Here is a 55,967-nt window from a genome sequence, read left to right on the forward strand (position 1 = left end):
GCCAGGATCAAACTCTCCAATAAAGTTAGTTTGTCTAGCATCTAAAATAAAAATTGACGTTTCACGTTGTTTGTTTCGTTCAGTTTTCAAAGAACTACTTAGTCGCTCATTTGCGACTTCCTTATGTTAACATCTTCATTTTTCAATGTCAACTAAGTTTTTAAATTTCTTTTTTGTCGTTTTCTGCGTTTTCGCATCAGCGACGGTTATTAATTTACCATATACAAACCGTTAACGTCAACACTTTTTAATAAAAAATTCTTTTTCTTACATAACGAATACATTCTTCTGTGTTAGCTACTCTCCGGAATAAACAGAAAATGATTTTATATCTTTCTTCCATGGCTTTTTTTACAACTTCATGAATACGCTCATCTTCAAAATCAAATAAAAGTTCCTCTAATTCTCTCTTCAATATGTATTCCATTTCTTTTCTTTCTTCTTTTGTCAACATCAGCCCAAGCAAACAATCACCTCAATAATTCCTTACGCAACAATAAACGTTCCGCTCATTTTCAATTATCACAATCCTATCATCCATTATATCCACTACTTACGATATTAATCCTTTGTTCTCTTTTTTATATTTACAGCATATATGTAACTGAAAAGGATTGGACAAAGGGGCGTAATATTATGTTTTTCTTTTTTATTACGAGTAAGAGAAATTTTAAACACATTAGCTTAATAGTGATACTGTCCTTATTTACAGCATGGCTACTCTTTTTAAAAACATATTCACATGAATCTGCTTTTTCAACTGCTACAGGCCCTAAAGTAATTTACAAAGGAGACACCGCTAAAAAGCAAGTTGCATTTACGTTTGATATTAGTTGGGGAGACAAAAAAGCAATTCCAATCCTAGATACTCTTAAAGAAAGAGAAATTAAGAATGCAACATTCTTCCTTTCTGCTGCATGGGCCGAAAGACACCCCGATATTGTAGAGCGAATCATGAAAGACGGACACGAAATTGGTAGTATGGGGTACAATTACACATCCTATACTTCTCTAGAGACAAATGAAATAAGACGAGACCTTTTACGAGCACAAGATGTTTTTACGAAACTTGGTGTAAAACAAGTCAAGCTGTTACGTCCACCTAGTGGCGAATTTAACAAAGCAACCCTTAAAATCGCAGAATCACTTGGATACACCGTCGTGCATTGGAGTAATAATTCAAACGATTGGAAAAACCCAGGTGTAAATAACATCGTTTCCACTGTCTCTAATAATTTGAAAGGTGGAGATATCGTCTTATTACACGCATCCGATTCTGCCCTTCAAACAAATAGAGCTTTACCGCTGCTCCTGCAAAAAATAAAAAGTGATGGATATGAGCAAATATCCGTGTCACAACTTATTTCCAACACAAGTACGAAAAGTGAAGATGTGAAGTAGCTTCTTCCCTACTACTCTTCACGCATAAAAAGCTCTACTACCTTTCAAGAAGGTGGTAGAGCTTTTTTAATCATACCATTTCCAGCATTATAACTGCTGGTGTATAAAACCTCTCTCTATTAAGCTGATTTACTTGTTTTTCCGATTAAACGATGTAATACAAGTAATTGATACGCATTACATAACAATAGCGGTATAACCATTAAATATAGCCAATCTGTATCATTAATCCGAAGCGCCGGTACCCATTCAAGGATTGTTACAACAACCATAAAGAACAGAGCTGGCACAAATGCTTTTTTATTTGTTTCTTTACTTTTTACATAAGCAACAATTGCTCCAAACACAAATAATATTCCAGCAACAAGTATGTTATTCCCTAACGAGACTTCCCCATTTGCAATAAGTACAGATCTTAAATACACAAAATCAAATAATACGAATGCAATAAAGAAGAGCTGGACTGCATTCCATAAAGAAGATGAGCGAAACATCCCTAGTCCAAAACGGTGGATTGTTAAATATGCAAAGAATCCCATTTGACTTATAACACTAAAAATAAATCCTACACCCATCAGCCAGAAAGATACTGCCAAAATCTCCTTACCGTCGAAATTTTGAAAAAATTCATTGTACTTGTCCCACTCCAAAACAAAACCAATAATAACTGTGCTAATCCCACCAAGAAACAACGTCGTTAAAAATAGTCGTACCCACTTGCGGCTATTCACAACACATCCCCCATTATCCTTATATTTCTAATTAAATTGTATCAATGACAATTTCAAAAAGCTAGCCATGTTCATGTATAAATTCCTTAAAGATATTTATATTAAAAAGAGAGAACTGTGCTGAAAGGAGTTCCAACTTATGAAACGGATGCTATTCATTTTCGTTTCTTCTTTTCTACTTATCGCACTTGCAGCATGCGCACAAGGAAAAGAAACGAAATCCGAACTAGATTACGATCAAACAAAGAAAATGATTGTTGATATTTTAAAAACAGATCAAGGTAAGAAAGCTATTCAAGATGTATTAACTGATGAAAAAATGAAACAAGCACTCATACTAGATGAAACAGTAGTAAAGAAAACGATTGAAGATGCCATGGTATCCGATAAAGGGCAACAATTCTGGGAAAAGCTCTTTAAAGATCCTGAGTTCTCATCAAAGTTTGCTAAAAGTATGGGGAAAGAACAAACTCAATTAATGAAAACCTTACTAAAAGACCCTGAATACCAAGCAGGCGTTATAGAAATTATGAAAAATCCTGAAGTAGAAAAAATGATGTTACAAACAATGAAGAGTAAAGAATACCGTCAATATCTACAACAAGTACTAACAGAAACTGCTGAAAGTCCACTCTTCCAAGCCAAGATGATTGATATCATTAGTAAAGGTGTGCAAAAAGCTGAAAAAGGCGGATCTGGTAAGAAAGAAGCAGGCGGTGACGGTGGTTCTCAAGGCGAGAAGAAGGAAGAACAGTAAAAAATAATAACTATAATAACGAGTGAACAATGTATACATTGTTCACTCGTTATTACTTTATCTTACTATTAACAGACAAAATGGACCCCCTCTAGTTAAGCGAAAGGTTTACTAACAACAAAAGCCTTATTGTTGTCAGTAACAGGTGAACCCCACTAATTAAAGTTTCACTTTATTTTTGTGTAACAGCTGTTTTATCAATTACTGTTTCAGCTATTTTACTATAAATAATGCCCGTTGTATGTGTATCTTCATATACTGAAGGAGCAAAGTCTTCTTTATTCCAATCGGGTTGTTGTAGCGGAATTCGACCAAGAACATTCGTTTGTAATTCGGTAGCTAACTTATCTCCCCCGCCTTTTCCAAATACATATTCTTTCTCACCAGTTACCTTACTTTCAAAATATGCCATATTCTCAACAACACCAAGAATACTATGTTCAGTGCGCAATGCCATCGCTCCAGCACGCGCTGCTACAAACGCAGCTGTTGGATGAGGCGTCGTTACAATAATCTCTTTGCAAGATGGCAACATTGAGTGCACATCTAACGCAACATCACCTGTGCCTGGTGGCAAATCTAGTACTAAATAATCTAAATCGCCCCATTCTACTTCTGTGAAGAAGTGGTTTAACATTTTCCCAAGCATAGGTCCTCTCCAAATAACTGGTGCATTATCCTCTACAAAGAAGCCCATTGAGATTACCTTTACACCTAAACGTTCCACCGGAATTATCTTGTCACCTCTTACGATAGGACGTTTTTCTATCCCCATCATGTCTGGCACACTAAAACCGTAAATGTCCGCATCGATAATACCAACTTTTTTTCCTAAACGAGCTAAAGCAACTGCAAGGTTAACCGAAACAGTTGATTTTCCCACGCCACCTTTTCCACTCGCTACCGCTAAGAATGTTGTTTTTGAATTAGGTGACAATAAAGATTCACTTTGCTCTTCTTCTTGTTCCGGTGCAAACTGAGCTAATTCCTCTTCTGTAAATTCTGCAAAACGAAGTCCAACTGTTGCTGCCCCAAGTTCTTTTACTAACTTTACAATTCCAGACTGCAACTGCATTTGTTCCGCTGTACCGGTTTTTACGATTGCAATTTTGACACTCACATGTTCCTTCTCTGGCTTGACTGTTACCTCTTTAATTGCACTTGTTTCTTTTAAAGTTTTATGTAAAAACGGATCTACAATCCCTTCTAACGCTTCAACCACTTGCTCTTTCGTTACCATAATTAGCCCAGCCCCCTGTATGAAAAATAACGTAATGTTAATTGAATTTATCTCTGCTTATTCTTGAAATAAATGCGTTTACATTTCCAGTATAACATATTTTCCGAAAACTTCGTTAACGAGAGAAGCTCAAAAAAATCCTCCTTATTCTGGAGGATTTCCTTTTTCCGTGAAATAACGTAATATACCACGGTATATTGCAGCTGCTACCTTTTGCTGATATTTCTCCGAATTTAACATATACCTTTCGTTCACATTCGATAAAAAGCCAGCTTCAATTAAAGCACCTGGTGTTTTAGAATACTTTAATAAATACACATGCGAAATAGTCTTAGCAGAACGATTCGTGTTCTCTAAACTTGTTCTCAATTCAGCCTGTATAAATTTTGCAGCACGTTCATTTTCAATTGAAGAGCGGTAATAGAACGTTTGTGCGCCTTTCGATCCACTACTAGTTAAAGCATTTAAATGAATACTTGCAAAAAAGTCTACATCAGGTTTATTGATGATTTCTACACGTTTTTTTAAATCCTCTGCTTTACGTCTGCTATATGACTTTGTATCTTTGTTAGCTAAATCATAATCTCCCTCACGCGTTAAAATGACTAGTGCACCTTGTTCTTGTAAATAGTCTTGTACCTTTTTTGTAATTTCAAGCGTAATATCCTTTTCTATAATATCCTTTCCACCAACAGCCCCTCCATCTGGTCCACCATGCCCAGCATCTAATACGATTACTTTCCCTGATAAGGGTAAATTCCAAGCACGCCACGATTTTGTAATTTGAAATTCTTGTTTGACTAAAAAAAACAATACAACCGCAGCGAGTGCAAAAGAGATAATTCGAATTCTCTTCATACCTTTCCTCCTCCAGCTAGTCCCTCTAATTACTTATATGGGACAAGAGGAAAGTTTATGCTTGTCTTAATGAAGCTTTAATCGATATCTTCTTTCACCTTTTTCATACCCTTCTTGCCACCACAATCCTATAAACTGCTGACAAGATTCAAAAAGTAATTCCTCATCTTTCAACTTTATTTCTCGCATAGTCATACTCGTTAAAAATTGAAATAGCGTTTCAGTTAATTGTTGTTCTTCTTCTAAAGCTCTATATTTCACATCAAAAAACGATTCACCATAATAACCAAATTTACTATATCTCGCTCCTAATAAATAAGATTCTATCCCTAATTCAATACAGTAATCTTCATATTGACGATGAAGCTCTTGCATTTGAAAGGCATCACGAATATTTGAACGCAATGTTTTTAATGATAATTCCCGCAACATCTTCCGCTCGTATTTTAACTGCTTTTCTTTTTGTTTTTCTTGTAAGCTGACAATGACATTCATAGTACTTATAAACCTCCCTAATACGTATTAGTCTAAACTTCTAAAGAAGAAGCATACGCGTGGCGGTAGCACTAAAATATTCCAAGCTATAAAAATTGCAAAAGAGGAATGAAACATAAAAAAACCCCAACCAAAATGGTTGGGGTTTGTAGTTCGCAAAAATTAACGTTTTGAGAACTGAGGTGCACGACGTGCGCCTTTAAGACCGTATTTTTTACGCTCTTTCATACGTGCGTCACGAGTTAATAGACCTGCACGTTTTAGTGTTAGACGGTATTCTGGATCAGCTTTTAATAAAGCGCGAGAAATACCGTGACGAATAGCACCAGCTTGACCAGTGTATCCACCACCATTTACGTTTACAAGTACATCGTAGTTACCTAAAGTTTCTGTTGCAACTAGAGGTTGTTTCACTACTTCACGTAATGCAGCAAATGGGATATAGTTTTCAAAATCACGACCGTTAATGATAACGCGTCCTTCGCCTGGAACTAGGCGTACGCGCGCTACTGAACTCTTACGACGTCCAGTGCCATAGTATTGAACCTGTGCCAAAGTAAGCCCTCCTTTAATTAATTATCCGCGAAGTTCGTAAACTTCTGGTTTTTGTGCTTGGTGTGGATGCTCTGCTCCAGCATACACGTTAAGTTTCTTAGAAACTTGACGGCCTAAGCGTCCTTTTGGAAGCATGCCTTTAATTGCAAGCTCTAACATTTGTACAGGGTAGTTTGTACGCATTTCAAGAGCTGTTCTTTGCTTAAGTCCACCTGGGTGGTTAGTGTGACGGTAGTAAATTTTATCGTTTAATTTATTACCTGTTAAATGAATTTTCTCAGCGTTAATAATAATTACATGATCACCCGTGTCAACGTGTGGTGTAAATGTAGGTTTGTTTTTACCACGTAAAATGGATGCTACTTCACTAGCAAGGCGACCTAAAGTTTGACCTTCAGCATCAACCACATACCATTTACGCTCAACTTCGTTAGCTTTTGCCATAAAAGTCGTACGCATGTGTTTCCCTCCTCGTTATCTTTTCCATAGAAAAAATCTATTGTTTATCTTAAACACGATTTCCTTCCGGGGCTAATCGTGGTTTTAGAAACAATACCATATGTTATGATATACTTTTGAGTTTCTAATGTCAAGCAAATGTTACACCAGGATTAGTTGTTATAGTTTACCTCCCATAAGTAAAGCCCATGACCTGGAGCCATCTTTCCAGCAAACTGACGATTTTGTTTCGCTAAAATCTCTGGAATGCTATCAGGATCAAGCTTTCCTTGCCCTACGCTAAGTAACGTACCAACAATAATTCTGACCATATTATATAAAAATCCATTACCTACAAAACGAAAAATTATTTCATCATCTTGTTCAATTAACTCGATTTCATAAATTGTTCGCACTTTATCTTTTTTGTCAGTTTTTGCCGAACAAAAAGAAGTGAAATCATGCGTTCCAATAAAATAAGGAATTGCTTTTCTTATAGAGTTGATTTCGAGCGGGTATGGATATTGATATACGTAATTTCTACGGAATACATCCGCAGTCTTTGATAATAATACACGATAACGATATTCTTTTTTCTCAACACCGTAACGTGCATGAAATTCTTCTGTTTTTTTCTCTACTTGCCTAATAACAATATCATCTGGCAACATTGTGTTTAAAGCATTACTCCATTGCCACTCTTCAAGAGACAAAGGAGTATCAAAGTGTATTACTTGTCCTTTTGCATGAACTGTAGAATCTGTTCTACCAGATGCCTGAACACGAACAAGTTCTCCCTTATGCAATTTCTGCAATGCTTTTTCTATCTCCTGTTGAACAGTACGATGGTTCGGCTGAATTTGATAACCACAAAAATGCATGCCATCATATGCAACCGTACATTTTATTCTATCCATTTCTCTATTCTCCATTACGATCGCACCCATGCCAAAATACAAGCTAAACAAAATAAGCTGACAATCGTTACTGTATCGCTTGTTTTCCAGCGTAGTTGCCTAAATTTAGTACGTCCTTCACCACTTTGATATCCACGAGCTTCCATCGCAATGGCTAAGTCCTCTGCACGCTTAAAAGCACTGATAAACAGAGGAACGAGCAGTGAAATAATAGCTTTCATTCTATCTTTTATCGGTCCCCCGGCAAAATCAATACCACGTGACGCTTGTGCTTTCATTATTTTACTCGTTTCATCCATTAATGTCGGGATAAAACGAAGAGAAATTGACATCATTAATGCGATTTCATGAACAGGAACCTTTATACGCTTCAACGGCTTTAATAACGTCTCCAAACCATCTGTAATTTCAATAGGTGTCGTCGTTAACGTTAATAATGTCGTCATTAAAATAATAACGAAGAATCGTACAGAAATGTATATCCCTTGCTCTAATCCTTTTTCATATATCGAAAACCAACCAAGCTGGAATAGTACATCCCCCTCTTTATTTGTAAAAATATGCAGGAAAAATGTAAAAAGAAAAATCCATAAAATTGGTTTTAAGCCCGAAAGTACATAACGAATCGGCACTTTTGCAAAAAATAAAGCAATGAGTGCATATAAAAATAAAAATCCATATGAAATCGCATTATTTGCTAAGAAAACAACAAATACATATAAAAAGACAATCAGCAGCTTCGTACGTGGATCAAGTTGATGAATAAGTGAATTCCCCGGGATATATCTCCCAATAATCAACTGCTGCATGATTCATGACCACCTTTTCGTAACACCTGCACAACTTCATGAGTAAGATCCTCTAAAGATAAGGTAGCCTTTGGAATTGAAATACCAAACTTCTCTTCAATTGCACGTTTATACTTTAATGACATAGGAAGATCCACACCAATTTTCTCTAGTTCATCAGCATGTGAAAATACTTCCTCTGCACTTCCTTGCAAAAAGACCGTTCCTTTATGCATAACTACAATCTGCTCCGCATACTGAGCAGCATCCTCCATATTATGCGTTACAAGGATAACTGTAAGACCCTTCTCCTTGTGCAGCTTATAAAACATCTCCATAAGTTCGTTCTGCCCTTTTGGATCTAGTCCTGCTGTAGGTTCATCTAATACAAGCACTTCAGGTTCCATCGCCAGTACACCCGCTATAGCAACACGTCTCATTTGTCCACCACTTAATTCGAACGGAGAACGTGTTAACAGTTCCGGTTCTAGCCCTACAAGTTCAATTGCCTTTCTAGCCTTTTGCCTTGCTTCGTCTACAGATACTCCAAAATTAGTAGGGCCGAAACAAATATCTTTCTCCACAGTCTCTTCAAACAACTGATGTTCTGGGAATTGAAAGACAACCCCTACTTTTTTACGTAGTGGCTTTAGCTTTTTTTCTTTCTTTCCTGCCGAAATCAAATGTTCACCAATTTGAACTGTACCATTTGTCGGCTGCAATAAACCATTTAAATGTTGAATCATCGTCGACTTACCTGAACCAGTATGACCGATAATGGCATAATAGCCCCCACTTGGAAACGACACGTCTACATCATAAAGTGCGCGTCTTTCAAATGGAGTTTTATATTGATAACGATGCTCTACTTTTTGGAATGTAATCTCCAAAGTTCGTTCACCAAGCTTTCCATTGTAAGATGCGTATTTTGCAAGAGAATTTCATTTCTTTTTAATAATTCTGCTATTTTTACTGAAAACGGTACATCTAAGCCAATTTCTTGGAGCATATGAGAGGATTTGAAAATTTTTTCTGGAGTCCCTTCCTCTAATATTTCTCCCTTATTTAAAATAATGACACGATCTGACTGTGCCGCTTCTTCTAAATCGTGCGTAATCGATAACACAGTAATACCTTTTTGAGTAACAAGCTGTCTAACCGTTTCTACTACTTCACGTCTCCCTTGAGGGTCTAACATTGACGTTGCTTCATCTAATATTAAAATAGATGGTTGAAGTGCTAAAACGCCTGCTATTGCCACTCGCTGCTTTTGCCCACCGGATAAGGAATGAGGCTCATCATTAAGAAAATCTTCCATACGGACAAGTTGCAAGGCCTGTTCTAATCTTTCAATCATTTGTTCTCTTGGCATTCCGATATTCTCTAAGCCAAATACAACATCATCTTGCACTGTTGTTCCAACAAATTGATTATCTGGATTTTGAAATACCATTCCAATTTGTTTTCGAACATCCCATACCGTTTCCTCTGATAAAACCATTGTATCATTTATTATAATAGTCCCTGCTTCTGGCAAAAACAAACCATTCAATAATTTTGCAAGTGTAGACTTTCCTGAACCGTTTTGTCCAATAATAGATACCCATTCTCCCTCATATAAGGAAAATGAAACATCTTTTAATGCATAAGTGGCTGCCCCAGGATATTGAAATGATATATTTTTTATCCGAAGTTTCTCTTTTTTCAATAGAAGGCACCCTTTCCTTCGCCAAGTTAGCCTATTTTTATATTTAAAAAAAAGGGCCATGACCAGTTTCTTGAAAAGAACTGTCCTGCCCTTTTAATTATCATTATACTAACTCGATAATTACCATTGGTGCTGCGTCTCCGCGACGTGGACCAATTTTTGCAATACGAGTGTATCCGCCTTGGCGCTCAGCATAGCGTGGAGCTACATCAGCGAATAGTTTTTGAAGTGCATCTTGACCAGTCTCAGCGTTAGCTACTTCATTGCGAATGAAAGCTGCTGCTTGACGACGAGCATGAAGATCTCCGCGTTTACCTAAAGTGATCATTTTTTCCACTACAGAACGAAGTTCTTTTGCACGAGTTTCTGTCGTTTGGATGCGCTCGTTGATAATTAAATCAGTAGCTAAATCACGTAACATAGCTTTACGTTGCGCACTTGTACGGCCTAATTTTCTGTATGCCATTCGTAGTTCCCTCCTTTGTTGATGGGTTTAAATCCTCAGTCGTCTTTACGTAAACCTAAACCTAATTCCTCAAGTTTATGTTTAACTTCTTCTAAGGATTTACGTCCTAAGTTACGAACTTTCATCATATCTTCTTCTGTTTTGTTCGCAAGCTCTTGTACAGTATTAATTCCTGCACGTTTTAGGCAATTATAAGAACGAACAGAAAGGTCTAGTTCTTCGATAGTCATCTCAAGAACTTTCTCTTTTTGATCTTCTTCCTTCTCGACCATAATCTCAGCATTTTGTGCTTCATCAGTTAAACCAACAAAGATATTTAAATGCTCAGTTAAGATTTTGGCACCTAAAGAGATAGCTTCTTTTGGCCCGATGCTTCCATCCGTCCATACATCAAGCGTAAGCTTATCATAATTAGCCACTTGTCCGACACGTGTCTTTTCCACTTGGTAAGTCACACGTGATACCGGAGTATAAATAGAATCAATAGGAATTACTCCTATTGGTTGATCTTCGCTTTTATTTGCATCAGCTGGCGTATACCCACGGCCACGCTTTGCAGTTAAACGCACGCGGAAATGCGCATCTTTTGCTAACGTTGCAATGTGTAAATCTGGATTTAAGATTTCTACATCACTATCGTGAGTAATATCAGCAGCTGTGACAATACCTTCGCCCTGTACATCAATTTCCAACGTCTTCTCTTCTTCAGAGTAGATTTTAAGAGCTAACTTTTTCAAGTTTAAGATGATCGTCGTAACGTCTTCTACTACGCCCTCAACTGTTGAAAATTCATGTAATACGCCATCGATTTGGATAGCAGTAACAGCGGCACCAGGGAGTGAGGATAAAAGAATACGACGTAAGGAGTTACCCAAAGTAGTACCATATCCACGCTCAAGCGGTTCAATTACGAATTTACCATATTTAGCATCTTCGTTAAGTTCAACCGTTTCGATTTTCGGCTTTTCGATTTCAATCATTAACTAAACCCTCCTTCAAAACGTCGAAACCCCGGTTAAACAAAGGTATAACCCCTGTCTAACCGAAAGTCCCCCTTAGGCAGTTCCCGATTGTGCACAACAAGCGATGTTTCTGTACGAAATTTCTCGATAATGCATCATATCCATTATAGACAAAAGGGAAAATTCTATACAGAAAAATTACACACGACGACGTTTTGGTGGACGACATCCATTATGAGGAACTGGAGTAACATCTCTAATTGCTGTTACTTCTAGACCTGCAGCTTGAAGAGCACGAATTGCAGCTTCACGACCAGCACCAGGACCTTTAACAGTAACCTCTAAAGTTTTTAAACCGTGTTCCATTGCAGCTTTAGCAGCAGTTTCAGCAGCCATTTGCGCAGCGAATGGAGTAGATTTACGAGATCCACGGAAACCAAGTGCACCAGCACTAGACCAAGAAAGTGCGTTACCGTGAGTATCTGTAAGTGTTACGATTGTGTTGTTGAAAGTAGAACGAATATGAGCTATACCAGCTTCAATATTCTTTTTCACACGTTTTTTACGAGTGTTTGTTTTACGTGCCATTGTTAGTTCAACCTCCTTTACTTATTATTTCTTTTTATTTGCTACTGTACGACGTGGACCTTTACGTGTACGAGCATTGTTTTTAGAGTTTTGACCACGAACTGGTAAACCACGACGGTGACGAAGACCACGGTAAGAACCGATCTCCATTAGACGTTTGATGTTAAGAGATACTTCACGACGAAGGTCTCCCTCAACTTTAATACGATCGATGATATCACGGATACGTCCTAATTCGTCTTCCGTTAAATCACGAACTCGTGTTTCTTCAGAAATACCTGCTTCAGCAAGAATTTTTTCAGCAGTTGTGCGACCAATGCCGAATACGTAAGTTAAAGAAATAACAACGCGTTTGTCTCGAGGAATATCTACACCTGCGATACGTGCCATTACGAATGCACCTCCTTCTGATTAACCTTGTTTTTGTTTATGTTTAGGGTTTTCACAAATAACCATTACTTTTCCACGTCTACGAATAACTTTACATTTTTCGCAGATTGGTTTAACTGACGGTCTTACTTTCATGTCTCGAACCTCCTTAAAGATTACGGAGTGCTATATTATTTAAAACGGTACGTAATACGACCACGATTTAAATCGTACGGAGATAATTCTACCGTAACTTTGTCTCCTGGTAAAATACGAATGAAGTTCATACGGATTTTACCAGAAACGTGAGCCAATACGACATGCCCATTCTCTAATTCTACTTTGAACATAGCATTTGGCAACGTTTCAAGAACGGTACCTTCGACTTCAATTACATCATCTTTAGCCATTCAATAGTTCTCCCTTCTTCAAATCAGTAACATTTTACACTGCTCTGAAATCCCGGAGAGCCAGCTACTTATAAAGTGGTAAGGATTTCGTATCCTGCTTCTGTAAGAGCAATCGTGTGCTCAAAATGGGCACACCATTTACCATCTACCGTTACCACTGTCCAGTCATCAGATAGTGTTTTTACATATCGTCTTCCTTGATTCACCATCGGCTCAACACAGATGACCATTCCCGGCTTTAATCTAGGGCCTCTATTTGGTGGACCATAGTGCGGGATTTGAGGGTCCTCATGTAAGTCTTGCCCGATTCCGTGACCAACATACTCCCTAACGATCGAGAATCCATTCTCTTCAGCATGGGTTTGAACCGCATGTGAGATATTTGATAATCTCTCGCCTGGTTTTACTTGTTCTAGACCAAGATACAACGATTTTTCTGTGACATCAAGTAGCTTTTGAACAGATTCAGAAATGTTTCCAACTGGATACGTCCATGCAGAATCTCCATGGTACCCATTGTATTTCGCACCAATATCGATACTGATGATATCGCCCTCTTTGAGCTTGCGCTTCCCTGGAATTCCGTGTACAAGCTCTTCATTTACAGAAGCACATATGCTCCCCGGAAATCCGTTGTATCCTTTAAAAGATGGCGTAGCACCATATTTTTGAATCGTCTTTTCCGCTATTTGATCGAGCTCTTTCGTTGTAATTCCTGGAGTAATGTGCTGTTTCAACTCTTGATGAGTCAAAGCAACGATCCTGCCAGCTTCTCGCATGATTTCTATCTCGCGAGGAGTTTTGCAGATTATCATTACGCTAAGCCTCCGATGAGAACATCGATATCAGCAAATACTTTATTGATATCTTGCTCACCATTAATGCTTTGTAAGTAACCAAGCTCTTCGTAGAAATCAAGCAAAGGTTTTGTTTGCTTAATATTTACATCTAAACGATTTGCTACAGTTTCTTCATTGTCATCAGAGCGTTGATATAATTCGCCACCACATTTATCGCACACATCAGCTTTTGCTGGTGGATTGAATTCTAAGTGGTAAGTCGCACCGCACTCTTTACAAATGCGACGGCCTGTAAGGCGTTTTAATAACAACCCTGAATCCACATTAATGTTTAAAACATAGTCGATTTTTTTGCCAAGATCTTTCATAATTTCTTCAAGAGCTGATGCTTGTGCAACAGTTCGTGGGAAACCGTCTAGTAAGAAACCTCTTACGCAGTCGTCTTGACTTAAACGTTCACGAACGATTCCGATTGTAACTTCATCTGGAACAAGTGCACCTTTATCAATAAAAGATTTTGCTTGTAGACCCATTTCAGTTTCAGCCTTCATAGCTGCACGGAACATGTCTCCTGTTGAAATGTGAGGGATGTTATACTTGGCAACAATCTGTTCGGCTTGTGTACCTTTACCAGCACCAGGAAGCCCCATTAAAATTAAGTTCATCCTTGTTCCCCCTCAGAGTACATGAGCATGTAGGGAAGACAATTCTTCCCACTTACTCACTGCTTGATAAACCCTTTGTAATGGCGTTTTACCAGTTGGCTTTCTAGCTGCTTCATTGTTTCTAAAGCAACGCCGACAACGATTAACATACTCGTTCCACCGATCTGTGCAGACGGAGGAAGATTTCCCAATTTCGTAAAGATAACTGGTAAGATTGCAATCGCTGCTAGGAAAATTGATCCTACAAAGGTCAAACGATACAAGATTTTTGTTAGATATTGTTCCGTATTCTTACCCGGACGAATACCTGGAACATATCCACCTTGCTTGTTTAGATTCTCTGACATTTGCTCTGGATTAACCTGAACAAATGCATAGAAATATGTGAAGGCTACAATGAGCGCAACATATATGATCATTCCCACTGGGTGAGAATAGTTAAAGTTTGCAATAATCCACTGCGATACATCATGTTTCGGGAAGAACTGTGCAATAGTCGGAGGCGTAATTAAGAATGAAACAGCAAAAATTACTGGAATAACACCAGCACTATTTACCTTAAGCGGTAAATGTGTGTTTTGTGCTCCAGCATAACCACCATTTCCTCCTGTTACACGCTTCGCATATTGAATTGGAATCTTTCTAACAGCCTGTTGAATGAAAATAACACCCACAATAACTGCTAGCACAGCTAGTAAAATCAATGCAACTTTAACGATACTCATGAACAATTGATCTCCGATATTTTGAAACTGTTGCTGATACACTTGAGATATAACACTTGGGATCGCTGCGGCAATACCGCCAAAGATAAGGATGGAAATACCATTACCTACACCTTTAGCTGTAATCTGTTCACCTAACCACATTAAAAATGCAGTACCAGCAGTCAGTACCGTAGCAATGTATAAATAAGTGCTCCAACCTGGATTCAAAATTAATTGTCCACCTACCATACCGTTAAAACCGATTGACATACCAAACCCCTGAATAAACGCAAGAACAATTGTAAAGTAACGCGTGAATTGCGTTAATTTACGACGGCCCATTTCACCTTGCTTCGACCATTCCGAAAATTTAGGAACAACATCCATCTGCAATAATTGCACGATGATGGATGCTGTAATATACGGCATGATTCCCATCGCAAAGATGGAGAAGTTTTTCAAGGCTCCACCGCCAAATGTATTTAGAATACCTAAAGCATTTAATTGATCTTGTGCCTTCAGTACGTCTCCATTTGTAAATGGCACGGGGATAAACGTGCCAATCCTGAATACGATTAACATCGCTAAAGTGAATAATATTTTACGTCTTATCTCAGCAACGCGCATAAAGTTGGAGATTGTACGAAACATTAGATCACCTCAACTGATCCGCCAGCTGCTTCAATTGCTTCTTTAGCACTTGAAGAGAACTTGTGCGCTTTAACAGTTAGTTTTTTCTCTACTGCTCCGCTTGCAAGAACTTTAACACCGTCGTTTAACTTGCTGATAACGCCAGTTTCCAGCAATAATTCAGGTGTTACTTCTGTACCATCTTCAAAACGATTTAACGTTGATAAGTTTACAATAGCAAACTCTTTACGGTTAATGTTTGTGAAGCCGCGTTTTGGTAAACGACGGAATAATGGAGTTTGACCACCTTCGAAGCCAAGACGAACACCGCCGCCAGAACGTGCGTTTTGTCCTTTATGACCTTTACCAGCAGTTTTACCGTTACCAGAACCGATACCACGACCGACACGGTTACGTACTTTACGAGAACCTTCTGCAGGTTTTAATTCATGAAGTTTCATTCCCAGGCACCTCCTTATATTAATGAGTTATCCTTAAGCTTCTTTTACAGTTACAAGGTGAGAAACTTTGTTGATCATACCAAGAATAGCAGGAGTTTCTTCCTTAACTACAGTTGAATTCAACTTTTTAAGACCTAAAGCTTCTACCGTCGCACGTTGATCTTGTGGACGACCAATTACACTACGAGTGAGGGTAATTTCTAACTTTTTCGCCATTTGTTTTCCCTCCTTAACCTAGTAGCTCTTCTACAGATTTACCGCGTAATTTTGCAACATCTTCAGCGCGCTTAAGTTCGCTTAATCCGTTCACAGTAGCGCGAATCATGTTGATTGGTGTGTTAGAACCAAGAGATTTCGAAAGAATATCTTGTACACCAGCTAATTCAAGGACCGCACGAACAGGTCCACCAGCAATAACACCAGTACCCTCAGCAGCAGGTTTTAAGAATACTTCACCAGCGCCAAAATGACCGTTGATTGTGTGTGGAATTGTTGTACCAACTAATGGTACAGCGATTAAGTTTTTCTTAGCGTCTTCGATAGCTTTACGGATTGCGTCTGGTACCTCTTGTGCTTTACCAGTACCGAATCCAACATGACCGTTTTTATCGCCAACTACAACTAGTGCAGCAAAGCGGAAACGACGACCACCCTTAACAACTTTCGCGACACGATTTATCGTAACTACACGTTCTTCAAGTTCTAATTTACTTGGGTCAATGCGATGCATCAATTTTCCCTCCTTTGACCATTAAAATTGTAATCCAGCCTCACGAGCAGCCTCAGCTAGAGCTTTAACACGGCCATGGTATAAGTAACCACCGCGATCAAATACTACTTCTTTAACGCCTTTCTCTACAGCACGCTTAGCAACTGATTCTCCAACTTTCGTAGCAGCTTCAATATTGCTAGTACCGTTAAGAGCAAGGTCTTTATCAAGAGTAGATGCACTTACTAACGTTACACCATTCACATCATCAATAACTTGAGCGTAAATATGTTGGTTAGAACGGAACACGTTTAAACGTGGACGCTCTGCAGTACCAGTAAGTTTAGCACGTACACGTGCATGTCTTTTCTTACGAGTCGCATTTTTATCAGCTTTAGTGATCATTCTTGTCACTCCTTTCTCTCACCTAACGGGTTTACTTAGCAGTTTTACCTTCTTTACGACGAACAACTTCGCCTTCGTAACGAATACCTTTACCTTTGTAAGGCTCAGGAGCACGTACAGCACGGATGTTAGCAGCGAATTCGCCAACACGTTGCTTGTCGATACCTTTAATTACGATCTTAGTTGGTGCAGGTACTTCAACTTCAAGACCTGCTTCCGGAGTCATTTCTACTGGATGAGAATAACCTACGCTTAATACAAGTTTATCACCTTGTTTTTGAGCACGGTAACCAACACCGACTAATTCAAGTCCGCGTGCGAAACCTTCAGTTACACCTTCAACCATGTTTCCGATTAAAGCACGAGTTGTACCGTGTAATGCACGGTGTTCCTTCTGTTCAGATGGACGCTCAACTGTTAATGTATTCTCTTCAATTTTGATAAGCATATCAGCATTGAAAGTACGAGTTAATTCACCTTTAGGGCCTTTTACTGTTACAGTATTGTCTTCTGCAACTGTAATAGTAACACCTGCAGGGATTTCAAGAATCTTTTTACCAATACGAGACATGTGGTCACACCTCCGTTCGTTTTAAATATATATTACCAAACGTATGCTACTACTTCTCCACCAGTTTGTAATTGACGAGCGTCTTTGTCTGTCATTACTCCCTTAGATGTAGAAACAAGAGCGATACCTAATCCGTTAAGTACACGTGGTACTTCGTCAGCTTTAGCGTAAACGCGTAAGCCAGGTTTACTGATACGTTTTAATCCAGTGATTACACGTTCATTGTTTGCACCATATTTCAGGAAAATACGAAGGATACCTTGTTTGTTATCCTCGATGTATTCTACATCACGAATGAAACCTTCACGTTTTAAAAGTTCAGCGATCTCTTTTTTGATTTTAGAAGCAGGAACCTCTAATTTCTCATGACGTACCATGTTCGCATTACGGATGCGAGTAAGCATGTCTGCAATTGGATCTGTCATCACCATGTGTTTTACCTCCTTCCCATTTGTGGGTTTTACCAACTAGCTTTTTTAACACCAGGAATTTGACCTTTATATGCAAGTTCACGGAAACAAATACGGCAAAGTTTAAATTTGCGGTATACAGAATGCGGACGACCGCAGCGTTCGCAACGTGTATACTCTTGTACTTTAAACTTAGGAGTACGCTTTTGTTTCGCTATCATAGATTTTTTAGCCACGTTTTCGCCTCCTCTACTTAGCGTTGGCTTCCATTATTTTTGGAATGGCATACCGAATTGTGTTAAAAGTTCACGAGCTTCTTCATCAGTTTTCGCTGTAGTAACGATTACGATGTCCATACCGCGGACTTTGCTTACTTTATCATAATCAATCTCAGGGAAAATAAGTTGCTCTTTAACACCTAATGTATAGTTTCCACGACCATCGAATGATTTCTTAGAAACACCACGGAAATCACGTACACGTGGTAAAGAAACTGATACTAATTTGTCGAAGAACTCATACATTTGCTCGCCGCGTAAAGTTACTTTCGCACCGATTGGCATACCTTCACGAAGACGGAAACCAGCGATTGATTTTTTAGCACGAGTTACAACAGGTTTTTGACCTGTGATTTGTGTTAATTCTTCTACTGCGTTGTCTAACGCTTTTGAGTTAGATACCGCGTCACCAACACCAGTGTTGATTACGATCTTTTCGATTTTTGGTACCTGCATTACAGATTTATAGTTAAACTTGCTCACTAGAGCAGGAGTAATTTCCTTTTGGAACTTCTCTTTAAGGCGATTCAATGAAGTGACCTCCTTTCTTAAGAAAATTATTTATCTAATAATTCACCAGATTTTTTTGCAATACGAACTTTTTTACCATCTTCTACTTTGAAGCCTACACGAGTAGGTTCACCTGTTTTCGGATCTAAAATCATAACGTTAGAAACGTGAATAGGTGCTTCTTTAGTAATAATTCCACCTTGTGGATTTAATTGAGATGGCTTAGAGTGCTTCTTAACGATATTGACACCCTCAACGATAACACGGTTTTGCTTTGGGAAAGCCACAAGGATAACGCCTTGTTTTCCTTTGTCTTTACCAGTGATTACCTGTACTTTATCACCTTTTTTTACATGCATCTTAATTCTGCACCTCCTTAGCAAGGCAATACCTTAAATTATAGAACTTCTGGAGCTAAAGAAACGATCTTCATGAAGTTGCTATCACGTAATTCACGAGCTACTGGTCCGAAGATACGAGTACCACGTGGGCTCTTATCGTCTTTAATGATAACCGCTGCGTTTTCATCAAATTTGATGTAAGAACCGTCCGGACGACGAGCTCCGCTCTTCGTACGTACCACTACTGCTTTAACAACGTCACCTTTTTTAACAACGCCACCTGGTGTTGCTTGTTTTACCGTAGCAACGATAATGTCACCAATGTTAGCATATTTACGACCAGAGCCGCCTAATACTTTAATTGTTAAAAGTTCACGTGCACCAGAGTTGTCAGCAACTTTCAAACGAGATTCTTGTTGGATCATGTTATGAAACCTCCCTTCGGACTAAAAATTCCGATTCGTCTATTTAGATAATAACCGCTTCTTCAACGATTTCAACTAAACGGAAACGCTTAGTAGCAGAAAGCGGGCGAGTTTCCATGATTTTAACGATATCGCCAAGTTTCGCTTGGTTTTGCTCATCATGGGCTTTGTACTTCTTAGAATACTTAACACGTTTTCCGTACAAGGAATGAGTTTTGTAAGTTTCAACTAAAACTGTAATCGTTTTGTCCATTTTGTCAGACACTACACGACCAGTATAAACTTTGCGTTGGTTACGTTCGCTCACTATGCAAACCTCCCCTCAATTTATCGATTAATTCCGATCTCTCTTTCACGAACTACAGTTTTCATACGAGCAATTGCTTTACGCACTTCACGAATGCGAGTTGGATTCTCTAATTGTCCTGTAGCAAGTTGGAAGCGAAGATTAAACAACTCTTCCTTTAAAGCTTTAACTTTTGTTTCGATTTCGGCAGTGGTTAATTCACGAATATCATTAGTTTTCATTAGATTCACCACCATTTTCTTCACGTTTTACGAATTTACATTTCACAGGTAACTTGTGAGCTGCAAGACGTAATGCTTCGCGTGCTACCTCTTCAGATACACCCGCGATTTCGAACATAATTTTCCCAGGTTTTACTACTGCTACCCAGCCTTCTGGTGCCCCTTTACCGGAACCCATACGTACTTCTAGAGGTTTTGCAGTGTAAGGTTTAGAAGGGAAAATTTTAATCCATACTTTACCGCCACGTTTCATGTAACGAGTCATTGCACGACGAGCAGCTTCGATTTGACGGTTTGTAATCCATGAAGCAGCTTGTGCTTGTAAACCGAATTCACCGAAAGCAATTTCAGTTCCACCTTTAGCACGACCACGCATTTTACCACGATGCTCTCTACGATATTTTACGCGTTTTGGCATTAACATATTATTTTCCTCCTTCCTCAGAAGCTTTCTTTTTTGTAGGAAGGACTTCTCCACGGTAGATCCATACTTTTACGCCTAATTTACCGTATGTTGTATCAGCTTCAACTGCTGCATAGTCAATATCAGCGCGAAGTGTATGAAGTGGAACAGTTCCTTCACTGTAAGATTCTGCACGAGCGATATCAGCTCCGCCAAGACGACCAGAAACCTGTGTTTTAATACCTTTAGCACCTGCACGCATAGCACGTTGAATAACTTGCTTTTGTGCACGACGGAATGATACACGGTTTTCTAATTGACGAGCGATGTTTTCGCCTACTAATTTAGCGTTAAGATCAGCTCTCTTAACTTCTAAAATGTTGATGTGTACACGCTTGCCTGTTAATTGGTTAAGAGCTTTACGAAGTGCTTCAACTTCAGTACCACCTTTACCAATTACCATACCAGGTTTTGCAGTGTGAATTGTAACATTTACACGATTTGCTGCACGTTCGATTTCTACTTTAGCAACAGCAGAATCTTTTAAGCGTACATTAATGTACTCACGGATTTTGATGTCTTCATGTAATAATGTAGCGTAATCTTTCTCAGCGAACCAACGAGATTCCCAGTCACGGATAACGCCGACACGAAGACCAATTGGATTAACCTTTTGACCCATCGATTATCCCTCCTTCTTTTCTGATACCACAACTGTGATGTGGCTTGTGCGTTTGTTAATTTGGCTTGCACGACCCATTGCACGTGGACGGAAACGTTTTAACGTTGGACCTTCGTCAACGAAAACTTTTTCAACAACTAGGTTGTTAATGTCCATCTCATAATTGTGCTCTGCATTTGCGATTGCAGATTTTAAAACTTTTTCTACAACTGGAGAAGCAGTTTTTGGTGTGTGGTTAAGGATAGCAATCGCTTCACCCACTTGCTTACCTCGGATTAAGTCTACTACTAAACGAACTTTACGAGGAGCAATACGAACTGTTCTCGCTACTGCTTTAGCTTGCATTGAAGTGCCTCCTCTCATTATCTTCTAGTTTTCTTATCGTCAGCAAGGTGACCTTTGTACGTACGAGTTGGTGCGAATTCACCTAACTTATGGCCAACCATATCCTCAGTGATGTACACAGGTACGTGTTTACGACCATCATATACAGCGATTGTGTGTCCGATGAACTGAGGGAAGATTGTTGAACGGCGAGACCAAGTTTTAACAACTTGTTTTTGCTCAGATGCAACTAATTTTTCCATTTTGCTCATTAAGTGATCATCGACAAATGGTCCTTTTTTTAAGCTACGAGCCATTTTGGTGCCTCCCTTCGTGATTGGCGTACGGTTCTAGAAATGAACCGTACTACAATCCCATTATTTTTTACGACGACGAACGATGAATTTGTCAGACGCTTTGTTTTTCTTACGAGTCTTGAATCCAAGAGTTGGTTTACCCCATGGAGACATTGGAGACTTACGTCCGATTGGAGAACGTCCTTCACCACCACCGTGTGGGTGATCAACCGGGTTCATTACAGAACCACGAACTGTTGGGCGTTTACCTAACCAGCGAGAGCGACCTGCTTTACCGATTTTGATAAGTTCGTGTTGTTCGTTACCTACTTGACCGATTGAAGCGCGACAAGCAGATAATACAAGGCGTACTTCACCAGAAGTTAAACGTACAAGTACGTATTTACCTTCTTTACCAAGTACTTGAGCAGATGTACCAGCAGAACGAACTAATTGTCCGCCACGACCAGGCTTAAGCTCGATGTTATGAACAACAGTACCTACTGGAATGTTGATTAATGGTAATGCGTTACCGATTTTAATGTCAGCTTCTGGGCCAGACATAACTTCCATACCTACTTCTAAAGATTTAGGAGCAAGAATGTAACGTTTTTCACCGTCAACGTAGTTAATTAATGCGATATTCGCAGAGCGGTTTGGATCGTATTCGATCGTAGCAACGCGTCCTGGAATTCCATCTTTGTTACGCTTAAAGTCGATGATACGGTATTGACGCTTATGTCCGCCACCTTGATGACGTACAGTGATTTTACCTTGGTTATTACGACCAGCCTTCTTGCTTAAAGGAGCAAGTAATGACTTTTCGGGTCTATCAGTCGTGATTTCAGCGAAATCATTCGTAGTCATATTACGACGACCGTTAGTAGTTGGATTATACTTTTTGATTCCCATCTCAATTTCCCTCCTTCTTTAGTAAGAATTAAACGCCTTGGAAGATTTCGATTTCTTTGCTGTCAGCAGTTAGCTTAACGATTGCTTTACGACGACGGCTAGTAAAACCAGCGTGACGACCAACGCGTTTTGCTTTCGGCTTGTAGTTCATGATGTTCACTTTTTCTACTTTAACACCAAAGATCGCTTCAAGAGCATCTTTAACTTCTGTTTTATTAGATTTAACGTCCACATCGAACGTGTATTTTTTTTCAGCCATCATTTCCATAGAACGTTCAGTGATAACTGGGCGCTTAATGATATCACGAGGATCTCTCATTATGCAAGCACCTCCTCTACTTTTTCCACTGCCGCTTTTGTCATGATTAGCTTATCATGATGAAGCACGTCTAAAACGTTTACGCCATCAGCAGTGATTACTGTTACTCCAGGGATATTGCGAGCAGATAACTCTACAGATTCGTTTGCATCAGCAGTTACGATAAGAGCTTTCTTCTCAACAGTTAATCCTTTAAGTACTGCTAGCATATCTTTTGTTTTTGGTGCATTTAACACTAGGTCTTCAAGAACTACAATGTTGTTCTCAACTACTTTAGTAGCTAATGCAGATTTGATTGCTAAACGACGAACTTTCTTAGGAAGTTTGTACGCATAGCTTCTTGGTGTAGGTCCGAATACCGTACCACCACCACGCCATTGAGGAGAGCGGATAGACCCTTGACGAGCACGTCCAGTTCCTTTTTGACGCCATGGTTTACGACCACCACCGCGAACTTCAGAGCGAGTTTTTACTTTGTGTGTACCTTGACGTAAAGATGCACGTTGCATCATTACAGCTTCGAAAAGTACAGCTTCATTTGGTTCGATACCGAAAATAGCTTCAGCTAATTCGATTTCACCAACCTGTGAACCAGTTTGGTTATATACAGTAACTTTTGGCATTGGAATTCCTCCTTCCTATTGTGAATTATTTGCTAACCTTCACAGCGCCTTGAACAACTACAAGAGATTTCTTAGCACCTGGAACGTTACCTTTTACTAGTAATAAGTTGCGCTCAGTGTCAACTTGAACGATTTCTAAGTTTTGGATAGTAACTTGGTCTCCACCCATACGTCCAGCAAGTTTTTTGCCTTTGAATACACGGTTCGGAGCAACTGGGCCCATTGAACCTGGACGACGGTGATAGCGAGAACCATGAGACATAGGTCCGCGAGATTGTCCGTGGCGTTTGATAACACCTTGGAAACCTTTACCTTTAGAAATTCCTGTTACATCAACGATTTCACCTGTAGCGAATACGTCAACTTTTACCTCTTGACCAACCTCTAATCCGTCCACGTCTGCATCGCGGATTTCGCGAATGAAGCGCTTAGGAGTTGTAGATGCTTTAGCAGTGTGGCCTTGTTCAGGCTTGTTAGTTAACTTTTCACGTTTATCTTCAAATCCTAACTGGATTGCATTGTAGCCATCAGTTTCAGTTGTTTTCTTTTGAAGAACAACGTTTGGATTAGCAGCGATAACTGTTACTGGGATTAACTCACCGTTCTCAGCAAATACTTGAGTCATACCGATCTTTCTTCCTAAGATTCCTTTGGTCATGAGTTACACCTCCTACATTTTTAAGTTATATAAATTATAGTTTGATTTCGATATCTACACCAGATGGTAAGTCTAAACGCATTAATGAATCTACTGTTTGTGGAGTAGGACTCACGATGTCGATTAGACGTTTGTGCGTGCGCATTTCGAATTGCTCACGAGAATCTTTGTACTTATGAACAGCACGAAGAATTGTGTAAACAGTTTTTTCAGTTGGTAATGGGATCGGACCAGAAACTGTTGCCCCAGAACGCTTAGCTGTTTCTACAATTTTCTCAGCTGACTGATCAAGAATACGGTGATCGTAAGCTTTTAAACGGATACGAATTTTTTCTTTTGCCATTATTTTCCCTCCTTCGTTCGCCTATTTCTAAAATAGACCTTCTCCATGGAAATTTCCCCACACCATGCCATGGCAAAGCGGCCGGGTGTGTCAGCAACCTTCCACTTCATCGCAGTCAAAGACCAACATTGTTTATTATACAATGTTATTCGTCTAGATGCAAGCATCTTTTTGTTTGCATCTGCTTTTCTCTACTTTTGCTATTATACATGGCACTTTAAAGAATTTCAAGTTTTCATCTAACAGAATTCATTTTACAGTTTCTGGATTATCTTTTATTGTTTTTATATTACTATAGAAGAAACTCGTCAAAACAAAAAAACACTCTCTTCTCCCTTATATAAACGCAAACAAAAAACCTAAGGGAAAATCCCCTAGGTTTTTTTATATCAGTTAAGATTACTCAACGATAGTAGCAACTACACCGTAACCTACTGTACGTCCACCTTCACGAATAGAGAATTTAGTTCCCTCTTCGATAGCGATTGGAGCGATAAGTTCGATAGTCATTTCGATGTTGTCACCAGGCATTACCATTTCAGTACCTTCTGGTAATTGGATGATACCAGTTACGTCAGTTGTACGGAAGTAGAACTGAGGACGGTAGTTAGCGAAGAATGGAGTGTGACGTCCACCTTCTTCTTTAGATAATACGAAAACTTCAGCTTTGAATTTAGCGTGAGCTTTTACAGAACCGCTTTTTGCAAGTACTTGTCCACGTTGGATGTCTTCACGAGCAACCCCACGAAGTAAAGCACCGATGTTGTCTCCAGCTTGAGCTTGGTCAAGAAGTTTACGGAACATCTCTACACCAGTTACAGTTGTAGAAGCATTTTCTTCAGCAAGACCGATGATTTCTACTACGTCACCAACTTTAACGATACCGCGCTCAACACGACCAGTAGCAACTGTACCACGACCTGTGATAGAGAATACGTCCTCTACAGGCATTAAGAATGGTTTGTCAGTTTCACGTTCTGGAGTTGGGATGTAAGCATCAACTTCAGCCATTAATTCAATGATTTTTGCTTCCCAATCAGCTTCTCCTTGAAGAGCTTTAAGAGCAGAACCTTTGATTACAGGAATGTCGTCGCCTGGGAATCCGTATTCAGATAATAGGTCGCGAACTTCCATTTCTACTAATTCTAATAATTCTTCGTCATCTACCATGTCGCATTTGTTTAAGAATACAACGATGTAAGGAACACCTACTTGACGAGAAAGAAGGATGTGCTCACGTGTTTGAGGCATTGGGCCATCAGCAGCAGATACTACTAAGATACCGCCGTCCATTTGAGCAGCACCAGTGATCATGTTTTTAACATAGTCAGCGTGACCTGGGCAGTCAACGTGTGCATAGTGACGAGTTTCAGTTTCGTACTCAACGTGTGCAGTTGAGATTGTGATACCGCGCTCTCTTTCTTCTGGAGCAGCATCGATTTGATCGTATCCGCGTGCTTCAGCACCACCAGCTTTTGCAAGAACTGTAGTGATCGCAGCAGTTAATGTAGTTTTACCATGGTCAACGTGGCCGATTGTACCGATGTTAACATGGGGTTTAGAACGTTCGAATTTAGCTTTAGCCATTCTAAATTCCTCCTTAGTTTATATAGGTTATTTTATATTTAGACTAGAAAGCGAAACTTACGTCCCACTTTCTAAGCTTACATAAGTAGTTATACTTGAACAATCGATAAAAATCAATTATTCACCTTTATTTTTTTTGATAATTTCTTCAGAAACAGACTTTGGTACTTCTTCATAGTGGTCAAACACCATAGAGAATGTTCCGCGTCCTTGAGTGTTAGAACGTAATGACGTTGCATAACCGAACATTTCAGAAAGTGGAACCATAGCGCGAACAACTTGTGCGTTACCGCGAGCTTCCATACCTTCTACACGTCCACGACGAGATGTTACGTCACCCATAATGTCACCCATGTACTCTTCAGGAATTACAACTTCAACTTTCATCATTGGCTCAAGAATTACTGGGCTACATTTAGAAACCGCAGCTTTAAGTGCCATAGATGCAGCGATTTTGAACGCCATCTCAGATGAATCGACATCATGGTAAGATCCGTCAACTAATGCAGCTTTAATGTCAACTAGTGGATAACCAGCTAGTACACCATTTTTAAGTGCATCTTCAAGACCTGCTCCAACAGCTGGGATGTATTCACGAGGAACTACACCACCGACGATCTTGTTTTCGAATTCGAATCCTTTACCTTCTTCGTTAGGTTCAAACTCAATCCAAACGTGACCGAATTGTCCACGACCACCAGATTGACGAGCGAACTTACCTTCAACTTTCGCAGCAGCGCGGAAAGTCTCACGGTATGCTACCTGAGGAGCACCAACGTTTGCTTCCACTTTGAATTCACGGCGCATACGGTCAACGATGATATCAAGGTGAAGTTCACCCATACCAGCGATGATAGTTTGGCCAGTTTCTTGGTCAGTGTGAGCACGGAATGTTGGATCTTCTTCAGAAAGCTTAGATAATGCTGTACCCATCTTATCTTGGTCAGCTTTAGATTTTGGTTCGATAGCTACAGAGATAACTGGCTCTGGGAATTCCATAGACTCAAGGATAACAAGGCTCTTCTCGTCACAAAGAGTATCACCAGTAGTAGTATCTTTTAAACCTACAGCAGCAGCGATATCACCAGCGTAAACTGTTGAAATCTCTTCACGGCTGTTAGCGTGCATTTGTAGGATACGACCTACACGCTCACGCTTACCTTTAGTTGAGTTTTTCACGTATGATCCAGAGTTTAACACACCAGAGTACACACGGAAGAACGTTAACTTACCAACATAAGGGTCAGTCATGATTTTGAATGCTAAAGCTGCGAATGGTTCTTCATCGCTAGACTTACGTTCTACTTCTTCATCTGTATCCGGTAGAGTACCTTTAATAGCAGGTACATCTAGTGGAGATGGAAGGTAGTCGATAACTGCGTCTAACAGAATTTGAACACCTTTGTTTTTGAATGCAGAACCACAGATTACTGGGAAGAATTCTACAGAAGTTGTAGCCTTACGGATACCAGCTTTAAGCTCTTCTACAGTGATTTCTTCACCTTCTAGGTACTTCATCATCATTTCTTCATCAAGCTCAGCTACCGCTTCAATAAGTTTCCCACGGTATTCTTCAGCTAATTCTTTGTGCTCTTCAGGAATTTCAACACGTTGAATGTCTGTTCCTAAATCGTTACCGTACATGTAAGCACACTCTTCAACAAGGTCAATGATACCATTGAACTCATCTTCAGCACCGATTGGTAACTGAATTGGATGTGCGTTTGCTTGTAAACGATCGTGGATTGTTCCTACAGAGTATAAGAAATCTGCACCGATCTTATCCATTTTGTTAACGAATACGATACGAGGTACGCCGTAAGTAGTAGCCTGACGCCAAACAGTTTCTGTTTGTGGTTCTACACCAGATTGCGCATCAAGTACTGCTACAGCGCCATCAAGTACGCGTAAAGAACGTTCTACTTCTACTGTGAAATCTACGTGTCCTGGAGTATCAATGATGTTTACACGATGACCTTTCCATTGTGCTGTAGTTGCAGCAGAAGTAATTGTGATACCACGCTCTTGCTCTTGCTCCATCCAGTCCATCTGAGATGCACCTTCGTGAGTTTCACCGATTTTATGAATACGTCCTGTGTAGTACAGAATACGCTCAGTTGCTGTTGTTTTACCAGCATCGATGTGAGCCATGATACCAATATTACGAGTGTTTTCTAAAGAGAACTCTCTTGCCATTTGGTGTCTTGCTCCTTCCATATATGGATTGGATTTTTTTATTTTAAGTAGCAAAAAAGCCACTTTATATTGTTACACATGTCAGTATGTCCAGTACTCTCATTATGTAAAACGAGCGCCCGATGAAAGGGAGAGGCATTCTCCCTCTCCACACTTCCATAAGCGACAAATAAAGCGGTTTATGCTTACATTTATTTTACGTTGAATCCTACCAACGGTAATGAGCAAATGCTTTGTTAGCTTCTGCCATTTTATGAGTGTCTTCACGTTTCTTAACAGATGCACCAGCGTTGTTAGCTGCATCTAAGATTTCGTTAGCAAGACGCTCTTCCATAGTTTTTTCACCACGAAGACGAGCGTAGTTTACTAACCAACGAAGACCTAAAGTTGTACGGCGTTCTGGACGAACCTCAACTGGAACTTGGTAGTTAGCACCACCAACACGACGAGCGCGTACTTCAAGAACAGGCATGATGTTCTTAAGAGCTTGCTCGAATACTTCCATTGGCTCTTTACCAGTACGTTCGTTTACGATATCGAACGCATTATAAAGAATTGTTTGAGATTTACCTTTTTTACCGTCAACCATCATTTTGTTGATAAGGCGTGTTACTAGCTTAGAATTGTACATTGGATCTGGTAACACGTCACGTTTCGCAACAGGTCCTTTACGAGGCATATTGAGTTCCTCCTTTCATTTTAAAGTTATTATTTTTTAGCAGGTTTTGGTCTCTTAGTACCATATTTAGAACGTCCTTGCATACGTTTGTCAACACCAGCTGTGTCAAGCGCACCACGAACGATGTGGTAACGTACCCCCGGTAAATCCTTTACACGACCACCGCGAATTAATACTACGCTATGCTCTTGTAGGTTATGACCGATACCTGGGATGTAAGCTGTAACCTCGATACCGTTTGTTAAACGTACACGAGCGTATTTACGTAACGCTGAGTTAGGTTTCTTTGGAGTCATTGTACCAACACGAGTACATACACCACGTTTTTGAGGTGCAGAGATATCAGTTGATTTTTTCTTTAAAGAGTTAAAACCTTTGTTTAACGCAGGTGATTTAGATTTCCATACTTTATCAGTACGACCATTTCTCACTAATTGGTTAATAGTAGGCATTTGATTATCCTCCCTTCGCATGTTTGTATGACCACATATCCAGGTGGTTCATTATTAGTTGAAAACAAAGTTTTTGCAAGGAAGAGCAAATGCTCTCTCCTCACAAAAACAGTTTTAACTTATTATTCCTATTGCTGAAGCTCCCACTTGAATCCCCGAAGCTTTACCAAGCTTACGAACTGATTCAACTTTTGTTATGGGCACGTTATATTGCATTGCAACACGAATGATAGCATGGGTTAACCGCATGTCAGCATCCTCTGCGATGACAACTTCTTTAACTGTACCATTTTTGATTGCTTCCAATGTGCGTTTATGACCAACGACTACATTTTCAGCAGTTGATACTTTTTGATAAGACATATAAATATCCTCCAAAGCATCGTTCAGGAGCAACCTTGATTATAGTAACATTTTGACTCATACAATGTCAACTAAGATTAATTGTTTTTATACAAAATTTATACCGGAAAATTTTACTGTTCCACATAAACCTCATCGTTTTCTACATTCATGTCATCTTGTGTTGTTTTTACAAGATCCACTTTGCGATAACGATTCATACCTGTTCCAGCAGGAACAAGTTTACCGATAATAACATTTTCTTTTAATCCTAGAAGTTCATCGCGTTTACCCTTAATTGCTGCATCAGTTAAGACACGAGTTGTTTCTTGGAACGATGCTGCAGATAAGAATGAATCTGTTTCAAGTGAAGCTTTTGTAATACCAAGTAGAACAGGTCTAGCCGTTGCTGGTTGCTTACCTTGCAGTAAGACCTTAGCATTCGCATCAGTAAACTGATGGATATCTAGTAATGTTCCTGGTAATACATCTGTTTCACCTGCATCACTTACACGAACTTTACGTAACATTTGACGTACCATTACTTCTACGTGTTTGTCACCAATTTCTACCCCTTGCATACGGTATACTTTTTGAACTTCACGTAATAAGTATTCTTGAACCGCCGTAATGTCCGTTACTTTTAGTAATTCTTTCGGATCAATAGAACCTTCTGTTAACTCTTTACCGTGGCTAATTGGCTGTCCTGGAGTTACTTTCAGACGAGCACCGTAAGGAATAGCATACGTACGAGCTTCAACTTCACCCTGCACAACTACTTCTTGGCGATCTTTAACGTCGTTGATCGCTGCGATAACACCGTCGATTTCACTGATAACTGCCTGACCTTTCGGATTACGAGCTTCGAAAATCTCTTGGATACGAGGTAAACCTTGAGTGATATCATCTCCGGCAACCCCACCTGTATGGAATGTACGCATCGTTAACTGTGTACCTGGCTCACCGATAGATTGAGCTGCGATAATACCTACCGCTTCTCCTACTTCTACGTCTGTTCCAGTTGCTAAGTTACGACCGTAACACTTCTTACATACACCGTGGCGAGTGTTACACGTAAACGCTGAACGAATGTTTACAGTTTCAACACCCGAATTTTCAACGATATGAGCAATATCTTCAGTAATTAATTGATTTTCAGCAACTAATACTTCACCTGTTTCAGGATGTTTTACAGTTTTTCTTGCAAAACGTCCAACAAGACGATCATATAACGACTCGATAACTTCATTACCCTCTTTAATCGCACCAATTAATAAACCGCGATCTGTTCCACAATCATCTTCACGAACGATTACATCTTGTGCAACGTCAACAAGACGACGTGTTAAGTAACCAGAATCGGCAGTTTTAAGTGCTGTATCGGCAAGACCTTTACGCGCACCATGCGTAGAGATGAAGTACTCAAGTACTGTTAAACCTTCACGGAAACTCGATTTGATTGGAAGTTCGATGATACGACCAGATGGATTGGCCATAAGACCACGCATACCAGCAAGCTGAGTAAAGTTAGATGCGTTACCACGGGCACCTGAGTCACTCATCATGAAGATTGGGTTGCGTTTATTCAAGGATTTCATCAGTTTTCCTTGGATAACATCTTTTGCATTACTCCAAATAGAGATAACGCGATCGTAACGTTCTTCTTCCGTGATTAAACCGCGACGGAATTGTTTAATTACATTATCTACTTTTGCTTGTGCTTCGTGGAGAATTTCATCTTTTTCGCCTAATACAAGAATGTCAGATACCCCAACTGTAATACCAGCTTTTGTAGAGTACTTGAATCCTAAGTTTTTCATACGGTCAAGCATGCGAGACGTTTCTGTAATTTGGAAACGTTTGAACACTTCCGCAATGATGTTACCAAGGATCTTCTTGCTAAATGGCGCCACTTCTTCGCGACTAGCAATAATTTCTTTAATGTTCGCACCTTTTTCAACGAAATATTTCGCTGGTGTTTCTTTTTCAAGGTTTGAATTTGTTGGTTCATTAATATAAGGGAACGACTCTGGTAAGATTTCGTTAAATATTAATTTACCAACTGTTGTTAATAGAAGCATACTCTTTTGCTCTTCAGTAAATGTTGCGTTGTTTACTGCACTTGCAGCTACTGCAACACGTGTATGAAGATGAACATATCCATTTTGATATGCAAGCAATGCTTCGTTTGCATCTTTGAAGACCATACCTTCACCGATTGCACCTTCACGCTCAAGTGTTAAGTAATAGTTACCTAATACCATATCCTGAGATGGAGTAACAACTGGTTTACCGTCTTTCGGGTTCAAGATGTTTTGTGCCGCTAACATAAGAAGACGAGCTTCAGCTTGAGCTTCTGATGATAAAGGTACGTGAACGGCCATTTGGTCACCGTCAAAGTCCGCGTTGTATGCAGTACATACAAGTGGGTGAAGACGGATTGCGCGACCTTCTACTAATGTAGGTTCAAACGCCTGGATACCAAGACGGTGAAGTGTTGGTGCGCGGTTTAGAAGTACTGGATGTTCTTTAATCACAGACTCTAAAACGTCCCAAACTTCAGGTTGTACACGCTCGATTTTACGTTTCGCACTCTTAATGTTATGTGCTAATCCTTTTTCAACTAACTCTTTCATTACGAAAGGTTTGAACAGTTCAAGCGCCATTTCTTTTGGTAATCCACATTGATACATCTTTAAGTTCGGTCCTACAACGATTACAGAACGACCAGAGTAGTCAACACGTTTACCTAATAAGTTTTGACGGAAACGTCCTTGTTTACCTTTAAGCATGTGAGATAGTGATTTTAATGGACGGTTACCTGGTCCAGTAACTGGACGGCCACGACGACCATTATCGATTAATGCGTCTACAGCTTCTTGTAACATACGTTTTTCGTTTTGAACGATGATGCTTGGTGCACCTAAGTCCAATAGACGTTTTAAACGATTGTTACGGTTAATTACACGACGGTATAAGTCGTTTAAGTCAGAAGTAGCAAAACGTCCACCGTCTAACTGTACCATTGGGCGTAGTTCTGGTGGGATTACTGGTAGAACATCTAAGATCATCCAAGACGGTTCATTTCCAGAGTTACGGAATGCTTCTAATACTTCTAGACGTTTAATAGCACGAGTACGGCGTTGTCCTTGTGCTGTTTTTAATTCTTCTTTTAAGAAGTCTACTTCTTTATCTAAATCGATGTCTTGTAGTAGCTTTTTAATTGCTTCTGCACCCATAGCAGCTTGGAATGTGCTACCATATCGATCACGATATGCACGGTATTCTTTTTCAGAAAGTAATTGCTTCTTATCAAGTGGTGTATCTCCACTTTCTGTTACAACATAAGAAGCGAAATAAATTACTTCTTCAAGCGCGCGAGGGGACATGTCTAAGACAAGTCCCATGCGGCTCGGGATACCTTTGAAATACCAAATATGAGATACAGGAGCAGCTAATTCGATATGACCCATACGTTCACGACGTACTTTTGCACGCGTTACTTCAACGCCACATCGATCACAAACTACACCTTTATAACGTACACGTTTGTATTTTCCGCAATGACATTCCCAGTCCTTTTGTGGTCCGAAAATACGCTCGCAGAACAAGCCATCTTTTTCAGGCTTTAACGTACGATAGTTAATAGTTTCTGGTTTCTTAACTTCACCGTATGACCAAGAACGAATCTTGTCAGGTGAAGCAAGTCCAATCTTCATATATTCAAAGTTATTTACATCTATCAAGGGGCCTACCTCCCTTTTAGTCTACAGGTTATCCCAATTATTCCTTAGTTGTCTCAACTTCGACATTCAATTTATCTGCTGATTGATGATCATCGTCATCTTCTGTATCACGCATTTCAATTTCTGTATCGTCGCTAGACATCATTTTAACGTCCATACCTAAACTTTGCAGCTCTTTAATCAATACTTTGAATGATTCAGGAACGCCTGGTTCTGGAACATTTTCGCCTTTAACAATTGCTTCATAAGTCTTAACACGTCCAACAACATCATCAGACTTCACTGTTAAGATTTCTTGAAGAGTATAAGCAGCACCGTAAGCTTCAAGTGCCCAAACCTCCATCTCACCGAAACGCTGTCCACCGAACTGAGCTTTACCTCCAAGAGGTTGCTGCGTTACAAGTGAGTATGGTCCAGTAGAACGAGCATGAAGTTTATCGTCAACCATGTGCGCAAGTTTGATCATATACATGACACCAACAGATACGCGGTTATCGAATGGTTCACCAGTACGTCCGTCATACAGGATTGTTTTCGCGTCATTTGCCATACCAGCTTCTTCAATTGTGCCCCAAACATCTTCCTCACGAGCACCATCGAATACTGGTGTTGCAATGTGAATACCAAGGTATCTTGCTGCCATACCAAGATGAAGCTCTAATACCTGACCGATATTCATACGAGATGGTACCCCTAATGGGTTTAACATGATATCGATTGGCGTACCGTCTGGTAAGTAAGGCATATCTTCTTCTGGTAAAATACGAGAAATAACACCTTTGTTACCGTGACGTCCGGCCATCTTATCACCTTCAGAAATTTTACGTTTTTGAACGATATATGCACGTACAAGTTGATTCACGCCTGGTGGCAATTCATCGCCATCTTCACGGTTGAATACTTTTACGTCTAAGATAATACCGCCACCACCGTGTGGTACACGTAGTGATGTATCACGTACTTCACGCGCTTTTTCTCCAAAGATAGCATGTAATAGACGTTCTTCAGCTGTTAATTCTGTTACACCTTTAGGTGTTACTTTACCAACAAGTAAATCTCCATCTTTTACTTCAGCACCAACGCGAATGATACCGCGCTCGTCAAGGTTACGTAATGCGTCTTCCCCAACGTTTGGAATGTCACGTGTAATTTCTTCTGGTCCAAGCTTCGTATCACGAGCTTCTGATTCATATTCTTCAATATGAATAGAAGTGTACACATCATCTTTTACAAGGCGCTCACTCATGATGATCGCATCCTCGTAGTTATAACCGTCCCAAGTCATGAAGCCAACAAGCACGTTACGTCCAAGTGCTAGTTCACCTAATTCCATAGAAGGACCATCCGCAAGGATTTCACCTTTTACAACTTCATTTCCAACACTTACGATTGGACGTTGGTTGTAACAAGTTCCTTGGTTAGAACGAATGAATTTTTGCATTTTGTAGCGATCTAAGTCGCCTTTTACTGTTTGACCGTCAACTTCTACATAGCGACGTACCCAAACTTCACGTGCTTCTACGCGCTCAACAACACCAGGATGTTTACAGATTACTGCAGCACCTGAGTCTTTTGCTGATACGTACTCCATACCTGTACCTACAATCGGAGATTCCGGATTCATTAACGGAACCGCCTGACGTTGCATGTTCGCTCCCATAAGTGCGCGGTTAGAGTCATCGTTTTCTAAGAACGGAATACAAGCTGTCGCTGCCGACACTACTTGTTTTGGAGATACATCCATGTAGTCGATGCGTTCTCTATTTGTGACAATGTTTTCACCACGGAAACGAGCTACGATATCTTCACTTAGGAATTCACCTTCGTCAGATAATTTCATATTCGCTTGGGCTACAACATAGTTATCTTCTTCATCTGCTGTTAAGTAATCAACATGCCCTGTTACAAGACCAGTTTCTGGGTCAACACGACGGTATGGTGTTTCAATGAAACCAAACTCATTTACTTTCGCGAACGAAGATAATGAGTTAATCAAACCGATGTTTGGTCCCTCTGGTGTTTCAATCGGACACATACGACCGTAGTGGGAGTAATGAACGTCACGCACTTCAAAGCCTGCGCGCTCACGCGTTAAACCACCAGGTCCTAATGCAGATAGTCTTCGTTTGTGAGTTAACTCTGCTAATGGGTTTGTTTGGTCCATAAACTGAGATAACTGAGAACTTCCGAAGAACTCTTTAATAGATGCAATAACAGGACGAATATTAATTAGTGCCTGTGGTGTAATTGCATTTGTATCTTGGATCGACATTCTCTCACGAACAACACGTTCCATACGAGAAAGACCGATACGGAATTGATTTTGTAATAGTTCTCCAACAGAACGCAGACGACGGTTTCCTAAATGGTCAATATCATCTGTATCCCCTACTTTGTATAGTAGGTTGAAGAAGTAACTGATAGAAGCAAGGATATCACCTGGTGTGATGTGTTTCACATCACGAGTAATGTTTGCATTACCAATTACATTAATTACGCGTTCGCCTTCCGACTCAGGAGCATAAATCTTAATAGATTGCAGCTCAACATCGCCTTCTACCACTCCACCCATTGGTTTCGCTGTTTTGAATCCAATGTTTTTCTCTAAGTAAGGTAAAATGCGATCAAGTGTACGACGATCTAAGATTGTTCCTTCTGCCGCTAAAATTTCACCAGTTTCTGGATCCACTAATGTTTCAGCTAAACGTTGATTAAACAACCTGTTTTTAATGTGTAACTTCTTGTTGATCTTATAGCGACCTACATTTGCTAAATCGTAGCGCTTTGGATCGAAGAAACGAGACACAAGTAAGCTCTTAGCATTTTCTACTGTTGGTGGTTCACCAGGACGTAGACGCTCATAAATTTCAAGCAATGCTTTTTCTGTGCTATCTGTGTTGTCTTTTTCTAATGTGTTGCTTAAGTATTCGTTATCACCTAAAAGCTCGGTGATTTCTTGATCAGAGCCAAACCCTAATGCGCGTAACAAAACAGTTACAGGAAGTTTACGCGTACGGTCAATACGCACATATACAACATCCTTAGCATCTGTCTCATACTCTAACCAAGCTCCGCGGTTTGGAATTACAGTAGCAGTAAAACCACGTTTTCCGTTTTTATCCACTTTGCCACTATAGTATACGCTTGGAGAGCGAACTAACTGGGAAACGATAACACGTTCTGCACCGTTAATTACGAATGTTCCAGTCTCTGTCATGAGTGGGAAATCTCCCATGAACACATCTTGTTCTTTTACTTCACCAGTTTCCTTGTTGATTAGACGCACTTTTACACGAAGTGGTGCTGCATACGTCACATCACGCTCTTTGCATTCGTCTACAGAGTATTTAGGTTCACCTAAGCTGTAGTCGATAAATTCAAGCGATAGATTTCCCGTAAAGTCTTCAATCGGAGAAATGTCTTGGAACATTTCTCGCAAACCCTCATCAAGAAACCACTGATAAGAAGAGGTTTGAATTTCGATAAGATTTGGTAACTCTAATACTTCACTAATACGGGCATAACTTCTTCGTTGGCGGTGGCGTCCGTATTGAACTAGTTGACCTGTCAACTGCTTCACCCCTCAAATCATGAGTATTATAAATGCACAAAAAAATTTGTGCAAAATCACAAATAAATACAACTACTGCTATTAGCGTAGTCTCTTTCTCTTAAAGATAAATACGTTGAGTCTTTCTACCTGCTCAAAAAAGAAAAATGGCTTCTATAAGAAAACCATCATTCTGTTTCATAATCTGCTGATTTTACTATCTTTTCCAAGAGAAACAAAAATATACATCTTTCTCAACGCAGAAAATCATATATTGGCATTGTATAATGTTAACATAGCCAAAAATAACCGTCAACGTTTTTTTGATTTTATGATATAATATCCTTTTTTCTTTTCTACAACCTCAACTTCAGAAAATACTTCTTCTAGTTTTTTTAGCGCAGACGGTGCACCTTGTTTCTTTTGAATAACAATCCAAAGTTCTCCACCCGGAACTAAATACTCCACAGCTTTTTCTAAAATCTCATGTACGATATCTTTACCCGCACGAATTGGAGGGTTAGATAGAATAGCAGCATACTTACCATCTACATTTTCATAGACGCTACTTTGAAAAATACGTATATTCTCGATTTTGTTATTAGCGGCGTTTTCTTTCGCAAGCCCAAGTGCCCTCTCGTTCACATCCACCATGTGAACTTCACGACCTTGAAACTCTTTCGCTAACGACAAACCAATAGGACCGTATCCGCAACCTACGTCTAATATATCACCTTTAATATCTGGCATTTGAAACGCTTCAATTAAAAGACGGGAACCAAAGTCCACTTCGTTTTTCGAGAACACCCCATGGTCAGATAAGAAAGTAAATCGAGATCCACGAAGGGAAAACTCCCATCGCTTACGATCACTTTTACTAGAAGGGTCGTTAGAAAAATAATGGTCTGCCATATGGCCACCTCTTTTCTTTACAGTTAAAAAAAAAGCTCGCATGAGAGCGAGCTTTTTTTAAAGCATCAAAAGTTAATTACTTAACTTCTACAGCAGCGCCAACTTCTTCAAGTTTAGCTTTGATTTCTTCAGCTTCTTCTTTAGCAGCAGCTTCTTTGATTACTTTTGGAGTGTTGTCAACTAATTCTTTAGCTTCTTTTAAGCCAAGACCAGTGATTTCACGAACAACTTTGATAACTTTGATTTTTTGTGCACCAGCGCTAGTTAGTTCCACATCAAATTCAGTTTTCTCAGCAGCAGCTTCTCCAGCGCCACCAGCAACAGCTACAGGAGCAGCAGCAGTTACGCCGAATTCTTCCTCGATAGCTTTTACTAAGTCGTTAAGTTCTAATACAGTCATAGATTTAACTGCTTCAATGATTTGTTCTTTAGTCATTGTAAATATCCTCCCTTAAATAGGTTTGTATTGTTTTATCGATAATACGTAATTATCTTTTAAAAAATTAAGCGCCTTGCTCTTCCTTTTGGTCTGCAACTGCTTTAGTAGCAAGTGCAAGGTTACGGATTGGAGCTTGAAGAACGCTAAGAAGCATAGAAAGTAAGCCTTCACGTGATGGAAGAGTAGCGATTGCTTTAACCTCATCAAGTGTTACAAGTTTACCTTCGATTACGCCCGCTTTAATTTCTAAAGCTTCATGATCTTTAGCGAAGTCGTTTAATACTTTCGCAGGAGCAACTACATCCTCGTTACTGAACGCGATTGCGTTTGGTCCTGTTAAGAATTCATTTAACTCAGCCATTTCAGCAGATTCTGCAGCACGACGAGTTAGAGAGTTTTTGTAAACTTTGAACTCAACGCCAGCTTCACGTAATTGCTTACGTAATTCTGTTGCTTCAGAAACTGTTAAACCACGGTAGTCAACAACGATTGTAGATTTACTAGCGCGAAGTTTGTCCGCGATTTCAGTTACAACTTGTTGTTTAGTTTCGATTACTTTGCTCATGTTATTACACCTCCTGTAGATTATATAGAAGATGTACCGAAAGTGCACTAAAAACCTCCATGCCCAACTTGTAGACATGGAGGCATATAGTCACAGAAAAAAGATTCCGCTTCGTATATTAACACCTAGGTAGGAAATTAAGTCTATTGACACCTACTGTCTACGGTACACTAATTAAATTCACAACATAAATGATTATATTAAAACTTCTTTATGAAGTCAACTTCCAAAATTTACGCTAATGTAGAAACGTCTACACGTACGCCAGGTCCCATTGTAGAAGCAACTGTTACGTTCTTCATGTAAGTACCTTTTGCAGCAGCTGGCTTAACTTTTTGTAAAGTGTCAGCAATTGTTTTGAAGTTTTCTACTAATTTAGCATCTTCGAAAGATACTTTACCGATTGGAACGTGGATGTTACCAGCTTTATCAACGCGGTATTCAACTTTACCAGCTTTGATTTCGTTAACAGCTTTAGTTACATCGAAAGTAACTGTTCCAGTTTTAGGGTTTGGCATTAAACCTTTAGGTCCTAATACGCGACCAAGTTTACCAACTTCACCCATCATGTCAGGAGTTGCTACTACTACATCGAAATCGAACCAACCTTGTTGGATTTTACCGATGTAATCAGTATCGCCTACGAAGTCAGCTCCAGCAGCTTCAGCTTCTTTAGCTTTTTCACCTTTAGCAAATACTAATACACGTTGTACTTTACCAGTACCGTGTGGAAGAACAACTGCGCCACGGATTTGTTGGTCAGCTTTCTTAGGGTCAACACCTAAACGGAATGCAGCTTCTACAGTTGCATCAAATTTAGCTGTGTTTGTTTTCTTTACTAATTCTACTGCTTCTGTTGCAGAGTAAGCAGCTGCACGATCAACAAGCTTTGCAGCTTCTACGTACTTTTTACCTCTTTTAGCCATTTTTATTTCCTCCTCGAATGTGGTTTTAGCGGAATAACCTCCCACGTTTACGCCTGTTTTCAGGTATAACCTGAGGATGAGCGCCATCCATTTATTTAAAAACGATAATCATTTACGATAATAAAGGTTGCGAATTGGAATTCCAGACCCGCAACCTTTTTTAAAAACAAATCGAATTAGTCTTCGATAACGATGCCCATACTGCGTGCAGTACCTTCAACCATACGCATTGCAGCTTCTACGCTAGCAGCGTTTAGGTCAGGCATTTTAGTTTCAGCGATTTCGCGTACTTTATCACGCTTAACAGTTGCCACTTTATTACGGTTTGGTTCACCAGAACCAGACTCAATACCAGCTACTTTCTTAAGAAGAACAGCAGCAGGAGGAGTTTTAGTAATGAAAGTGAATGAACGGTCCTCAAATACCGTAATTTCAACAGGGATGATAAGACCAGCTTGATCTGCTGTACGAGCGTTAAACTCTTTACAGAAGCCCATGATGTTAACACCTGCTTGTCCTAATGCTGGACCAACTGGTGGAGCTGGGTTAGCTTTACCTGCAGGAATTTGAAGCTTTACCATTTTAATTACCTTTTTAGCCACGAGACACACCTCCTTAAGTCCGTGATGTGGTCAATTGGACAGTGATTTGCCCTCCCACGTCATATTTTATCTGTAAGGATAAAATCTTTCAAAAAACGTCTCCGATAACGAAGACGTACTGACTTAAAAGATATTATCACTTTTTACAATTCATTTCAAGTTTCATTTTATAATTTTTCAATTTGATGGAAGTCAAGTTCAACTGGAGTCTCGCGACCAAACATGTCCACAAGCACGCTAACCTTTTTCTTCTCCACATCAATTTCTTCAATAGCACCTGTATAATCTGCGAATGGCCCCTCATTTACACGTACTGTCTCATGAAGTTCAAAGTCGAAATCAACCACTTCGTTGTCCATTCCCATATGTTTCATAATGGTAACAACTTCCTCTTCTAATAGAGGTGATGGTTTAGATCCAGAACCAGAAGAACCAACGAACCCAGTTACACCTGGCGTGTTACGTACAACATACCAAGAGTCATCAGTCATGATTAATTCTACTAATACATAACCTGGGAACACTTTTCTTTTCATTAATTTTTCTTTTCCGTTTTTCATTTCTACTTCTACTTCTTCCGGGACAACAACACGGAAAATTTTATCTTGCATACCCATTGATTCTACACGTTTCTCTAGGTTTGCTTTTACTTTATTTTCATATCCAGAATAAGTATGGACAACATACCAACTTTTTTCCATTCATTTAGGACGAGCGTCCTTCCCTCCCTGACGTACATTTTTTTGCGCAAATGAAAAAACCCGTTCACCGGGCTTTTACACAGTTCTTATAAATAACATTATATCATGGATAAGTGCTTCTTATTCAAGAATTAACCAAGAATTAACCGAATTAAAGAAGAAATGCCCATATCAACTACTGCGAAGAAAATCGCAAAGAACACAACTGTAGCAACAACAGTCGCTGTTGAGCGGAGTAATTCATCTTTTTTAGGCCAACTTACTTTTTTCATTTCGCGACCTACATCGCCGAAAAAGTTCGTTAAACGCATCTGCGGGACCTCCAGTGTATTATTTCAATTATTTATTTTGTTTCCTTGTGAACTGTATGCTGATTGCATGTTTTACAAAACTTTTTTATTTCAAGTCGCTCTATTGAGCTCGTATCTTTCATAGTAGAGTAGTTTCGATTTTTACACTCTTCACATGAGAGTACAACTTTTTTCCTCATTAGTTACACCAACCTTGTAACATTATGTCCCTAAAAATGTATCATACAATAAAAGACAATGTCAATGACATGCATTTTGTACTCTCTACAAAAGAAAACAGGTGATTTATTTTACACCTGCAGCACTTGTTACTTCTTATGAATTTAAAGTTGTACTTTCTCTCATTTCCATATATCGTTCCAATTTCCTCTTTACTCGTTGTAAAGCGTTATCAATAGATTTCACATGCCTGTTTAACTGTTCTGAAATCTCTTGATAAGAACGACCATCTAAATATAAAGAAAGCACTTTCCTTTCTAAATCGCTTAATAATTCAGATATTTTTGATTCTATGTCTGTATATTCTTCCTGGCTAATGATCATCTCTTCAGGATCAGTCACCTTCGCTTCAGAAATAACATCCAATAACGTTCGATCAGATTCCTCATCGTAAATCGGCTTATCTAAAGACACATACGAATTTAAAGGAATATGTTTTTGTCTTGTTGCCGTTTTAATAGCGGTAATAATTTGTCGAGTGATACATAGTTCAGCAAATGCTTTGAATGAAGACAGCTTGTCCTCTTTATAATCACGAATTGCTTTAAACAACCCTATCATACCTTCTTGAACAATGTCTTCTCGATCGGCACCCACTAAAAAGTAAGATCTTGATTTCGCACGAACAAAGTTCTTATACTTGTGAATTAAATATTCTAGAGCGTCAGTATTACCTTTTCGAACTAACTCAACGATTGCCTCATCCTCTAAATCACGAAATGTAACGTCGCCTATACTTACGAAGCCTGCTTCCACCTTGATCCCTCCGACCGCTATTTATTTAGCAATATTATACAGTAAAAAGATAAAGAGCGTCAATGCTTCAACGCTCTCCTCTTCTTAATTTTTCTAATTTTTCTGTAATATCCTTACTAAATATCTTTCGCATGGCAGGCTGCTGTTCTTTCGCGTCTTTTGTACGCCTTCTTACTTGTTGTTCCATCGCTTGTACTTCCAACTCTAATTCACGCGCAGATTTTCGAAGGGCACCTTGCCCAAATATAACCCATTGTTCTGTATAATCAGAAGTCGCAACATATATTTGTGTATTTATATTTCTAAGCTCTATTGCAAGTTGCTCTATCTTTTCGTCTGCAGTTTGATTCTTTCGTGTGAATATTACTTCTACACGAGATTGTTTCATCTTTTTTTCAATACCATGGACTGTATAGGCATCAAAGACTATCATCACTTTTGTGCCTGTATAACCTTGATAATCCGCCATCTTATCAATAAGCGCATCTCTTGATGATTGTAAATCTACATCCCGCAGTTTCTTCAAATCTCCCCAAGCTCCGATAATGTTGTAACCGTCAACGATTAAAATATCGTTCATTTTTTATTTACCAATTTCGTGACGTTTACGATATACCTCATACATTAACAAACTTGCGGCTACTGAAGCATTTAAGGATGTAACTTTACCAACCATCGGTAGAGTGATTAAGAAATCACACTTTTCACCAATAATACGACTCATACCTTTTCCTTCACTACCAATTACTAATCCAATCGGCATTGTACCATCTAAATTACGGTAATCCGTTTTCCCTTTGGCATCTGTACCAGCAATCCAAAGTCCACGCTCTTTTAATTCATCAATTGTACGAGATAAGTTTGTTACGCGCGCAACAGGAATGTATTCAATCGCTCCTGTTGATGCTTTCGCAACTGATGCTGTAAGTCCCACAGCTCTTCTCTTCGGAATAATAATTCCATGAGCTCCTGTTGCATCAGCAGTACGCATAATAGAACCTAGGTTATGCGGATCTTCAATCTCATCTAAAATCAAGAAGAACGGATCTTCATTACGTTTTTCTGCCACTTTGAATAAATCTTCTAACTCTGCATACTGATATGCAGCTACTTGAGCAATTACACCTTGATGATTACCCTCAACTAATTGATCTAACTTTTTCTTTGGTGCATGTTGTAAAATAATCTTATTTTCTTTCGCTAACGCTAGTACAATTTGTACTTGTCCTTTGGCAGCACCTTCTGCGATCCAAATTTTATTAATATCTCTCCCTGATCTTAACGCTTCAATTACAGGGTTACGTCCGATAATATATTCACTAGTCATGATGATGTGCCCCCTTCCTTTTCTTCTAAAACTGCAATTGCCTTATATACAATTTCGTCTAATCTTTCACGATTATTTAATAAATGATGATAACCGATTAGTGCTTCAAAGGCTGTACTATGTCGATATGTTTGTACATCCGTATTTTTCGGAACTGTACCTGAATTTGCATTACGCCCTCTTCTTAATACCGCCTCTTCTTCCTCTGTCAAAAATGCCGTCTCTAATAAATGATAAACAACTTTCGCCTGTGCTTTTGCTGAAACAAAGCTCGTCCCTAAGCGATGTAATTGATTAGGGCGAACTTTTCCTTTTTGAAGGAGGTGATAGCGGATATATTGTTCATATACCGCATCACCCATATACGCTAACGCCAAGCTGTTTAATTGCTTTGCATCAATCATCCTTATCCTCTTTTCCATCTTGTACCTTGAGCGGTATCTTCTAAAATAATATTACGTTCTTTTAAATCGTCACGAATTTGATCAGACAATGCGAAATCGCGATTTTTACGAGCTTCAATGCGCTTTTGGATAAGCTCTTCAATTTCTTCATCCAGTAATTCTTCTTTTGATAATTCTAATCCTAAAATATCAAATAACGTTTCCAGTTGTTTTACGTATGCTTCAATCACAACTTTAGATGTATGCTCTTCAAGTAAATATTGATTTGCATGATTTGCTACGTTGTATAATTCGGTAATTGCATTTGCAGTGTTAAAGTCATCATTCATTGCCTCTTCAAATGCAGTCTGGAATTTCTCTATTTCAGCTAACCATTTCTCATTATGGTCCGTTAAATCCGTACTACTCTCCATACGATGCTTTAAGTTTCCATAAGCTGTTTTAATTCTTTCCAGTCCATTATTCGTACTTTGTAATAACTCTTCACTAAAGTTAATCGGGTGACGATAGTGTACTGATAACATAAAGAATCTAATTAACTGCGGGTCGTATTGCTTAATAATATCGTGAACTAAAATAAAGTTACCAAGCGATTTAGACATCTTCTCATTGTTAATATTAATATATCCATTATGCATCCAGTAACGTGCAAACGTTTTTCCAGTCAATGCCTCTGACTGCGCAATTTCATTTTCATGATGCGGGAACGCCAAATCTTGCCCACCAGCATGAATGTCAATTGTATCCCCTAAGTACTTACGCGCCATTGCTGAGCATTCAATATGCCATCCTGGACGTCCTTGCCCCCAAGGGCTTTCCCAGAAGATTTCTCCTTCTTTCGCAGCTTTCCATAAAGCAAAATCAAGAGGGTCTTGTTTCTTTTCCCCTACCTCAATACGAGCACCGTGACGTAAATCTGCGATTGGTTGATGTGATAATTTACCGTAACCTTCGAATTCCTTCGTCTTAAAGTACACATCACCCTCTGATTCATATGCATACCCTTTATTCACAAGTTCTTGAATAAATTCAATAATGATATCCATATTTTCTGTTACACGAGGATGAACTGTTGCATGTTTGCAACCTAGTGCTGTTACATCTTCAAAGTACGCTTCAACAAAACGATCAGCAATCGTTGGTACATCTTCACCTAATTCATTTGCCGCTTTAATTAATTTATCATCTACGTCCGTAAAGTTAGATACATATTGCACATCGTATCCTTTGTATTCTAAATAACGACGCACTGTATCGAATACCATAGGAGGTCTTGCATTCCCAATATGAATGTAGTTATAAACTGTAGGTCCGCATACATACATCTTTACCTTATTTTCTTCTAATGGAACAAACTCTTCTTTTTGACGTGTTAACGTATTATAAATGTGAATAGTCATTTTTATCCTTCCTTTCTACCTTTAATTCCAATTGTTTCTTCAATTTATCAAGTTCTACTTCCATAGCCTTTAATTTATCAAAAATCGGATCTGGAAGGTCAGAGTGATTTAATTCTTGACCAATCTTTACTCCATTTTGAATAACGACACGGCCAGGTATACCTACAACTGTAGAATGTGCAGGAACTTCTTTTAATACGACAGACCCTGCTCCGATTTTAGAATTCTCTCCCACAGTAATAGACCCAAGAACTTTAGCACCCGTCGCAATTAATACATTATCCTGAATTGTTGGGTGCCTCTTCCCTTTTTCTTTTCCTGTACCACCTAATGTAACCCCTTGATAAATCGTTACATTATCACCAATTTCACAAGTTTCTCCAATTACAACTCCCATTCCATGATCTATAAAAAAGCGTCGACCAATAGTTGCTCCTGGATGGATCTCAATGCCAGTAAAAAAGCGACTCACTTGTGAAACAAAACGTGCAAGAAAGAAAAAATTCCTTTTATAAAAAGCATGTGCAATTCGATGGGCCCAAACTGCATGTAATCCAGAGTAAGTTAAAATGACTTCGAAATAACCTCTTGCCGCTGGATCCTGTTCAAAAACGACTTCAATATCTTCCCGAAGCCTCTTAAACATCGGTGTTCCCTCCCCTTTATGGGCTGCTTTTTTGTCGAACGAACTAACTCCCCTAACTCATCACTTCTCCCCTAATTCTTTATATAAGGGGAGAAATTCTATATCTCTACCTATTTACACGGTATAAAAAAAAGGCGTCTCTGTCATATTGACAGAGACGCCTTTTAAGCGCGGTTCCACTCTGTTTAGGCTTAAAAAAGCCTCAAACTCATCCATGATAACGGTGTACACCGCTTCTGCTTACTTTGCGGCCTAAGACGTCCCACGAAGCAATTCGCTGTTCAGCAGAAGACTCGAAGGGGCATTTCAAAAATCCGCTTATAAACCACTCCCAGCCGAAAGGTGGTTCTCTCTGTAAAAAGCCTGATTTTCTACTTCTCCTTCTCGTCGCTTTTCCTTATTAGATTTTAGGTATACTTATTATATTTCTAAATCTAGAAAATGTTAACCAATTACTTTTTGAAGACGATTTAAAACTTTTTCTTTTCCAAGAAGTGCAATAGCATTCGGAAGCTCTGGACCATGCGTTTGTCCTGTAGTTGCAACACGGATTGGCATAAATAAATTTTTACCTTTATGTCCTGTTTCCTTTTGAACTGCTTTAATTGCTGCCTTAATTGCTGCTGGCTCCATTGCTTCTAGAGCTTCTATTTGACCAGCAAATGCACGAAGTACTTCAGGTACTTGTTCACCATTTAATACTTCTTGTCCTTCTTCTTCATAATCAACATGATCTTTAAAGAACATTTCAGAAAGCTCTACAATTTCAGCTCCAAAACTCATTTGTTCATGGTATAAAGCAATTACATCACGAATCCAAGCTTGGTCTTGTTCACTTAAAGTTTCTCCCACACGTCCAGCTTTCACTAAATGCGGTAAGCTTAACTCTACAACCGTATCTAAATCTTGCTTTTTCATATACTGGTTGTTCATCCATTTTAGTTTTTGAGAATCAAATAATGCAGGTGATTTTGATAAACGAGCTGCATCGAACATTTTGATAAACTCATCTTTAGAGAAGATTTCTTCTTCTCCTACCGGAGACCAACCTAGTAGTGCAATAAAGTTAAAAATTGCTTCTGGAAGATACCCAAGCTCTTTATATTGCTCAATAAATTGAATAATAGATTCATCACGCTTACTTAACTTTTTACGACTTTCATTAACAATTAGAGTCATATGACCGAATTGTGGAATATCCCAGCCGAAAGCTTCATAAATCATCATTTGTTTCGGTGTATTTGAAATATGATCATCACCACGAAGTACATGTGTAATTTCCATTAGATGATCATCTACTGCTACTGCAAAGTTATAAGTTGGAATTCCATCTTTTTTCACAATAACAAAATCACCGAAATCATTTGAATGGAACGCAACTTCATCTTTTACAATATCTTTGAATGTGTAGTCACGATCAGCTGGTACACGGAAACGAATACTTGGAATACGTCCCTCAGCTTCAAATTCTTTCACTTGTTCTTCAGTTAATTCACGGTGGTTACCTGCGTAACGAGGTGTTTCACCGCGAGCGATTTGTCCTTCACGCTCTGCTTCTAGCTCTTCTTCTGTCATATAACATTTATAAGCTAGACCACGCTCTAATAAATCTTCATATAATTTTTTATAAATATCTAAACGCTCTGTTTGGCGATATGGTCCAAATTCACCACCAACATCAACACCTTCATCCCAGTCCATACCGAGCCATTTCAAGTATTTTAATTGGCTTTCTTCTCCACCAGCCACGTTACGTTTTACATCAGTATCTTCAATACGAATAATAAATTTGCCATCTAAATGACGAGCAAATAAATAATTAAATAATGCCGTACGCGCATTTCCGATATGTAAGTGTCCTGTTGGACTTGGCGCGTAGCGCACTCTCACTTGCTTTTCCATAATTGGTACACCTTCCATTCTTAATGTCAACACATTCTATAATTGTACACCAAAAAAATGTGATTATCCATCTTACGAATTAAAAACCATTATTTTTTCTGTAATAAAACAACCGCTTGAGAAGCAATCCCTTCTTCTCTACCTGTAAATCCTAATTTTTCTGTTGTTGTTGCCTTTACATTAATGTTATTGATAGACGTTTCTAACAGTTCACTAATGCGCTTACGCATGCTCTCAATATGTGGTGCCATTTTTGGTTTTTGAGCAATAATTGTACAATCTAAATTCCCTAACTCGTAACCTTGTTCACGCACAAATTCCCAAACTTTTTGTAACAATACAGCTGAATCTGCATCTTTAAAAGCTGGGTCTGTATCAGGAAAATGCTTTCCGATATCTCCTGCTGCAATCGCACCTAAACATGCATCAGCAATCGTATGTAACAATACATCTGCATCTGAATGACCGATTAATCCTTTCTCGTGTGGAATTGTAATTCCACCGATAATCAACGGACGCCCTTCCGCAAATTCATGTACATCAAAACCTTGTCCAATTCGAAACATCCTTACTTCCTCCTTAAGCTAAACTACTGAGCTTTATGACTCTATATTATATCGCTATCCTTATAAAGAAAAGCCCGGCTGTTGCCGAGCTTTTCTTTATTAACACATCATCAACGTTATTTCTTCTGAACACGAAGGAAACTTTCAGCAATTAGTAGATCTTCCGGAGTCGTCACTTTAATATTATAGTAACTCCCCTCCACTACACCAACTTGCTTCCCAACGCGTTCTACGAGACTTGCATCATCTGTGCCAAGAAAACAACTTTGCTTTGCGCTTCTATGAGCTTCTAGCAAAAGAGAAACAGAGAATCCTTGTGGTGTCTGTACAGCGTTAAGTTGAGACCGCTCTACCGTTTCTACAACAACACCCTGCTCTACTTTCTTAACAGTATCTTTTACTGGCACTGCACAAATGGAAGCTCCATATTTTTCTGCTGCAGTTAATACATCGCGAATCACTTTATTCGTTACGAACGGGCGCGCCCCGTCATGAACAAGAACATATTCGACACCACTCGCATACTGAAGTGCGTTATATACGCTATCTTGTCTTTCGGCTCCACCCTGAATAAATTGTACCTGCTTTTCAATCTGGTACTTCTGCATCAACTCTTCAAAATACGGGCGTTCTTCTTCGTTAATTGCCATAATAATACTTTTGCACGCTTTATCTTTTTCAAAAGCACGCAATGTGTGCACAATAATTGGTACTTCATCTATAAGTAAAAATAACTTATTTTTACCAGCACCCATTCGTTTCCCTTGGCCCGCTGCCGGAATAATTAATGTATACATATTAATAATCCTCTACTTATAATGCTTTTTCTAGCAATTTACGTTTTGCGAAAATCATACGACCAGCCGATGTTTGTAATACGCTAGTAACAAGTACATCAAGTTGTGAACCCACATACTCTCTACCATCTTCTACTACAATCATCGTACCATCATCTAAGTATGCAACACCTTGATTCTGTTCTTTACCATCTTTCACAACATAAACACTTAATTCTTCACCAGGAAGTACGACTGGTTTAATCGCATTAGCTAAATCATTAATGTTTAACACCGTAACCCCTTGTAATTCAGAAACTTTGTTTAAATTGAAATCGTTTGTTACTACAGTTCCACCAGTGATTTTTGCCAACTTTACAAGCTTGCTATCTACTTCTTGGATATCATCGAAATCGCCTTCATAAATTTCTACCGGAATTGGCATCTCCTTTTGAATACGATTTAAAATGTCTAGTCCTCTGCGGCCACGATTACGCTTTAAAGCATCTGAAGAATCGGCAATATGCTGAAGCTCTTCTAATACGAATTGTGGAATGACGATTGTTCCTTCTAAAAACTTTGTTTGGCAAATATCTGCAATACGTCCATCAATAATTACACTCGTATCGAGAATTTTCCAATGAGTCGTAGATTTTTCCGCTTCGACCTCTACCTCTTCATTCTCACTATTGTTTTTCTTTTTACCTCCGCGTTGGGGTAATGTAAATAATCCTAGCAATTCATTCCTCTTTTTAAATCCTACTTGGAATCCTAAATATCCAAGTAAAAGGGTGAAGAACACTTGCAACACCGTACTAATAACTGGAATTGTAAATTCACGAATTGGTATCAAAATTAAATATGCAACAATAAGACCAGAGATTAATCCTAATGTACCAAATAAAACATCTGCTACAGGCGCCTTTACAAGAGCCTCTTCAATATGCTTAATAAGTTGAACAATATAATCTACAAGCCAAAATGTTGTTAAAAATAAAATAATTGCACCAATAATTGCACGAACATAAGATCCTTCCAACAAAGGAACCGCACCGATATCTAATACATTAATAATTTTTGGGATTAAGTAAATCCCTAACGCTCCCCCGATCACTAAAAAGAAGAGCTGTACAATCCGTTTTAACATCCAACCACCTCCTACTCATTATTAACCATTGTTTCGCTAATCAAAACGCCGAATGCAAAAGCGGACGTGTTTTTTTGTAAATAGTTTTATTTACCAATATATCATATCATATACCAAAAATGTTCTAGTGTCGTTATATTATAGAATCAATGTAATATTCTTAATTGTGTCTACTCATATAGAGATGCTCTTGAATTCTTTTTAGACCTTCTCGTATTTTCTTCGCTCTCACTTCTCCAATTCCTTCCACATCATCCAATTCATTAATAGTTGCTCGGCAAACACCTTGCAATGTTTTAAATCGATTAATTAAATTCTCGATAATAAGTGGCGGAACACGAGAAATCTTGCTTGTGATTCGGTATCCTCTAGGTGTCACACTTTCTTCTAAACTTGTTTGTCCTGAATACCCAAGTAATTTAACTAAATCACTATCCTCTAAAAGTTGTGTATTTGCAAGATCTTGTAACTTTTTCAAGATTTGATGATGGTCTTGTGTTTTCTCCTGGTGATAATCTTTAATTAACAATGCTGCCTCTGCCTCTAAATCAGCTAGTAATTCTGTAAGCTGTAAACGAATTAACCTACCTTCTGTTCCTAGCTCATGAATATAGCTCAATATTTCATTTTTTATACGCAGCACCATTTCAACACTATGTAAAACGTGAACCACCTCGGACATTGTAACGACCTCTTCAAATTCTAGAATACCCAAATTCGTAATGCCGTCATTCCATACAGCCTTATATTTTTCTAGCGTTTGAATTGCTTGATTTGCCTTCGTTAAAATGACACCTATATCTTTTAGTGTATAACGTAAGTTCCCTTGATATAGCGTAATTACATTACGTCTTTGTGAAATGGCCACAACAAGGCTGCCCGTCTGCTTTGCTACACGCTCTGCTGTTCGGTGACGCATACCTGTTTCAATAGAATCAATAGATGAATCCGGAACTAACTGTGCGTTTGCAATTAAAATTTTACTTCCAGTTTCATTTAAAATAAGTGCTCCATCCATTTTTGCTAATTCATATAAACTAGCAGGAGAGAATGCGCAATTAATATGAAAACCACCATCAACAATGCTTTTAATCTGCTCATTATACCCAAGAACAATTAGTCCCCCTGTTTGTGCGCGAAGTACATTATCTATCCCTTCGCGCAGTGGTGTTCCCGGGGCCACGAGCTGTAAAATATTAATTATACTTTTGACACGTTGCTTATTTTCTTCCATAGCCTAGCCTCCTAATGTCAAACGAAGCGCTTCTCCTAAATTAGAAACACCTACAACCTCAATCCCCTCTGGAATTGTCCACCCCCCTAAATTTTTTCTAGGAATGATAGCACGTTGAAATCCTAATTTAGCTGCTTCTTGTACACGTTGTTCGATTCTTGATACTCTTCTTATTTCTCCAGTTAATCCAACTTCTCCTATTACCGCATCAGTTGGTGCCGTAGATTTATCTCTAAAACTTGAAGCTATACTTAAGGCAACAGCTAAATCAATTGCCGGTTCATCTAATTTCAAACCACCAGCTACTTTTAAATACGCATCTTGATTTTGTAATAGTAAACCTGTTCTTTTCTCTAGTACCGCCATAATAAGCGAGACACGATTATGATCAATTCCTGTCGCCATTCTTCGAGGATTTCCAAAACTAGTAGGGGAAATTAATGCCTGTATTTCTACTAAAACTGGTCTTGTTCCTTCCATCGAGGCAACTACTGTTGAACCTGCAACTCCAACTGGTCTTTCCTCAAGGAAAATTTCAGAAGGATTTAAGACTTCTGCAAGGCCAAGTTCTTTCATTTCAAAGATACCCATTTCATTCGTAGAACCAAAACGATTCTTTACAGCTCGTAAAATACGATATGTATGGTGTCGATCTCCTTCAAAGTAAAGAACTGCATCGACCATATGTTCTAGCATACGCGGTCCCGCAATTGCACCTTCTTTTGTCACATGCCCTACGATAAAAATTGGGATTCCCTTTGTTTTTGCAAGTTTCATTAATTCTGCTGTACATTCACGTACTTGCGCCACACTACCAGGAGCTGATGTCACTTCAGGTAAATGTATTGTTTGAATAGAATCAATAACAACAAAAGCAGGATTCATCTCTTCAATATGTGCTGCAATACGCTGTAAATCTGTCTCTGATACAACAAATAGATTACTACCATTTACATGTAAACGATCTGCACGAAGTTTAATCTGCTTTGCTGACTCCTCACCTGATATATACAATACATCATATGAAGCATCTGCTAATTGCGAGGAAATCTGTAATAATAACGTTGATTTTCCAATCCCAGGGTCCCCACCAATAAGTACTAAAGATCCATCTACAATTCCGCCACCTAGTACACGGTTAAACTCCTGAAATTTTGTTTCAATACGTGCCTCAGACTTTGTTTCTACTTCTGTAAGACGTCTTGGTTTTGTTACTTCTGTTTGAATTGCATTTGCATAATTTAGGCGTCTGGATGATACAACGGGTTCCATCTCTTCAACAAGCGAATTCCATTGACCACACCCTGGACATTTACCCATATATTTTGGTGATTGATAACCACACTCTTGACATGTGAATTTTGTTTTCTTTTTAGCCATATCTTTTTATATTTCACTTCGCTTTCATCTATAAACATTTGACCTTCTCGTACAAGAAAGAGGGCTATCTCGTAGCCCTCTTAGTTTGTCTATACTTATTTTACCTTTTCAGCACTATGAATGACAAATGTTTCCCCTTCTACATCAAAGATAACTTTTTGCCCTTTCTCAATAGCACCTTTTAAAAGTTCTTCCGATAGTCTATCTTCTACATGCTTCTGAATTGCTCTACGTAGTGGACGAGCACCATATTCACGATCAAACCCTTTATCAGCAATAGCTGCAATCGCCCCTTCTGTTAATTGCAATTCAATTTCTTGTTCTTTTAAGCGATTCACTAACTGATTTACCATAAGAGTCACAATTTCTTGAATATGTTTTTTCTCAAGCATATGGAATACGATAATTTCATCAATACGGTTTAAGAATTCTGGACGAAATGCCTTTTTCAGCTCATCCATTACTTTACCTTTCATATCCGAATAATCACGGCTTTCATCTTGTACGTTAAATCCAAGATGTTTGTTACGTTTTAACGCCTCAGCACCAACGTTAGACGTCATAATAACAATCGTATTACGGAAGTCAACTGTACGTCCTTTAGAATCAGTTAAACGACCATCTTCCAATACCTGTAGTAAAATATTAAATACATCGGGATGCGCCTTCTCTACTTCATCTAATAGGACAACTGAATACGGCTTACGACGAACCTTCTCTGTTAATTGTCCGCCTTCTTCATACCCAACATATCCTGGAGGAGAACCAACTAAGCGAGAAGTTGAATGTTTCTCCATATACTCAGACATATCAATGCGAATCATTGCATCCTCATCACCGAACATAGATTCTGCCAATGCTCTTGCTAATTCTGTTTTACCTACACCTGTTGGTCCTAAGAAAATAAATGAACCAATTGGACGTTTCGGATCTTTTAGTCCTGCTCTTGCACGACGAACAGCTTTCGCTACAGCCACTACCGCTTCATCCTGGCCGATGACACGATCATGAAGAATGGATTCTAAGTTTAATAATTTATCAGTCTCTGTTTGTGCAAGTTTAGAAACAGGGATACGTGTCCATGTAGAAACGACATTTGCAATATCTTCTACCGTAACCTCTGAATTTTCTTTTCCTTGTTGCTCTTTCCACTGACGCTTTGTATCTTCCAATTTTTCACGTAAGCGTTGTTCCATATCACGTAAGGAAGCAGCCTTTTCAAACTCTTGACTTTGTACAGCCGCATCTTTTTCTTTTCGAATTTCCTCAAGCTTCACTTCAAGCTCTTTTAAGTTTGGTGGTGTTGTATAAGAGCGTAAGCGAACCTTTGAAGCAGCTTCATCAATTAAATCAATTGCTTTATCCGGTAAGAAACGATCCGTAATATAACGATCAGAAAGTTTTACAGCTGCATCAATTGCATCATCTGTAATAGACACACGGTGATGCGCCTCATAACGATCGCGTAAACCTTTCAAGATTTGAGTTGATTCTTCTAGACTCGGCTCATCAACATGAATTGGCTGGAAACGTCTCTCTAAAGCTGCATCCTTTTCAATATATTTACGATACTCATCTAAAGTTGTCGCACCAATACATTGTAATTCTCCGCGTGCTAAAGATGGTTTTAAAATATTTGATGCATCGATTGCACCTTCTGCTCCACCTGCACCGATTAATGTATGAAGTTCATCAATAAATAGAATAATATTCCCTGCTTGACGTATTTCATCCATTACTTTCTTTAAACGATCTTCAAACTCACCACGATATTTCGTCCCAGCTACCACTGTTCCCATATCTAGTGTCATAACACGCTTATCTCTTAACGTTTCAGGAACTTCATTATTTACGATTTGCTGTGCTAACCCTTCAGCAATTGCTGTTTTACCTACACCAGGCTCTCCAATTAACACTGGATTGTTTTTTGTTCTACGGCTTAACACTTCAATTACACGTTGAATTTCTTTACTACGTCCAATAACAGGATCCAAACGATTCTCACGTGCAACAACTGTTAAGTCGCGCGCTAAACTGTCTAGTGTCGGTGTATTGGCATTTGTCGATGAACCACCTTGGTGACCTGAACTTGCTTCGTTACTTCCAAGAAGTTGTAACACTTGTTGTCTTGCTTTGTTGAGGCTTACGCCTAAATTATTTAAAACACGTGCCGCTACACCTTCACCTTCACGGATTAAGCCAAGTAAAATATGTTCTGTTCCAACGTAAGAATGTCCTAGCTTACGCGCTTCATCCATAGACAATTCAATAACTTTTTTAGCACGAGGTGTATAATGTACAGTTTGAGAAGCTTCTGTTCCACGTCCAATTAACGCTTCTACCTCTTTTTGCACTTTTTCCGGGCTCAATCCAAGAGCAATTAACGCTTTTGCTGCAATTCCTTCACCTTCGCGTACAAGCCCAAGTAAAATATGTTCTGTTCCAATATTATTATGCCCAATGCGAATTGCTTCCTCTTGAGATAAAGCTAATACTTTCTGTGCTCTTTCTGTAAATCT

The 55,967-nt window shown here is 39.1% G+C and carries 71 protein-coding genes and 2 other annotated features (1 of these 73 running past the window's edge); of the genes, 2 read left to right on the forward strand and 69 right to left on the reverse strand.

What is annotated here, in order from left to right; genetic code table 11:
• Positions 1-247 precede the first annotated feature (247 nt).
• Positions 248-466, reverse strand: a complete 219-nt coding sequence (locus tag ACTFRY_RS28590) for a hypothetical protein (RefSeq protein ID WP_000901147.1) — start codon at positions 464-466, stop codon at positions 248-250.
• A gap of 170 nt (positions 467-636) precedes the next feature.
• On the opposite strand from ACTFRY_RS28590, the gene pdaB reads away from it, so the two are divergent.
• Positions 637-1,401, forward strand: coding sequence for a polysaccharide deacetylase family sporulation protein PdaB (gene pdaB / locus ACTFRY_RS28595; RefSeq protein ID WP_000464705.1), 765 nt, complete (start codon positions 637-639; stop codon positions 1,399-1,401).
• 119 nt (positions 1,402-1,520) lie between these two features.
• Here the strand turns inward: pdaB and kbaA are convergent, their stop codons facing one another.
• Positions 1,521-2,132 (reverse strand): KinB signaling pathway activation protein KbaA, encoded by a 612-nt coding sequence (gene kbaA, locus ACTFRY_RS28600; protein ID WP_001088523.1) that lies wholly within the window; start codon positions 2,130-2,132, stop codon positions 1,521-1,523.
• Positions 2,133-2,271: 139 nt separating this feature from the next.
• Here kbaA and gerD point away from each other — a divergent pair, with 139 nt between their 5' ends.
• The gene (gene gerD, locus ACTFRY_RS28605; protein ID WP_000827295.1) at positions 2,272-2,889 is read left to right on the forward strand and encodes a spore germination lipoprotein GerD; all 618 of its coding nucleotides are present in this window, start codon (positions 2,272-2,274) and stop codon (positions 2,887-2,889) included.
• Between the two features lie 172 nt (positions 2,890-3,061).
• On the opposite strand, the gene ACTFRY_RS28610 is transcribed toward gerD, so the two are convergent.
• The 67 genes from ACTFRY_RS28610 to clpC form a co-directional block, all read right to left on the reverse strand.
• Positions 3,062-4,129 carry an Mrp/NBP35 family ATP-binding protein gene (locus tag ACTFRY_RS28610; RefSeq protein ID WP_000256628.1) on the reverse strand — a complete coding sequence of 356 codons (1,068 nt, stop codon included), beginning with the start codon at positions 4,127-4,129 and terminating at the stop codon, positions 3,062-3,064.
• 144 nt (positions 4,130-4,273) lie between these two features.
• Entirely contained in the window at positions 4,274-4,987 is a 714-nt protein-coding gene (gene cwlD / locus ACTFRY_RS28615) for an N-acetylmuramoyl-L-alanine amidase CwlD (protein ID WP_000822439.1), read from the reverse strand.
• A gap of 66 nt (positions 4,988-5,053) precedes the next feature.
• Complete coding sequence (locus tag ACTFRY_RS28620; RefSeq protein ID WP_001101005.1) at positions 5,054-5,482, reverse strand: DUF2521 family protein; 429 nt, start codon at positions 5,480-5,482, stop codon at positions 5,054-5,056.
• 162 nt (positions 5,483-5,644) lie between these two features.
• Positions 5,645-6,037 (reverse strand): 30S ribosomal protein S9, encoded by a 393-nt coding sequence (gene rpsI, locus ACTFRY_RS28625; RefSeq protein WP_000079986.1) that lies wholly within the window; start codon positions 6,035-6,037, stop codon positions 5,645-5,647.
• Positions 6,038-6,058: 21 nt separating this feature from the next.
• Complete coding sequence (gene rplM, locus ACTFRY_RS28630; RefSeq protein WP_001260793.1) at positions 6,059-6,496, reverse strand: 50S ribosomal protein L13; 438 nt, start codon at positions 6,494-6,496, stop codon at positions 6,059-6,061.
• Positions 6,497-6,648: 152 nt separating this feature from the next.
• Positions 6,649-7,392 (reverse strand): tRNA pseudouridine(38-40) synthase TruA, encoded by a 744-nt coding sequence (gene truA / locus ACTFRY_RS28635; protein ID WP_002164804.1) that lies wholly within the window; start codon positions 7,390-7,392, stop codon positions 6,649-6,651.
• Positions 7,393-7,406: 14 nt separating this feature from the next.
• The gene (locus ACTFRY_RS28640; protein ID WP_001186526.1) at positions 7,407-8,201 is read right to left on the reverse strand and encodes an energy-coupling factor transporter transmembrane component T family protein; all 795 of its coding nucleotides are present in this window, start codon (positions 8,199-8,201) and stop codon (positions 7,407-7,409) included.
• Entirely contained in the window at positions 8,189-9,070 is an 882-nt protein-coding gene (locus ACTFRY_RS28645; protein ID WP_000406535.1) for an energy-coupling factor ABC transporter ATP-binding protein, read from the reverse strand. Before ACTFRY_RS28645 ends, ACTFRY_RS28640 begins: the two co-directional genes overlap by 13 nt.
• Positions 9,046-9,888 carry an energy-coupling factor ABC transporter ATP-binding protein gene (locus ACTFRY_RS28650; protein ID WP_000711765.1) on the reverse strand — a complete coding sequence of 281 codons (843 nt, stop codon included), beginning with the start codon at positions 9,886-9,888 and terminating at the stop codon, positions 9,046-9,048. The genes ACTFRY_RS28645 and ACTFRY_RS28650 overlap by 25 nt, the downstream gene beginning before the upstream one ends.
• A gap of 103 nt (positions 9,889-9,991) precedes the next feature.
• Complete coding sequence (gene rplQ / locus ACTFRY_RS28655) at positions 9,992-10,354, reverse strand: 50S ribosomal protein L17 (RefSeq protein ID WP_000331490.1); 363 nt, start codon at positions 10,352-10,354, stop codon at positions 9,992-9,994.
• A 35-nt stretch (positions 10,355-10,389) separates the two neighbouring features.
• Positions 10,390-11,334, reverse strand: a complete 945-nt coding sequence (locus tag ACTFRY_RS28660; protein WP_000569643.1) for a DNA-directed RNA polymerase subunit alpha — start codon at positions 11,332-11,334, stop codon at positions 10,390-10,392.
• A gap of 180 nt (positions 11,335-11,514) precedes the next feature.
• On the reverse strand, positions 11,515-11,904 hold the full coding sequence (rpsK, locus tag ACTFRY_RS28665) for a 30S ribosomal protein S11 (RefSeq protein WP_000101798.1): 390 nt from the start codon (positions 11,902-11,904) through the stop codon (positions 11,515-11,517).
• A gap of 24 nt (positions 11,905-11,928) precedes the next feature.
• Positions 11,929-12,294, reverse strand: coding sequence for a 30S ribosomal protein S13 (gene rpsM, locus ACTFRY_RS28670; protein WP_000090788.1), 366 nt, complete (start codon positions 12,292-12,294; stop codon positions 11,929-11,931).
• Between the two features lie 21 nt (positions 12,295-12,315).
• Positions 12,316-12,429: a 50S ribosomal protein L36 gene (gene rpmJ / locus ACTFRY_RS28675; RefSeq protein ID WP_000868344.1), complete on the reverse strand. Its 114-nt coding sequence runs from the start codon at positions 12,427-12,429 to the stop codon at positions 12,316-12,318.
• Between the two features lie 35 nt (positions 12,430-12,464).
• Positions 12,465-12,683, reverse strand: coding sequence for a translation initiation factor IF-1 (gene infA / locus ACTFRY_RS28680; RefSeq protein ID WP_001029884.1), 219 nt, complete (start codon positions 12,681-12,683; stop codon positions 12,465-12,467).
• A 68-nt stretch (positions 12,684-12,751) separates the two neighbouring features.
• Positions 12,752-13,498 (reverse strand): type I methionyl aminopeptidase, encoded by a 747-nt coding sequence (gene map / locus ACTFRY_RS28685; protein WP_000582539.1) that lies wholly within the window; start codon positions 13,496-13,498, stop codon positions 12,752-12,754.
• Positions 13,498-14,148: an adenylate kinase gene (locus ACTFRY_RS28690; RefSeq protein WP_001048989.1), complete on the reverse strand. Its 651-nt coding sequence runs from the start codon at positions 14,146-14,148 to the stop codon at positions 13,498-13,500. Before ACTFRY_RS28690 ends, map begins: the two co-directional genes overlap by 1 nt.
• A gap of 56 nt (positions 14,149-14,204) precedes the next feature.
• Positions 14,205-15,506: a preprotein translocase subunit SecY gene (gene secY / locus ACTFRY_RS28695; RefSeq protein ID WP_000490117.1), complete on the reverse strand. Its 1,302-nt coding sequence runs from the start codon at positions 15,504-15,506 to the stop codon at positions 14,205-14,207.
• Positions 15,506-15,946, reverse strand: a complete 441-nt coding sequence (rplO, locus tag ACTFRY_RS28700; RefSeq protein WP_000766081.1) for a 50S ribosomal protein L15 — start codon at positions 15,944-15,946, stop codon at positions 15,506-15,508. The genes secY and rplO overlap by 1 nt, the downstream gene beginning before the upstream one ends.
• 33 nt (positions 15,947-15,979) lie before the next feature.
• Entirely contained in the window at positions 15,980-16,162 is a 183-nt protein-coding gene (gene rpmD / locus ACTFRY_RS28705; RefSeq protein WP_001085234.1) for a 50S ribosomal protein L30, read from the reverse strand.
• 13 nt (positions 16,163-16,175) lie between these two features.
• Positions 16,176-16,676, reverse strand: a complete 501-nt coding sequence (rpsE, locus tag ACTFRY_RS28710; protein ID WP_000554646.1) for a 30S ribosomal protein S5 — start codon at positions 16,674-16,676, stop codon at positions 16,176-16,178.
• 21 nt (positions 16,677-16,697) lie between these two features.
• Entirely contained in the window at positions 16,698-17,060 is a 363-nt protein-coding gene (rplR, locus tag ACTFRY_RS28715; protein ID WP_000628816.1) for a 50S ribosomal protein L18, read from the reverse strand.
• 31 nt (positions 17,061-17,091) lie between these two features.
• On the reverse strand, positions 17,092-17,631 hold the full coding sequence (gene rplF, locus ACTFRY_RS28720) for a 50S ribosomal protein L6 (protein ID WP_000086558.1): 540 nt from the start codon (positions 17,629-17,631) through the stop codon (positions 17,092-17,094).
• 32 nt (positions 17,632-17,663) lie between these two features.
• On the reverse strand, positions 17,664-18,062 hold the full coding sequence (rpsH, locus tag ACTFRY_RS28725) for a 30S ribosomal protein S8 (RefSeq protein ID WP_000245511.1): 399 nt from the start codon (positions 18,060-18,062) through the stop codon (positions 17,664-17,666).
• Between the two features lie 29 nt (positions 18,063-18,091).
• The gene (gene rpsN / locus ACTFRY_RS28730; protein WP_001085700.1) at positions 18,092-18,277 is read right to left on the reverse strand and encodes a 30S ribosomal protein S14; all 186 of its coding nucleotides are present in this window, start codon (positions 18,275-18,277) and stop codon (positions 18,092-18,094) included.
• A 33-nt stretch (positions 18,278-18,310) separates the two neighbouring features.
• Positions 18,311-18,850 (reverse strand): 50S ribosomal protein L5, encoded by a 540-nt coding sequence (gene rplE, locus ACTFRY_RS28735; protein WP_001080831.1) that lies wholly within the window; start codon positions 18,848-18,850, stop codon positions 18,311-18,313.
• A 26-nt stretch (positions 18,851-18,876) separates the two neighbouring features.
• Positions 18,877-19,188 carry a 50S ribosomal protein L24 gene (rplX, locus tag ACTFRY_RS28740; protein ID WP_000558200.1) on the reverse strand — a complete coding sequence of 104 codons (312 nt, stop codon included), beginning with the start codon at positions 19,186-19,188 and terminating at the stop codon, positions 18,877-18,879.
• 38 nt (positions 19,189-19,226) lie between these two features.
• The gene (gene rplN, locus ACTFRY_RS28745) at positions 19,227-19,595 is read right to left on the reverse strand and encodes a 50S ribosomal protein L14 (protein WP_000615912.1); all 369 of its coding nucleotides are present in this window, start codon (positions 19,593-19,595) and stop codon (positions 19,227-19,229) included.
• Between the two features lie 43 nt (positions 19,596-19,638).
• Positions 19,639-19,902, reverse strand: coding sequence for a 30S ribosomal protein S17 (rpsQ, locus tag ACTFRY_RS28750; protein WP_000004106.1), 264 nt, complete (start codon positions 19,900-19,902; stop codon positions 19,639-19,641).
• Positions 19,903-19,922: 20 nt separating this feature from the next.
• Positions 19,923-20,123, reverse strand: coding sequence for a 50S ribosomal protein L29 (gene rpmC / locus ACTFRY_RS28755; protein ID WP_000855718.1), 201 nt, complete (start codon positions 20,121-20,123; stop codon positions 19,923-19,925).
• On the reverse strand, positions 20,113-20,547 hold the full coding sequence (gene rplP, locus ACTFRY_RS28760; protein WP_000928969.1) for a 50S ribosomal protein L16: 435 nt from the start codon (positions 20,545-20,547) through the stop codon (positions 20,113-20,115). Before rplP ends, rpmC begins: the two co-directional genes overlap by 11 nt.
• A 1-nt stretch (position 20,548) precedes the next feature.
• Positions 20,549-21,208 (reverse strand): 30S ribosomal protein S3, encoded by a 660-nt coding sequence (gene rpsC, locus ACTFRY_RS28765; protein ID WP_000529956.1) that lies wholly within the window; start codon positions 21,206-21,208, stop codon positions 20,549-20,551.
• A 3-nt stretch (positions 21,209-21,211) separates the two neighbouring features.
• On the reverse strand, positions 21,212-21,553 hold the full coding sequence (gene rplV / locus ACTFRY_RS28770) for a 50S ribosomal protein L22 (RefSeq protein ID WP_001148024.1): 342 nt from the start codon (positions 21,551-21,553) through the stop codon (positions 21,212-21,214).
• Positions 21,554-21,570: 17 nt separating this feature from the next.
• The gene (rpsS, locus tag ACTFRY_RS28775) at positions 21,571-21,849 is read right to left on the reverse strand and encodes a 30S ribosomal protein S19 (RefSeq protein WP_000124454.1); all 279 of its coding nucleotides are present in this window, start codon (positions 21,847-21,849) and stop codon (positions 21,571-21,573) included.
• A gap of 60 nt (positions 21,850-21,909) precedes the next feature.
• Positions 21,910-22,740, reverse strand: a complete 831-nt coding sequence (gene rplB / locus ACTFRY_RS28780) for a 50S ribosomal protein L2 (protein ID WP_000511583.1) — start codon at positions 22,738-22,740, stop codon at positions 21,910-21,912.
• Between the two features lie 28 nt (positions 22,741-22,768).
• Positions 22,769-23,059: a 50S ribosomal protein L23 gene (gene rplW / locus ACTFRY_RS28785; protein ID WP_001205558.1), complete on the reverse strand. Its 291-nt coding sequence runs from the start codon at positions 23,057-23,059 to the stop codon at positions 22,769-22,771.
• Positions 23,059-23,682: a 50S ribosomal protein L4 gene (rplD, locus tag ACTFRY_RS28790; RefSeq protein ID WP_001127258.1), complete on the reverse strand. Its 624-nt coding sequence runs from the start codon at positions 23,680-23,682 to the stop codon at positions 23,059-23,061. The genes rplW and rplD overlap by 1 nt, the downstream gene beginning before the upstream one ends.
• 25 nt (positions 23,683-23,707) lie before the next feature.
• On the reverse strand, positions 23,708-24,340 hold the full coding sequence (gene rplC, locus ACTFRY_RS28795) for a 50S ribosomal protein L3 (RefSeq protein WP_000160207.1): 633 nt from the start codon (positions 24,338-24,340) through the stop codon (positions 23,708-23,710).
• Between the two features lie 34 nt (positions 24,341-24,374).
• Positions 24,375-24,683 carry a 30S ribosomal protein S10 gene (gene rpsJ, locus ACTFRY_RS28800; RefSeq protein WP_001040596.1) on the reverse strand — a complete coding sequence of 103 codons (309 nt, stop codon included), beginning with the start codon at positions 24,681-24,683 and terminating at the stop codon, positions 24,375-24,377.
• A gap of 399 nt (positions 24,684-25,082) precedes the next feature.
• Positions 25,083-26,270 carry an elongation factor Tu gene (gene tuf, locus ACTFRY_RS28805; protein ID WP_001029614.1) on the reverse strand — a complete coding sequence of 396 codons (1,188 nt, stop codon included), beginning with the start codon at positions 26,268-26,270 and terminating at the stop codon, positions 25,083-25,085.
• 117 nt (positions 26,271-26,387) lie between these two features.
• Positions 26,388-28,466, reverse strand: a complete 2,079-nt coding sequence (fusA, locus tag ACTFRY_RS28810; RefSeq protein WP_000090370.1) for an elongation factor G — start codon at positions 28,464-28,466, stop codon at positions 26,388-26,390.
• A gap of 208 nt (positions 28,467-28,674) precedes the next feature.
• Positions 28,675-29,145, reverse strand: coding sequence for a 30S ribosomal protein S7 (rpsG, locus tag ACTFRY_RS28815; RefSeq protein WP_001137491.1), 471 nt, complete (start codon positions 29,143-29,145; stop codon positions 28,675-28,677).
• A gap of 29 nt (positions 29,146-29,174) precedes the next feature.
• Positions 29,175-29,597, reverse strand: coding sequence for a 30S ribosomal protein S12 (rpsL, locus tag ACTFRY_RS28820; protein WP_001142341.1), 423 nt, complete (start codon positions 29,595-29,597; stop codon positions 29,175-29,177).
• Between the two features lie 114 nt (positions 29,598-29,711).
• Positions 29,712-29,960, reverse strand: coding sequence for a 50S ribosomal protein L7ae-like protein (locus ACTFRY_RS28825; RefSeq protein WP_000121837.1), 249 nt, complete (start codon positions 29,958-29,960; stop codon positions 29,712-29,714).
• Between the two features lie 113 nt (positions 29,961-30,073).
• Positions 30,074-33,685, reverse strand: a complete 3,612-nt coding sequence (gene rpoC, locus ACTFRY_RS28830; protein WP_000567939.1) for a DNA-directed RNA polymerase subunit beta' — start codon at positions 33,683-33,685, stop codon at positions 30,074-30,076.
• A gap of 37 nt (positions 33,686-33,722) precedes the next feature.
• The gene (gene rpoB / locus ACTFRY_RS28835) at positions 33,723-37,256 is read right to left on the reverse strand and encodes a DNA-directed RNA polymerase subunit beta (protein ID WP_000147553.1); all 3,534 of its coding nucleotides are present in this window, start codon (positions 37,254-37,256) and stop codon (positions 33,723-33,725) included.
• Between the two features lie 291 nt (positions 37,257-37,547).
• Entirely contained in the window at positions 37,548-38,147 is a 600-nt protein-coding gene (locus tag ACTFRY_RS28840; RefSeq protein ID WP_098617323.1) for a class I SAM-dependent methyltransferase, read from the reverse strand.
• Positions 38,148-38,223: 76 nt separating this feature from the next.
• On the reverse strand, positions 38,224-38,583 hold the full coding sequence (gene rplL, locus ACTFRY_RS28845) for a 50S ribosomal protein L7/L12 (RefSeq protein WP_000159736.1): 360 nt from the start codon (positions 38,581-38,583) through the stop codon (positions 38,224-38,226).
• Positions 38,584-38,650: 67 nt separating this feature from the next.
• Entirely contained in the window at positions 38,651-39,151 is a 501-nt protein-coding gene (rplJ, locus tag ACTFRY_RS28850; RefSeq protein WP_000048716.1) for a 50S ribosomal protein L10, read from the reverse strand.
• 39 nt (positions 39,152-39,190) lie between these two features.
• Positions 39,191-39,335, reverse strand: a sequence feature (ribosomal protein L10 leader region).
• A gap of 49 nt (positions 39,336-39,384) precedes the next feature.
• Complete coding sequence (gene rplA / locus ACTFRY_RS28855; RefSeq protein WP_001987630.1) at positions 39,385-40,077, reverse strand: 50S ribosomal protein L1; 693 nt, start codon at positions 40,075-40,077, stop codon at positions 39,385-39,387.
• A gap of 176 nt (positions 40,078-40,253) precedes the next feature.
• A complete protein-coding gene (rplK, locus tag ACTFRY_RS28860) occupies positions 40,254-40,679 on the reverse strand; it encodes a 50S ribosomal protein L11 (RefSeq protein ID WP_001085872.1) in 426 nt (141 codons plus the stop codon).
• Positions 40,680-40,846: 167 nt separating this feature from the next.
• Positions 40,847-41,380 carry a transcription termination/antitermination protein NusG gene (nusG, locus tag ACTFRY_RS28865; protein ID WP_000415794.1) on the reverse strand — a complete coding sequence of 178 codons (534 nt, stop codon included), beginning with the start codon at positions 41,378-41,380 and terminating at the stop codon, positions 40,847-40,849.
• A gap of 131 nt (positions 41,381-41,511) precedes the next feature.
• On the reverse strand, positions 41,512-41,691 hold the full coding sequence (gene secE / locus ACTFRY_RS28870; RefSeq protein ID WP_001241323.1) for a preprotein translocase subunit SecE: 180 nt from the start codon (positions 41,689-41,691) through the stop codon (positions 41,512-41,514).
• Between the two features lie 32 nt (positions 41,692-41,723).
• Entirely contained in the window at positions 41,724-41,870 is a 147-nt protein-coding gene (gene rpmG, locus ACTFRY_RS28875; protein WP_014481927.1) for a 50S ribosomal protein L33, read from the reverse strand.
• A 136-nt stretch (positions 41,871-42,006) separates the two neighbouring features.
• On the reverse strand, positions 42,007-42,666 hold the full coding sequence (locus tag ACTFRY_RS28880) for an RNA polymerase sporulation sigma factor SigH (protein ID WP_000387193.1): 660 nt from the start codon (positions 42,664-42,666) through the stop codon (positions 42,007-42,009).
• A 67-nt stretch (positions 42,667-42,733) separates the two neighbouring features.
• Complete coding sequence (locus ACTFRY_RS28885; protein WP_000997885.1) at positions 42,734-43,246, reverse strand: NYN domain-containing protein; 513 nt, start codon at positions 43,244-43,246, stop codon at positions 42,734-42,736.
• A gap of 3 nt (positions 43,247-43,249) precedes the next feature.
• Positions 43,250-43,993 (reverse strand): 23S rRNA (guanosine(2251)-2'-O)-methyltransferase RlmB, encoded by a 744-nt coding sequence (gene rlmB / locus ACTFRY_RS28890; RefSeq protein WP_000200237.1) that lies wholly within the window; start codon positions 43,991-43,993, stop codon positions 43,250-43,252.
• The gene (locus ACTFRY_RS28895; RefSeq protein ID WP_000564261.1) at positions 43,990-44,397 is read right to left on the reverse strand and encodes a Mini-ribonuclease 3; all 408 of its coding nucleotides are present in this window, start codon (positions 44,395-44,397) and stop codon (positions 43,990-43,992) included. The genes rlmB and ACTFRY_RS28895 overlap by 4 nt, the downstream gene beginning before the upstream one ends.
• A gap of 2 nt (positions 44,398-44,399) precedes the next feature.
• Positions 44,400-45,797 (reverse strand): cysteine--tRNA ligase, encoded by a 1,398-nt coding sequence (gene cysS / locus ACTFRY_RS28900; protein WP_000152276.1) that lies wholly within the window; start codon positions 45,795-45,797, stop codon positions 44,400-44,402.
• Positions 45,778-46,443: a serine O-acetyltransferase gene (cysE, locus tag ACTFRY_RS28905; RefSeq protein ID WP_000476497.1), complete on the reverse strand. Its 666-nt coding sequence runs from the start codon at positions 46,441-46,443 to the stop codon at positions 45,778-45,780. Before cysE ends, cysS begins: the two co-directional genes overlap by 20 nt.
• Positions 46,444-46,593: 150 nt before the next feature.
• Positions 46,594-46,840, reverse strand: a binding site (T-box leader).
• Between the two features lie 47 nt (positions 46,841-46,887).
• The gene (gltX, locus tag ACTFRY_RS28910) at positions 46,888-48,345 is read right to left on the reverse strand and encodes a glutamate--tRNA ligase (RefSeq protein WP_000415143.1); all 1,458 of its coding nucleotides are present in this window, start codon (positions 48,343-48,345) and stop codon (positions 46,888-46,890) included.
• Positions 48,346-48,434: 89 nt separating this feature from the next.
• Positions 48,435-48,911 carry a 2-C-methyl-D-erythritol 2,4-cyclodiphosphate synthase gene (gene ispF / locus ACTFRY_RS28915; protein WP_000488388.1) on the reverse strand — a complete coding sequence of 159 codons (477 nt, stop codon included), beginning with the start codon at positions 48,909-48,911 and terminating at the stop codon, positions 48,435-48,437.
• A 116-nt stretch (positions 48,912-49,027) separates the two neighbouring features.
• On the reverse strand, positions 49,028-49,708 hold the full coding sequence (gene ispD / locus ACTFRY_RS28920; RefSeq protein ID WP_000288286.1) for a 2-C-methyl-D-erythritol 4-phosphate cytidylyltransferase: 681 nt from the start codon (positions 49,706-49,708) through the stop codon (positions 49,028-49,030).
• Between the two features lie 16 nt (positions 49,709-49,724).
• Entirely contained in the window at positions 49,725-50,834 is a 1,110-nt protein-coding gene (locus ACTFRY_RS28925; protein WP_000919677.1) for a PIN/TRAM domain-containing protein, read from the reverse strand.
• Between the two features lie 160 nt (positions 50,835-50,994).
• Positions 50,995-52,068: a DNA integrity scanning diadenylate cyclase DisA gene (gene disA, locus ACTFRY_RS28930; protein ID WP_000392159.1), complete on the reverse strand. Its 1,074-nt coding sequence runs from the start codon at positions 52,066-52,068 to the stop codon at positions 50,995-50,997.
• Between the two features lie 3 nt (positions 52,069-52,071).
• Entirely contained in the window at positions 52,072-53,448 is a 1,377-nt protein-coding gene (gene radA / locus ACTFRY_RS28935) for a DNA repair protein RadA (protein WP_001085202.1), read from the reverse strand.
• Positions 53,449-53,543: 95 nt separating this feature from the next.
• Positions 53,544-55,967, reverse strand: partial view of an ATP-dependent protease ATP-binding subunit ClpC gene (gene clpC / locus ACTFRY_RS28940; protein ID WP_000971184.1) — the 3' portion only. It continues 12 nt past the right edge of the window; only the last 2,424 of its 2,436 coding nucleotides appear in the window; its start codon lies off the right edge, out of view; its stop codon occupies positions 53,544-53,546.

It is taken from the genome of Bacillus cereus group sp. MYBK195-1, assembly GCF_051916605.1.
GTDB lineage: Bacteria > Bacillota > Bacilli > Bacillales > Bacillaceae_G > Bacillus_A > Bacillus_A cereus.

What these genes read in the sequence shown, in the direction of transcription:
- ACTFRY_RS28925 (WP_000919677.1), bottom strand. Translation starts at nt 50,834, where the DNA reads ATGTTAAAACGGATTGTACAGCTCTTCTTTTTAGTGATCGGGGGAGCG.
- fusA (WP_000090370.1), bottom strand. Translation starts at nt 28,466, where the DNA reads ATGGCAAGAGAGTTCTCTTTAGAAAACACTCGTAATATTGGTATCATG.
- rplW (WP_001205558.1), bottom strand. Translation starts at nt 23,059, where the DNA reads ATGAGAGATCCTCGTGATATCATTAAGCGCCCAGTTATCACTGAACGT.
- rplR (WP_000628816.1), bottom strand. Translation starts at nt 17,060, where the DNA reads ATGATCACTAAAGCTGATAAAAATGCGACTCGTAAGAAAAGACATGCA.
- rplQ (WP_000331490.1), bottom strand. Translation starts at nt 10,354, where the DNA reads ATGGCATACAGAAAATTAGGCCGTACAAGTGCGCAACGTAAAGCTATG.
- rplX (WP_000558200.1), bottom strand. Translation starts at nt 19,188, where the DNA reads ATGCATGTAAAAAAAGGTGATAAAGTACAGGTAATCACTGGTAAAGAC.
- rpmG (WP_014481927.1), bottom strand. Translation starts at nt 41,870, where the DNA reads ATGAGGAAAAAAGTTGTACTCTCATGTGAAGAGTGTAAAAATCGAAAC.
- gerD (WP_000827295.1), top strand. Translation starts at nt 2,272, where the DNA reads ATGAAACGGATGCTATTCATTTTCGTTTCTTCTTTTCTACTTATCGCA.
- secE (WP_001241323.1), bottom strand. Translation starts at nt 41,691, where the DNA reads ATGCGTTTAACGAACTTTTTCGGCGATGTAGGTCGCGAAATGAAAAAA.
- ispD (WP_000288286.1), bottom strand. Translation starts at nt 49,708, where the DNA reads ATGTATACATTAATTATTCCGGCAGCGGGCCAAGGGAAACGAATGGGT.
- rplO (WP_000766081.1), bottom strand. Translation starts at nt 15,946, where the DNA reads ATGAAACTTCATGAATTAAAACCTGCAGAAGGTTCTCGTAAAGTACGT.
- pdaB (WP_000464705.1), top strand. Translation starts at nt 637, where the DNA reads ATGTTTTTCTTTTTTATTACGAGTAAGAGAAATTTTAAACACATTAGC.
- rlmB (WP_000200237.1), bottom strand. Translation starts at nt 43,993, where the DNA reads ATGACTAGTGAATATATTATCGGACGTAACCCTGTAATTGAAGCGTTA.
- rplL (WP_000159736.1), bottom strand. Translation starts at nt 38,583, where the DNA reads ATGACTAAAGAACAAATCATTGAAGCAGTTAAATCTATGACTGTATTA.
- rpsC (WP_000529956.1), bottom strand. Translation starts at nt 21,208, where the DNA reads ATGGGTCAAAAGGTTAATCCAATTGGTCTTCGTGTCGGCGTTATCCGT.
- rpmD (WP_001085234.1), bottom strand. Translation starts at nt 16,162, where the DNA reads ATGGCGAAAAAGTTAGAAATTACCCTCACTCGTAGTGTAATTGGTCGT.
- infA (WP_001029884.1), bottom strand. Translation starts at nt 12,683, where the DNA reads ATGGCTAAAGATGATGTAATTGAAGTCGAAGGTACCGTTCTTGAAACG.
- rplD (WP_001127258.1), bottom strand. Translation starts at nt 23,682, where the DNA reads ATGCCAAAAGTTACTGTATATAACCAAACTGGTTCACAGGTTGGTGAA.
- rplA (WP_001987630.1), bottom strand. Translation starts at nt 40,077, where the DNA reads ATGGCTAAAAGAGGTAAAAAGTACGTAGAAGCTGCAAAGCTTGTTGAT.
- rpmC (WP_000855718.1), bottom strand. Translation starts at nt 20,123, where the DNA reads ATGAAAACTAATGATATTCGTGAATTAACCACTGCCGAAATCGAAACA.
- ACTFRY_RS28660 (WP_000569643.1), bottom strand. Translation starts at nt 11,334, where the DNA reads ATGATTGAAATCGAAAAGCCGAAAATCGAAACGGTTGAACTTAACGAA.
- rpsJ (WP_001040596.1), bottom strand. Translation starts at nt 24,683, where the DNA reads ATGGCAAAAGAAAAAATTCGTATCCGTTTAAAAGCTTACGATCACCGT.
- ispF (WP_000488388.1), bottom strand. Translation starts at nt 48,911, where the DNA reads ATGTTTCGAATTGGACAAGGTTTTGATGTACATGAATTTGCGGAAGGG.
- rpsH (WP_000245511.1), bottom strand. Translation starts at nt 18,062, where the DNA reads ATGGTGATGACAGATCCAATTGCAGACATGCTTACTCGCATCCGTAAT.
- rplP (WP_000928969.1), bottom strand. Translation starts at nt 20,547, where the DNA reads ATGTTAATGCCAAAACGCGTAAAATATCGTAGAGAGCATCGTGGTAAA.
- rplM (WP_001260793.1), bottom strand. Translation starts at nt 6,496, where the DNA reads ATGCGTACGACTTTTATGGCAAAAGCTAACGAAGTTGAGCGTAAATGG.
- ACTFRY_RS28620 (WP_001101005.1), bottom strand. Translation starts at nt 5,482, where the DNA reads ATGAATGTCATTGTCAGCTTACAAGAAAAACAAAAAGAAAAGCAGTTA.
- rplB (WP_000511583.1), bottom strand. Translation starts at nt 22,740, where the DNA reads ATGGGAATCAAAAAGTATAATCCAACTACTAACGGTCGTCGTAATATG.
- rpsM (WP_000090788.1), bottom strand. Translation starts at nt 12,294, where the DNA reads ATGGCACGTATCGCAGGTGTAGATATTCCTCGAGACAAACGCGTTGTT.
- rplV (WP_001148024.1), bottom strand. Translation starts at nt 21,553, where the DNA reads ATGCAAGCTAAAGCAGTAGCGAGAACAGTTCGTATTGCTCCTCGTAAA.
- rpsG (WP_001137491.1), bottom strand. Translation starts at nt 29,145, where the DNA reads ATGCCTCGTAAAGGACCTGTTGCGAAACGTGACGTGTTACCAGATCCA.
- ACTFRY_RS28610 (WP_000256628.1), bottom strand. Translation starts at nt 4,129, where the DNA reads ATGGTAACGAAAGAGCAAGTGGTTGAAGCGTTAGAAGGGATTGTAGAT.
- ACTFRY_RS28640 (WP_001186526.1), bottom strand. Translation starts at nt 8,201, where the DNA reads ATGCAGCAGTTGATTATTGGGAGATATATCCCGGGGAATTCACTTATT.
- cwlD (WP_000822439.1), bottom strand. Translation starts at nt 4,987, where the DNA reads ATGAAGAGAATTCGAATTATCTCTTTTGCACTCGCTGCGGTTGTATTG.
- ACTFRY_RS28840 (WP_098617323.1), bottom strand. Translation starts at nt 38,147, where the DNA reads ATGGCAGACCATTATTTTTCTAACGACCCTTCTAGTAAAAGTGATCGT.
- rplN (WP_000615912.1), bottom strand. Translation starts at nt 19,595, where the DNA reads ATGATCCAACAAGAATCTCGTTTGAAAGTTGCTGACAACTCTGGTGCA.
- disA (WP_000392159.1), bottom strand. Translation starts at nt 52,068, where the DNA reads ATGGAAGAAAATAAGCAACGTGTCAAAAGTATAATTAATATTTTACAG.
- rplC (WP_000160207.1), bottom strand. Translation starts at nt 24,340, where the DNA reads ATGACCAAAGGAATCTTAGGAAGAAAGATCGGTATGACTCAAGTATTT.
- map (WP_000582539.1), bottom strand. Translation starts at nt 13,498, where the DNA reads ATGATAATCTGCAAAACTCCTCGCGAGATAGAAATCATGCGAGAAGCT.
- gltX (WP_000415143.1), bottom strand. Translation starts at nt 48,345, where the DNA reads ATGGAAAAGCAAGTGAGAGTGCGCTACGCGCCAAGTCCAACAGGACAC.
- rpsE (WP_000554646.1), bottom strand. Translation starts at nt 16,676, where the DNA reads ATGCATCGCATTGACCCAAGTAAATTAGAACTTGAAGAACGTGTAGTT.
- cysS (WP_000152276.1), bottom strand. Translation starts at nt 45,797, where the DNA reads ATGACTATTCACATTTATAATACGTTAACACGTCAAAAAGAAGAGTTT.
- rpmJ (WP_000868344.1), bottom strand. Translation starts at nt 12,429, where the DNA reads ATGAAAGTAAGACCGTCAGTTAAACCAATCTGCGAAAAATGTAAAGTT.
- rpsK (WP_000101798.1), bottom strand. Translation starts at nt 11,904, where the DNA reads ATGGCACGTAAAACAAACACTCGTAAAAAACGTGTGAAAAAGAATATT.
- nusG (WP_000415794.1), bottom strand. Translation starts at nt 41,380, where the DNA reads ATGGAAAAAAGTTGGTATGTTGTCCATACTTATTCTGGATATGAAAAT.
- rplF (WP_000086558.1), bottom strand. Translation starts at nt 17,631, where the DNA reads ATGTCTCGTATTGGTAAAAAGATTCTTGAAATCCCTGCAGGTGTTACT.
- ACTFRY_RS28895 (WP_000564261.1), bottom strand. Translation starts at nt 44,397, where the DNA reads ATGATTGATGCAAAGCAATTAAACAGCTTGGCGTTAGCGTATATGGGT.
- ACTFRY_RS28825 (WP_000121837.1), bottom strand. Translation starts at nt 29,960, where the DNA reads ATGTCTTATCAAAAAGTATCAACTGCTGAAAATGTAGTCGTTGGTCAT.
- rpsS (WP_000124454.1), bottom strand. Translation starts at nt 21,849, where the DNA reads ATGGCTCGTAGCTTAAAAAAAGGACCATTTGTCGATGATCACTTAATG.
- ACTFRY_RS28690 (WP_001048989.1), bottom strand. Translation starts at nt 14,148, where the DNA reads ATGAACTTAATTTTAATGGGGCTTCCTGGTGCTGGTAAAGGTACACAA.
- truA (WP_002164804.1), bottom strand. Translation starts at nt 7,392, where the DNA reads ATGGATAGAATAAAATGTACGGTTGCATATGATGGCATGCATTTTTGT.
- rplJ (WP_000048716.1), bottom strand. Translation starts at nt 39,151, where the DNA reads ATGAGCAAAGTAATCGAAACTAAACAACAAGTTGTAACTGAAATCGCG.
- radA (WP_001085202.1), bottom strand. Translation starts at nt 53,448, where the DNA reads ATGGCTAAAAAGAAAACAAAATTCACATGTCAAGAGTGTGGTTATCAA.
- secY (WP_000490117.1), bottom strand. Translation starts at nt 15,506, where the DNA reads ATGTTTCGTACAATCTCCAACTTTATGCGCGTTGCTGAGATAAGACGT.
- cysE (WP_000476497.1), bottom strand. Translation starts at nt 46,443, where the DNA reads ATGTTTAAGAGGCTTCGGGAAGATATTGAAGTCGTTTTTGAACAGGAT.
- rpsL (WP_001142341.1), bottom strand. Translation starts at nt 29,597, where the DNA reads ATGCCTACTATTAACCAATTAGTGAGAAATGGTCGTACTGATAAAGTA.
- tuf (WP_001029614.1), bottom strand. Translation starts at nt 26,270, where the DNA reads ATGGCTAAAGCTAAATTCGAACGTTCTAAACCCCATGTTAACATCGGT.
- ACTFRY_RS28885 (WP_000997885.1), bottom strand. Translation starts at nt 43,246, where the DNA reads ATGAACGATATTTTAATCGTTGACGGTTACAACATTATCGGAGCTTGG.